The organism is Hydrogenophaga sp. YM1 (genome assembly GCF_016903055.1).
Taxonomy (GTDB): domain Bacteria; phylum Pseudomonadota; class Gammaproteobacteria; order Burkholderiales; family Burkholderiaceae_C; genus Hydrogenophaga; species Hydrogenophaga borbori.
Window position 1 is genome coordinate 220490 of sequence record NZ_CP070223.1, and the last position, 54999, is coordinate 275488.

Annotated in this window: 53 protein-coding genes (2 of these 53 only partly in view); 20 read left to right on the forward strand and 33 right to left on the reverse strand. The window is 70.8% G+C overall.

What is annotated here, in order from left to right; all coding sequences use genetic code 11:
* A protein-coding gene (gene lplT, locus JNX00_RS01090; protein ID WP_070400172.1) for a lysophospholipid transporter LplT crosses the window boundary here: on the reverse strand, positions 1-1124 show its 5' portion. Its footprint begins 148 nt before the window's first position; only the first 1124 of its 1272 coding nucleotides appear in the window; it begins with the start codon at positions 1122-1124; the stop codon falls past the left edge of the window.
* 187 nt (positions 1125-1311) lie between these two features.
* Between lplT and alr the strand changes: the two genes are divergently transcribed.
* The 3 genes from alr to JNX00_RS01105 all read left to right on the forward strand — a co-directional run bounded on the left by alr (position 1312) and on the right by JNX00_RS01105 (position 3805).
* Positions 1312-2424 (forward strand): alanine racemase, encoded by a 1113-nt coding sequence (gene alr / locus JNX00_RS01095; RefSeq protein WP_204743842.1) that lies wholly within the window; start codon positions 1312-1314, stop codon positions 2422-2424.
* Positions 2425-2458: 34 nt separating this feature from the next.
* Complete coding sequence (locus JNX00_RS01100; RefSeq protein WP_083293269.1) at positions 2459-3280, forward strand: helix-turn-helix domain-containing protein; 822 nt, start codon at positions 2459-2461, stop codon at positions 3278-3280.
* 87 nt (positions 3281-3367) lie between these two features.
* Complete coding sequence (locus tag JNX00_RS01105) at positions 3368-3805, forward strand: VOC family protein (RefSeq protein ID WP_204743843.1); 438 nt, start codon at positions 3368-3370, stop codon at positions 3803-3805.
* Positions 3806-3904: 99 nt separating this feature from the next.
* Here JNX00_RS01105 and JNX00_RS01110 read toward each other — a convergent pair whose 3' ends face one another.
* From JNX00_RS01110 to JNX00_RS01170, 13 genes are all read right to left on the reverse strand, one after another.
* The gene (locus tag JNX00_RS01110) at positions 3905-5446 is read right to left on the reverse strand and encodes a glycosyltransferase family 39 protein (protein WP_070400175.1); all 1542 of its coding nucleotides are present in this window, start codon (positions 5444-5446) and stop codon (positions 3905-3907) included.
* 43 nt (positions 5447-5489) lie between these two features.
* A complete protein-coding gene (locus tag JNX00_RS01115; protein ID WP_070400176.1) occupies positions 5490-5852 on the reverse strand; it encodes an SMR family transporter in 363 nt (120 codons plus the stop codon).
* Positions 5849-7315, reverse strand: a complete 1467-nt coding sequence (locus JNX00_RS01120; RefSeq protein WP_070400177.1) for a UbiA family prenyltransferase — start codon at positions 7313-7315, stop codon at positions 5849-5851. The genes JNX00_RS01115 and JNX00_RS01120 overlap by 4 nt, the downstream gene beginning before the upstream one ends.
* 51 nt (positions 7316-7366) lie before the next feature.
* Positions 7367-8026 (reverse strand): exopolysaccharide biosynthesis protein, encoded by a 660-nt coding sequence (locus tag JNX00_RS01125; RefSeq protein WP_070400178.1) that lies wholly within the window; start codon positions 8024-8026, stop codon positions 7367-7369.
* Between the two features lie 76 nt (positions 8027-8102).
* Positions 8103-9107 carry a sulfate ABC transporter ATP-binding protein gene (locus JNX00_RS01130; protein WP_204743844.1) on the reverse strand — a complete coding sequence of 335 codons (1005 nt, stop codon included), beginning with the start codon at positions 9105-9107 and terminating at the stop codon, positions 8103-8105.
* Positions 9108-9165: 58 nt separating this feature from the next.
* Positions 9166-10053 (reverse strand): sulfate ABC transporter permease subunit CysW, encoded by an 888-nt coding sequence (gene cysW, locus JNX00_RS01135; RefSeq protein WP_204743845.1) that lies wholly within the window; start codon positions 10051-10053, stop codon positions 9166-9168.
* Between the two features lie 61 nt (positions 10054-10114).
* Positions 10115-10990, reverse strand: coding sequence for a sulfate ABC transporter permease subunit CysT (cysT, locus tag JNX00_RS01140; protein WP_070400181.1), 876 nt, complete (start codon positions 10988-10990; stop codon positions 10115-10117).
* A gap of 3 nt (positions 10991-10993) precedes the next feature.
* A complete protein-coding gene (locus tag JNX00_RS01145) occupies positions 10994-11989 on the reverse strand; it encodes a sulfate ABC transporter substrate-binding protein (RefSeq protein ID WP_070400322.1) in 996 nt (331 codons plus the stop codon).
* Positions 11990-12131: 142 nt separating this feature from the next.
* Positions 12132-14834 carry a hypothetical protein gene (locus JNX00_RS01150; RefSeq protein WP_204743846.1) on the reverse strand — a complete coding sequence of 901 codons (2703 nt, stop codon included), beginning with the start codon at positions 14832-14834 and terminating at the stop codon, positions 12132-12134.
* The gene (locus tag JNX00_RS01155; protein ID WP_204743847.1) at positions 14816-15478 is read right to left on the reverse strand and encodes a hypothetical protein; all 663 of its coding nucleotides are present in this window, start codon (positions 15476-15478) and stop codon (positions 14816-14818) included. The genes JNX00_RS01150 and JNX00_RS01155 overlap by 19 nt, the downstream gene beginning before the upstream one ends.
* Before the next feature lie 187 nt (positions 15479-15665).
* On the reverse strand, positions 15666-15959 hold the full coding sequence (locus JNX00_RS01160) for a DUF1330 domain-containing protein (protein WP_070400184.1): 294 nt from the start codon (positions 15957-15959) through the stop codon (positions 15666-15668).
* A 135-nt stretch (positions 15960-16094) separates the two neighbouring features.
* Positions 16095-17111 carry a sulfate ABC transporter substrate-binding protein gene (locus tag JNX00_RS01165; RefSeq protein ID WP_204743848.1) on the reverse strand — a complete coding sequence of 339 codons (1017 nt, stop codon included), beginning with the start codon at positions 17109-17111 and terminating at the stop codon, positions 16095-16097.
* Positions 17112-17245: 134 nt separating this feature from the next.
* The gene (locus JNX00_RS01170) at positions 17246-18199 is read right to left on the reverse strand and encodes a LysR family transcriptional regulator (RefSeq protein WP_070400323.1); all 954 of its coding nucleotides are present in this window, start codon (positions 18197-18199) and stop codon (positions 17246-17248) included.
* 109 nt (positions 18200-18308) lie between these two features.
* On the opposite strand from JNX00_RS01170, the gene JNX00_RS01175 reads away from it, so the two are divergent.
* Together JNX00_RS01175 and JNX00_RS01180 are read left to right on the forward strand one after the other, a co-directional pair.
* Positions 18309-19826, forward strand: a complete 1518-nt coding sequence (locus JNX00_RS01175; RefSeq protein WP_204743849.1) for a CoA-acylating methylmalonate-semialdehyde dehydrogenase — start codon at positions 18309-18311, stop codon at positions 19824-19826.
* Positions 19827-19832: 6 nt separating this feature from the next.
* Entirely contained in the window at positions 19833-21494 is a 1662-nt protein-coding gene (locus tag JNX00_RS01180) for a GMC family oxidoreductase N-terminal domain-containing protein (RefSeq protein WP_070400187.1), read from the forward strand.
* Between the two features lie 27 nt (positions 21495-21521).
* Here the strand turns inward: JNX00_RS01180 and JNX00_RS01185 are convergent, their stop codons facing one another.
* Complete coding sequence (locus JNX00_RS01185) at positions 21522-21848, reverse strand: hypothetical protein (RefSeq protein WP_070400188.1); 327 nt, start codon at positions 21846-21848, stop codon at positions 21522-21524.
* Complete coding sequence (locus tag JNX00_RS01190; protein WP_204743850.1) at positions 21845-23110, reverse strand: ammonium transporter; 1266 nt, start codon at positions 23108-23110, stop codon at positions 21845-21847. Before JNX00_RS01190 ends, JNX00_RS01185 begins: the two co-directional genes overlap by 4 nt.
* Before the next feature lie 292 nt (positions 23111-23402).
* Between JNX00_RS01190 and JNX00_RS01195 the strand changes: the two genes are divergently transcribed.
* The 6 genes from JNX00_RS01195 to JNX00_RS01220 all read left to right on the forward strand — a co-directional run bounded on the left by JNX00_RS01195 (position 23403) and on the right by JNX00_RS01220 (position 28337).
* Positions 23403-23723, forward strand: a complete 321-nt coding sequence (locus JNX00_RS01195; RefSeq protein ID WP_204743851.1) for a metalloregulator ArsR/SmtB family transcription factor — start codon at positions 23403-23405, stop codon at positions 23721-23723.
* A 12-nt stretch (positions 23724-23735) separates the two neighbouring features.
* Positions 23736-24239, forward strand: a complete 504-nt coding sequence (locus tag JNX00_RS01200; protein ID WP_204743852.1) for an arsenate reductase ArsC — start codon at positions 23736-23738, stop codon at positions 24237-24239.
* Between the two features lie 4 nt (positions 24240-24243).
* Complete coding sequence (gene arsB / locus JNX00_RS01205; RefSeq protein WP_070400192.1) at positions 24244-25335, forward strand: ACR3 family arsenite efflux transporter; 1092 nt, start codon at positions 24244-24246, stop codon at positions 25333-25335.
* 27 nt (positions 25336-25362) lie between these two features.
* On the forward strand, positions 25363-26121 hold the full coding sequence (locus JNX00_RS01210) for a TSUP family transporter (RefSeq protein ID WP_070400193.1): 759 nt from the start codon (positions 25363-25365) through the stop codon (positions 26119-26121).
* Between the two features lie 138 nt (positions 26122-26259).
* Positions 26260-26982: a hypothetical protein gene (locus JNX00_RS01215; protein WP_139147088.1), complete on the forward strand. Its 723-nt coding sequence runs from the start codon at positions 26260-26262 to the stop codon at positions 26980-26982.
* Between the two features lie 11 nt (positions 26983-26993).
* Complete coding sequence (locus JNX00_RS01220) at positions 26994-28337, forward strand: hypothetical protein (RefSeq protein ID WP_204743853.1); 1344 nt, start codon at positions 26994-26996, stop codon at positions 28335-28337.
* A 53-nt stretch (positions 28338-28390) separates the two neighbouring features.
* On the opposite strand, the gene mrdA is transcribed toward JNX00_RS01220, so the two are convergent.
* From mrdA to JNX00_RS01240, 4 genes are read right to left on the reverse strand one after another with little or no spacing between them, the layout of a single operon-like run.
* Positions 28391-30361, reverse strand: a complete 1971-nt coding sequence (gene mrdA, locus JNX00_RS01225; protein WP_204743854.1) for a penicillin-binding protein 2 — start codon at positions 30359-30361, stop codon at positions 28391-28393.
* Positions 30362-30377: 16 nt separating this feature from the next.
* Complete coding sequence (gene mreD / locus JNX00_RS01230; RefSeq protein ID WP_070400197.1) at positions 30378-30908, reverse strand: rod shape-determining protein MreD; 531 nt, start codon at positions 30906-30908, stop codon at positions 30378-30380.
* Positions 30905-31870 (reverse strand): rod shape-determining protein MreC, encoded by a 966-nt coding sequence (mreC, locus tag JNX00_RS01235; protein ID WP_070400198.1) that lies wholly within the window; start codon positions 31868-31870, stop codon positions 30905-30907. Before mreC ends, mreD begins: the two co-directional genes overlap by 4 nt.
* 27 nt (positions 31871-31897) lie before the next feature.
* Positions 31898-32941: a rod shape-determining protein gene (locus tag JNX00_RS01240; RefSeq protein WP_009519392.1), complete on the reverse strand. Its 1044-nt coding sequence runs from the start codon at positions 32939-32941 to the stop codon at positions 31898-31900.
* A gap of 270 nt (positions 32942-33211) precedes the next feature.
* Here JNX00_RS01240 and gatC point away from each other — a divergent pair, with 270 nt between their 5' ends.
* The 3 genes from gatC to gatB are packed head-to-tail and all read left to right on the forward strand — an operon-like array spanning position 33212 to position 36506.
* Positions 33212-33511, forward strand: a complete 300-nt coding sequence (gatC, locus tag JNX00_RS01245; RefSeq protein WP_070400199.1) for an Asp-tRNA(Asn)/Glu-tRNA(Gln) amidotransferase subunit GatC — start codon at positions 33212-33214, stop codon at positions 33509-33511.
* Positions 33508-35046 (forward strand): Asp-tRNA(Asn)/Glu-tRNA(Gln) amidotransferase subunit GatA, encoded by a 1539-nt coding sequence (gene gatA, locus JNX00_RS01250; protein ID WP_204743855.1) that lies wholly within the window; start codon positions 33508-33510, stop codon positions 35044-35046. Before gatC ends, gatA begins: the two co-directional genes overlap by 4 nt.
* Before the next feature lie 2 nt (positions 35047-35048).
* Positions 35049-36506: an Asp-tRNA(Asn)/Glu-tRNA(Gln) amidotransferase subunit GatB gene (gatB, locus tag JNX00_RS01255; protein WP_070400201.1), complete on the forward strand. Its 1458-nt coding sequence runs from the start codon at positions 35049-35051 to the stop codon at positions 36504-36506.
* A 28-nt stretch (positions 36507-36534) separates the two neighbouring features.
* Here gatB and JNX00_RS01260 read toward each other — a convergent pair whose 3' ends face one another.
* Positions 36535-37197 (reverse strand): DUF4124 domain-containing protein, encoded by a 663-nt coding sequence (locus JNX00_RS01260; protein WP_139147089.1) that lies wholly within the window; start codon positions 37195-37197, stop codon positions 36535-36537.
* A gap of 14 nt (positions 37198-37211) precedes the next feature.
* Positions 37212-37910, reverse strand: coding sequence for an orotate phosphoribosyltransferase (gene pyrE, locus JNX00_RS01265; RefSeq protein WP_070400202.1), 699 nt, complete (start codon positions 37908-37910; stop codon positions 37212-37214).
* Between the two features lie 14 nt (positions 37911-37924).
* On the opposite strand from pyrE, the gene JNX00_RS01270 reads away from it, so the two are divergent.
* The 3 genes from JNX00_RS01270 to JNX00_RS01280 all read left to right on the forward strand — a co-directional run bounded on the left by JNX00_RS01270 (position 37925) and on the right by JNX00_RS01280 (position 40441).
* Positions 37925-38716, forward strand: coding sequence for an exodeoxyribonuclease III (locus JNX00_RS01270; RefSeq protein ID WP_070400203.1), 792 nt, complete (start codon positions 37925-37927; stop codon positions 38714-38716).
* Between the two features lie 66 nt (positions 38717-38782).
* Positions 38783-39796: a fumarylacetoacetate hydrolase family protein gene (locus tag JNX00_RS01275; protein WP_204743856.1), complete on the forward strand. Its 1014-nt coding sequence runs from the start codon at positions 38783-38785 to the stop codon at positions 39794-39796.
* A 3-nt stretch (positions 39797-39799) separates the two neighbouring features.
* Entirely contained in the window at positions 39800-40441 is a 642-nt protein-coding gene (locus tag JNX00_RS01280) for an MBL fold metallo-hydrolase (RefSeq protein WP_070400205.1), read from the forward strand.
* A 3-nt stretch (positions 40442-40444) separates the two neighbouring features.
* On the opposite strand, the gene JNX00_RS01285 is transcribed toward JNX00_RS01280, so the two are convergent.
* On the reverse strand, positions 40445-41302 hold the full coding sequence (locus JNX00_RS01285; RefSeq protein ID WP_204743857.1) for a M48 family metallopeptidase: 858 nt from the start codon (positions 41300-41302) through the stop codon (positions 40445-40447).
* Positions 41303-41360: 58 nt separating this feature from the next.
* On the opposite strand from JNX00_RS01285, the gene JNX00_RS01290 reads away from it, so the two are divergent.
* Positions 41361-42752, forward strand: a complete 1392-nt coding sequence (locus JNX00_RS01290) for an MFS transporter (protein WP_070400206.1) — start codon at positions 41361-41363, stop codon at positions 42750-42752.
* On the opposite strand, the gene JNX00_RS01295 is transcribed toward JNX00_RS01290, so the two are convergent.
* A complete protein-coding gene (locus tag JNX00_RS01295; protein WP_239478227.1) occupies positions 42712-44241 on the reverse strand; it encodes an AMP-binding protein in 1530 nt (509 codons plus the stop codon). The genes JNX00_RS01290 and JNX00_RS01295 overlap by 41 nt on opposite strands.
* A gap of 137 nt (positions 44242-44378) precedes the next feature.
* Here JNX00_RS01295 and JNX00_RS01300 point away from each other — a divergent pair, with 137 nt between their 5' ends.
* Both JNX00_RS01300 and JNX00_RS01305 read left to right on the forward strand, forming a co-directional pair.
* Positions 44379-45098 carry a response regulator transcription factor gene (locus JNX00_RS01300; RefSeq protein ID WP_070400207.1) on the forward strand — a complete coding sequence of 240 codons (720 nt, stop codon included), beginning with the start codon at positions 44379-44381 and terminating at the stop codon, positions 45096-45098.
* A 5-nt stretch (positions 45099-45103) separates the two neighbouring features.
* The gene (locus tag JNX00_RS01305) at positions 45104-46348 is read left to right on the forward strand and encodes an ATP-binding protein (protein WP_204743858.1); all 1245 of its coding nucleotides are present in this window, start codon (positions 45104-45106) and stop codon (positions 46346-46348) included.
* Between the two features lie 227 nt (positions 46349-46575).
* Here JNX00_RS01305 and JNX00_RS01310 read toward each other — a convergent pair whose 3' ends face one another.
* The 9 genes in view from JNX00_RS01310 to JNX00_RS01350 are tightly spaced (at most 30 nt apart) and all read right to left on the reverse strand, a layout consistent with a single transcriptional unit that may run on beyond the window.
* On the reverse strand, positions 46576-48546 hold the full coding sequence (locus JNX00_RS01310; RefSeq protein WP_204743859.1) for a nucleoside-diphosphate sugar epimerase/dehydratase: 1971 nt from the start codon (positions 48544-48546) through the stop codon (positions 46576-46578).
* On the reverse strand, positions 48543-49124 hold the full coding sequence (locus JNX00_RS01315) for an acetyltransferase (RefSeq protein WP_204743860.1): 582 nt from the start codon (positions 49122-49124) through the stop codon (positions 48543-48545). The genes JNX00_RS01310 and JNX00_RS01315 overlap by 4 nt, the downstream gene beginning before the upstream one ends.
* 30 nt (positions 49125-49154) lie before the next feature.
* Complete coding sequence (locus tag JNX00_RS01320; protein ID WP_204743861.1) at positions 49155-49718, reverse strand: sugar transferase; 564 nt, start codon at positions 49716-49718, stop codon at positions 49155-49157.
* Positions 49715-50674: an SDR family oxidoreductase gene (locus JNX00_RS01325; protein ID WP_083293270.1), complete on the reverse strand. Its 960-nt coding sequence runs from the start codon at positions 50672-50674 to the stop codon at positions 49715-49717. The genes JNX00_RS01320 and JNX00_RS01325 overlap by 4 nt, the downstream gene beginning before the upstream one ends.
* Positions 50671-51798 (reverse strand): UDP-N-acetylglucosamine 2-epimerase (non-hydrolyzing), encoded by a 1128-nt coding sequence (gene wecB, locus JNX00_RS01330; RefSeq protein WP_070400213.1) that lies wholly within the window; start codon positions 51796-51798, stop codon positions 50671-50673. Before wecB ends, JNX00_RS01325 begins: the two co-directional genes overlap by 4 nt.
* On the reverse strand, positions 51791-52801 hold the full coding sequence (locus tag JNX00_RS01335) for a polysaccharide biosynthesis protein (RefSeq protein WP_070400214.1): 1011 nt from the start codon (positions 52799-52801) through the stop codon (positions 51791-51793). Before JNX00_RS01335 ends, wecB begins: the two co-directional genes overlap by 8 nt.
* A gap of 6 nt (positions 52802-52807) precedes the next feature.
* Positions 52808-53674 carry an SDR family oxidoreductase gene (locus JNX00_RS01340; protein WP_070400215.1) on the reverse strand — a complete coding sequence of 289 codons (867 nt, stop codon included), beginning with the start codon at positions 53672-53674 and terminating at the stop codon, positions 52808-52810.
* A complete protein-coding gene (locus tag JNX00_RS01345) occupies positions 53671-54996 on the reverse strand; it encodes a glycosyltransferase family 4 protein (protein ID WP_239478228.1) in 1326 nt (441 codons plus the stop codon). Before JNX00_RS01345 ends, JNX00_RS01340 begins: the two co-directional genes overlap by 4 nt.
* A protein-coding gene (locus tag JNX00_RS01350) for a hypothetical protein (protein WP_204743862.1) crosses the window boundary here: on the reverse strand, positions 54924-54999 show its 3' portion. Its footprint extends 2333 nt past the window's final position; only the last 76 of its 2409 coding nucleotides appear in the window; its start codon lies off the right edge, out of view — the gene reads right to left on this strand; its stop codon occupies positions 54924-54926. Before JNX00_RS01350 ends, JNX00_RS01345 begins: the two co-directional genes overlap by 73 nt.

A 54999-nucleotide genomic window follows, 5' to 3' on the forward strand; every position in this document is an offset into this window, starting at 1 on the left:
GACAGCCCCGCGCCGGTGGACGCCGTGTAGAGCGCGCCCAGGCCCAGGATGCAGGCCTGCTCATTGAAGTTCTGCACGGCGATGGAGCGGCCCGCGCCCATGAGGTTGTGGCCCCGGTGCTGCAGCAGCGCGTTCATGGGCACGACCAGGAAGCCGCCCAGGCCGCCCAGCAGCACCAGGAAGGGCGCGGCCACCCAGACGTTGTCGATGAAGTTCATCAGCACCACCAGCAGGCCCATGCCGATGCCCAGGGGGATGACCTTCGTGGCCTGGTCGAGCCGCATGCGCATGGAGGCCACCACCGCGCCCACGGCCGTGCCCAGCGCCACCACGCCCACCAGCGCCGAGGCCTTGGAGGTGCTGTAGCCCAGCGCCACCGCGGCCCAGGCCAGCACGATGTAGCGCAGGTTGCCGCTCACGCCCCAGAACAGCGTGGTGGTGGACAGCGAGATCTGGCCCAGGTGGTCGCGCCAGAGGCGCATGTTGCAGGTCCAGAAATCGGGCAGCAGCACCAGCGGGTTGCGCGGCATGGGACGCGGCGTCACGCCGGTGAGCGGGATGCGCAGGTTGAAGGCCGCGGCCAGGATGTAGAGCACCACCAGCATGGCGATGGCGGCGGCCGGGCCGTGGTGGATGCCGGGGATGTGCAGCGCCAGCAGCCACGACGACAGGGTGGGCCCCACGAGCTGGCCGCCCAGCAGCACGCCCAGGATGATGGAGGCGATGGTCAGGCCCTCGATCCAGCCATTGGCCTTGACCAGCTGGGACGGTGGCAGCAGCTCGGTGAGGATGCCGTACTTGGCCGGCGAGTACGCCGCCGCGCCCAGGCCCACCAAGGTGTAGGCCAGCAGTGGGTGCACGCCCACCAGCATGAGCAGGCAGCCCACCACCTTGATGGCGTTGCTGATGAACATGACCTGGCCCTTGGGCCGGGCGTCGGCGAAGGCGCCCACGAAGGGCGCCAGCAGCACGTAGAACAGGGCGAACATGGGCACCAGCGCCGCGCTTTGCCATTCGTGCGCGTTGCGGTGGCGCAGCAGCTCGATGGCGGCGACGAACAGCGCGTTGTCAGCCAGGGAGCTGAAAAACTGCGCCGTCATGATGGTGTAGAAGCCGCGCTTCATGGCGATGAATCGGTTTGCTTGCCTGCCAGGATGAAGCGCCTATCGACGGACACCCCACACGTTTGTGCGACAGTTTGAGGCTTGTCTCCGTGAGGTGGCGCGGGTTATAGCACGCGTGTGCGCAGGCGCCGCCGGAAGGCCACCCCGCCGCTCGGACTGGATTTCCCTTCTTGACTTTTCTCACGCCATGCCCCGCCCCATCCTGGCCACCGTGCACACCGGCGCCCTGCGCCACAACCTCGGCATCGCGCGCGAGCGCGCCCCCGACGCCCGCGTCTGGGCGGTGGTCAAGGCCAATGCCTATGGCCACGGCATCGAGCGCGCCTTCGAGGGCCTGCGCGGCGCCGACGGCTTCGCCCTGCTGGACCTGGCCGAGGCCGAGCGCCTGCGCGCCCTCGACTGGCGCGGTCCCATCCTGCTGCTCGAAGGCGCGTTCGAGGCGCGCGACCTGGAGCTGTGCTCGCGCCTGAACCTCTGGCACGCGGTGCACTGCAATGAGCAGATCGACTGGCTGGCCGCGCACAAGACCCAGCAGCCGCACAAGGTCTTCCTCAAGCTCAACAGCGGCATGAACCGCCTGGGCTTCACGCCCGCGGCCTACCGCACGGCCTGGGCGCGGCTCAATGCGTTGCCGCAGGTCGAGGAAATCGGCCACATGACGCACTTCAGCGACGCCGACGGCGCGCGCGGCATTGCGCACCAGGTGGCGCTGTTCGAGCATGCCACCGACGACCTGCCCGGCGAGCGCACGCTGGCCAACAGCGCGGCCATCCTGCGCCACGCGCGCGGCGCCCTGCGCGGCGCCGGCTCGCTGGCGGCCGACTGGGTGCGCGAAGGCATCGCGCTCTACGGCAGCGCGCCCGACTTCCCCGAGCACAGCGCCGCGCACTGGGGCCTGCGGCCCACCATGACGCTGTCCACCCGGGTGATCGGCGTGCAGCAGCTGCAGGCCGGCGACACCGTCGGCTACGGCTCCACCTTCACCGCCGACGGGCCCATGCGCATCGGCGTCGTCGCCTGCGGCTACGCCGACGGCTACCCGCGCCACGCGCCCAGCGGCACGCCGGCGCTGGTGGACGGCCAGCGCACGCGCACCCTGGGCCGCGTGAGCATGGACATGCTCACCGTGGACCTGAGCGGGCTGCCCGAGGCGGGCATCGGCAGCGAGGTGGTGCTCTGGGGCCGCGCCGGCAACGGTGCGCTGCTGCCGGTGGACGAAGTCGCGCACGCGGCCGGCACCATCGCCTACGAGCTGCTGTGCGCGGTGGCGCCGCGCGTGCGCTTCGAGGCCGCCGACTGAGCGGCCCGGGCGCGACGAACCGGCTCCAATCCCCATGAACCGGCGCCGCGCCCCCCACCCGCTGCTGCGCCCCTTCGTGCGCGAGGTCTGGAGCTGCGCGGCCGGGCCCGCGGGCGAGGCGCAGGCGCGCATCGAGCGCCTGCTGCCCAGCGGGCTCATGCACCTCGTGCTGCGGCTGGACGACGTGCCGGTGCGCCTGCTGCGTTCGCCCGACGACCCCCTGGGCGAGCCGCTGGCCCCCGCGGTGCTCGGGGGCGCGCGCACCGCGCCCTACCTCAAGCGCCTGCGCGCCCGCTCGGCCAGCGTGGGCGCCACGCTGCTGCCCGGTGCCGCGCAGTGGCTGTTCGGCCTGGACGCGGACGCCGTCACCGGCCGCCACGTGCCGCTGGAGGCCCTGCTCGGCGCCGAGGCGCAGCGGCTGCGCGAGCGCCTGCTCGAGGCCCCGAACGTGGACGCGCGGCTTGCGCGGTTCGAGGCCTGGCTGCTGGCGCGCCGCCCGCCGGTGCCGGGCCAGGCCGGCGCGCTGGCGCGGCTGCTGCGGCAATCGCCCTCCGTGGGCGCGGCGGTGCGCGCCAGCGGCCTGGGCCGGCGCCGCTTCGAGCGGGCCTTTCTGCAGGCCACGGGCCTGAGCCCCAAGGCCTGGCAGCGCGTGCGCCGCTTCCAGCGGGCGGTCGGCGCCCTCGCCGCCGCCGACGCACCCGCGCCGGCCGAGCTGGCCGCCGCGCTGGGCTACAGCGACCAATCGCACCTCATCCGCGAATTCCGCGCCATGGCCGGCCTCACGCCCGGGCGCTTTCGCGCGCTCGCGCCCGAGGAGCCCAACCACCTGCCCCTGGACCCGCCCCGCCGGGGCTGAGCCGGCGGCGCGAACAATTTCTTCTATACGCGGCGTGCCACGACCGGCACAGTGCGGGGGTCCTACCGCTGTCCACGGGAGCCGCCCATGCGCATTGACGAAACCTACGCCTACCTCTGCGTGCACGACACGGCCGCCGCCATTCATTTTTATGGCAAGGCCTTCGGCGCCACCGAAAAGTTCCGCCTGGTCGAGCCCTCGGGCCGCATCGGCCACGCCGAACTCGCCTTCGGGCCCCACACCGTGATGCTGTGCGACGAGTTCCCCGAGTGCGGCATCCGCAGCGCGCGCAGCCTGGGCGCCACGCCGGTCACCCTGCACCTGCACGTGGACGACGCCGACGTCATGCTGGCCCAGGCCGTGGCGGCCGGCGCCACGCTGGAGCGCGAGGCCAGCGACGCGTTCTACGGCGAGCGCAGCGGCGTGGTGCGCTGTCCCTTCGGCCACCGTTGGCTGATCGGGCACGCCATCGAACAGGTGACCCCCGAGGAAATGCAGCGGCGCTACACGGCCTTGTTCAACTGATCGCGGCGGGGCACGCGCGCGGGGCCTGGCACGGCGCGGCGCCCGCGGGCCAGAAAACCCTCAGCGTGTGGCGCGCCAGGGCCAAGGTCGCGCCCTTGCTCAGCGCCCCGGCGAGCATTCCTTGAAGCCGTAGCGTTCGCAGAAGGGGTTGCCCAGCACCGGCAGCCAGCGCGGAATGTCGTGGAAGTCGCGCGCCACGGCGGCCAGCACCCGCTCGCGGTAGGGCGCGAAGCGAAAACCCTCGCCGTCGACGTACCAGAAGCGCGCGCCATCCACCACGAAGGCGTGCTTGCTCACGCGCTCGAAGTAGGGCGCGTAGTTCGCGAGATCGGGCTCGTCGTAGTGGAAGACGCGGATCGGCTGGCCGTCGTAGCGGCGGAAATCGATCACCTGGTCGTCCTGGCGCGCGTGGTGGCGGCCCGGGCCGAACACCGGCACGTACTGGCCGTGGCGAAAGGCCAGCATGGCCGCCGGGTTGTAGGCCTGGGCCATGAGCGTGGCCCCGGCGGGCAGGCCCTGGCGCAGGCCGGCGACCACCGCGGCGTTCTCGCGCAGGAACACCGCGCGATCGGCCCATTTCGTTTGGGCGAACCACGCCACCGGCGCCAGCGCGATCGCCAGCACCACCACCAGGTGCGGCAGCGACAGCGCCGCCGTGTAGCCCAGCAGGCGGCGCAGCGGGCGCACCTCGCAGCGCAGCCCGGCCCAGACCACGAACACCGGCACGAAACCCAGCACCCAGTGCAGGCCGATGGTGCGGCGCGTGGCCAGCAGGGCGAACACCACGAAGGGGAAGATCCACAGCACCGCGAGCGTGGTGCGCGCGCTGGCGCTCACGCCGGCGGGCGCGCGCGAGCGCGCGGCACGCCACAGCCACCAGGGCGTCACCAGGTACAGCGCCATGCCGACGTAGGTGAGGAAGGTCTCCAGCGACCAGGCCGAGGCTTCGTTGCGGTTGAAGACGTTGAACATCACGTGGCTCCAGCCATGCGTGGCGTTCAGGTACAGGTTGGCGCCGATGGCGGGCAGCGCGGCCACGAACACCAGCACGGGCGCCCACCAGCGCTCGCGCCGCCAGCCCCAGGCGTGGGCCGCGTAGGCAAAGCCCAGCAGGGCCGCGAAGTACTTGCCGAAGAAGGCCGCGCCCAGCAGGGCGCCGCTGAGCAGGTACCAGCCGGTGCCGCGCCCGCTGGTGTCGGCGCGCACGTAGGCCCAGAACGACAGCGCCATGAACAGGATCAGCGGCGTGTCGGTGGTCACCAGCACGAACAGCCAGCTCCAGGGCAGGGCCAGGTAGACGGCGCCGGCGAGCCAGGCCTGGGCCTCGCGTTCCTCCGGCAGCAGGCGGCGCAGCAGGTCCACCACCAGCAGGGCGATGGCGCTGGTCACCAGCAGCGTGGCGCTGCGCAGCACCAGGGGCGCGTCGCCGCCGATGGCGCGCAGCAGCGCGATCAGCCAGCCCACCAGCGGCGGGTGGTCCGAGTAATGCCAGGCCGGGTGCGCGCCCCACTGGTAGAAGAAGGCCTCGTCGCCCGTGAAGGGAAACACCGCGGCCAGGAACACCTTGAGCAGCAGTGTGAGGCCAAAGGCCCACCAGAAAAGGCGGCGCGCGGCCGCGAGGGAGTTGTTGTCGGCTTTCATCGTCGGGTATCGGCGGCGCGCATGGGAGGCGGCCGGGCGCCGATCATGCCCGAGCGGAGAGGGCCAGCAGGCTCACGCCAACCACGATCAGCGTGCAGCCGGCCACGCGCAGCCACGAGAAGGGCTCGCCCAGCCATAGCACGCCCAGCAGCATGGTGACCACGAAGCCCAGGCTCACCAGCGGGTAGGCCAGCGACACGTCGAGCCGCGACAGCACCCACAGCCAGAGCACGGCGCTGGCGCCATAGAGCAGGAGGCCCAGCCAGACCATGGGGCTGGTGAAGGCCTGCACGTAGGTGCCGGCCACGTCGGCGCCGCCGGGGCCCAGGCCGCGCTTCATGGCGAGCTGCGCCGCCGAGGACAGGAGCACGCAGAGCAGCGCGAGCAGCAGGGCGAGGGACTTCATAGGTGGGGCTGCCAGCCGATGGTGGCCGCCAGGCCGATGCCGCCCATGACGAACAGCGTGGCCCAGCTGAAGGGGTCTTTCAGCGCGAAGGCCAGCGGGTCTTCGCCGTGGAGTTCGCGCCGGCCGGTCTTGAACCAGATGCGCATCACCCACATCAGCAGAACCGGCGCGGCGGCCCACAGCCAGTCGGGCTGGGCGTAGAGCGCGCGGCTGTTGGGCGAGTCGATGTAGAGCGTGAGCACCAGCACCGACATGAAGCCGCTGGCCATGCCCATGGTGCGCAGCGTGGCCAGGTCGCGCGGCTGGTAGCCGCGGCCGGGCGCGGGCGCCTGGTGCGCGTCCACCGCCTCTTCCAGTTCGGCGCAGCGCTTGACCAGCGCCAGGCTCAGGAACAGGAAGATGGAGATGGCCAGCAGCCAGTTGGACAGGTCCACGTGCCCGGCCAGCGCGCCGGCGCCGATGCGCAGCGTGTAGAGCGTGGCCAGCAGCAGCACGTCGAACAGCGGGATGCGCTTCCAGCGCAGCGAGTAGCCCAGCGTCAGCGCGGTGTAGAGCAGCAGCGCGCCGGTGAAGGCCTGGCCGACCCAGGCGGCCAGTGCGAAGGCGGCCAGCAGCATCGCCGCGCCAATGGCCACTGCGGCGCCGATGCCCAGCGTGCCCGCCGCCAGCGGGCGCAGGCGCTTGAGCCGGTGCGCGCGGTCATTGGGCAGGTCGAGCAGGTCGTTGACCAGGTAGGTGGCCGAGGCGCAGAGCCCGAAGGCGACGAAGGCCACGAACAGCGTGAGCCACAGCGAGGGGTCGGTGGTGTGCGCCGCCAGCAGCGGCACGAACAGCAGGCCGTTCTTGGACCACTGCTTGAGGCGGATCGCGCGCAGCACGGTCTTGGGTGTGAGCGGCCGCCGTTCGAAGACGCGGGCGGGCGCCTGCGCGGCCTGCAGGCGCCGCAGCACGCCGGCCGGCGCGTTCACCGCGATGGCCTGCGCGCCGCCGGCCCAGACGGGCAGGTCGTCGGCGCTGTTGCCCGCGTAGGCCCAGCGCTCATGGCCCGCGGCGCGCGCGTGCGCGGCGATGGCCTCGCGCTTGTGGGCGCGGCTCAGGTTGGGGCCGCCGTCCTCGGTGGCCAGCACGCCGCTGAACACGCCCAGGTGCTCGGCCACGCGCCGCGCCACGCGCGCGTCGGCGGCGGTGGCCAGCACCAGGGTGCGGCCGCGCGCGTGTTCGGCGCGCAGGAACTCGATGAAATCCGCGCGCCAGGGCAGGCGCTCGGGCTCGGGCAGCACGGCGTCGGCCAGGGCGCGCTTGAAGCCGGCCTTGCCACGCGCCAGCCAACCCACCATGCGCAGCAGGTTCAGCGGATGGCGGCGCGCGAACAGCACGATGGATTCGTGCAGGGTGTCGCTCGGCGTGAGCGAGCCGTCCAGGTCCACATAGAGCGGACAGTCGTCCAGGGGAGGGTTGTGCATCGGGCCTGTGCTGCGGGTCTCGGGCGATTCTAGGGGCCGCCCGCGGCGGCCTCAGGCGCCCGTCAGCCAGCCCCAGCCGCGCTGCGCCAGATCGATCGCGAGCTGGCCGAAGGCCAGGGTGTAAGCGATGGCGGCGGCGCCGGCCAGGGTGGAGGCCGCCAGCGCCAGGCCGTCGCGGAACAGCCAGCCCAGGCCCAGCAGCACCAGGCTGGCGCTGGGCAGCACGTTGCCGAAGGGCAGGGGCAAAAAGATGATGGCCGCCATCGCCGCGATCCAGGCGCCCCACCAGCCGCGCGTGCGCTCGTGCCGCCAGGCCTGCCAGCGCGGGCCCAGCCAGCGGTCGGCGAGGGCGTACAGCCAGGCCAGGGCGTGCAGGCTGCGGCGCGACCATTGTTCGTTCAGGGTGAAGCCGCCCAGCGCGCCCGGCAGGGCCACGCGCTCCCGGCCGCGCGCCCAGGACCAGCCCAGCGCGGCGATGAAGAAACTCACGAACCAGCCCGCGCCGCCCACCGGGATGAGGGTGAACAGCGAGAGCACCATCACCAGCACCGGCAGCGAGGCCTCGCCGTGCAGGTTCAGCAGCTCGGCCAGCGTCAGGCGCAGCGGGGCGGTTTCGTCGGGCTTGTGCGAGCCGCCCAGGCCGTGCGCGCGCCAGCGCCGTTCCTGGCGGATGGCGGCGCGGCGCAGGCGGCGGGCGAGGCTGTGGTCCATGGGGCGGGCAGATGCTGGTGTCCCTGCATGACCCGCTGACGACAGCGGGGTTCCCCGCGCCCGGCGGGCGCCTGCCTCAGGCCAGGGCCGGTTCGGGCGCGCCGAGCGGGCTGCGCGGCGACACCAGCACCGCGTCGCCCTCGCGCAGGCCCAGGGAGTGGAACTGGGCCGTGCCCAGGCGGGCCTCGATCAGGTCGTGCGCGCCGGACTCGGGCTCGAGTTCGAGCCGCACCACCGGGTCGAGCACCAGCGCGCGCCGCAGCGTGGCCACCACGGCGCCGCGCGTGTCGGTGCCGGGCAGCAGGCGCCGCACCTCCAGCTCGTGCGGGCGCAGCGGGCGCGTGCCGTCGCCCACCAGCGGCACGCCGCCGAGGAAGCGCGCCACGAAGGGCGTGGCCGGGTGTTCCCAGACCTCGCGCGGCGAGCCCACCTGCTCGATGCGGCCGTGGTTCATCAACACCACGCGGTCGGCCACTTCCAGGGCCTCTTCCTGGTCGTGCGTGACGAAGATGCTGGTGACGTGCAGTTCGTCGTGCAGGCGGCGCAGCCAGCGGCGCAGTTCCTTGCGCACCTGGGCGTCGAGCGCGCCGAAGGGCTCGTCGAGCAGCAGCACCTTGGGCTCCACCGCCAGCGCGCGCGCCAGGGCGATGCGCTGGCGCTGGCCGCCCGACAGTTGCGCGGGGTAGCGGTCGGCCAGCCAGTCGAGCTGCACCAGCTTGAGCAACTCGACCACCTTGGCCTGGATCTGCTTGTCGCTCGGGCGCTCGCCGCGCGGCTTCACGCGCAGGCCGAAGGCCACGTTCTCGGCCACCGTCATGTGGCGAAACAGCGCGTAGTGCTGGAACACGAAGCCCACGTTGCGCTCGCGCACATGCACGTGGGTGCTGTCCTCGCCGCTGATGACGATCTGGCCAGCGTCGGCCGTTTCCAGGCCCGCGATGATGCGCAGCAGCGTGGTCTTGCCGCAGCCCGAGGGGCCCAGCAGGGCGAGCAGCTCGCCGCTCTGGATGTCGAGCCGGATGTTGTCCAGCGCGTGGAAGCTGCCGAAGTGCTTGGAGATGTTCTGGACGTTGATGCTCATGGTGAAACCTTCGCGCTGCGCGCTGCGGTGCGAGTGCCTTCGGGCGGCCGTGCGGCACTCATGTGGACGCTCCTGCGAGGGAGGTGTCGTTGCGGGGCCGCTCGGGCGGCCGTTCGGCCAGGGCCTTGAGTTCACGCTCCATGCGCCACTCGGCCACGGTCTTGATGACCAGGGTGACCAGCGCCAGCAGGGCCAGCAGAGAGGCCACGGCGAAGGCGGCCACCGACTGGTACTCGTTGTAGAGGACCTCCACGTGCAGCGGCATGGTGTTGGTCTGGCCGCGGATGTGGCCCGAGACCACCGAGACCGCGCCGAACTCGCCCATGGCGCGCGCGTTGCACAGGATCACGCCGTAGATCAGACCCCACTTGATGTTGGGCAGCGTGACGTGCCAGAAGGTCTGCCAGCCGGTGGCGCCCAGCACCTGCGCCGCCTGTTCCTCGTCGTTGCCCTGGGCCTGCATCAGCGGGATGAGCTCGCGCGCGATGAAGGGGAAGGTGACGAAGACAGTGGCCAGGACGATGCCGGGCACGGCGAAGACTATTCGGATGTCGTGCTCGGCCAGCCAGGGGCCGAGCCAGCCCTGCGCGCCGAAGACCAGCACATAGATCAGGCCCGCCACCACCGGCGAGACGGAGAACGGCAGGTCGATCAGCGTGGTGAGGAAGGCCTTGCCGCGGAACTCGAACTTGGCCACGGCCCAGGCCGCGGCCACGCCGAACACCAGGTTCAGCGGCACCGCGATCGCGGCCGTGAGCAGCGTCAGGCGGATGGCGGCCCAGGCGTCGGGCTCCTTCAGCGCTTCCCAGTAGGCCTCCCAGCCCTTGCGCAGCGCCTCGGTGAACACCGCGGCCAGCGGCAGCACCAGGAACAGCGCCATGAACGCCAGGGCGATGCCGATCAGCGTGCGGCGCACCCAGGGCGCCTCGGTACGGGCCAGGCTCATTCGAAAACCTCCGCGCTGCGCGCTGCGGTGCGAGCGCCCTTCGGAACGGCCGTGCGTGCGCTCATGCCATCGCCCCCCCGGAGCGCTTTCGCTGCCAGGCTTGCAGGGCGTTGATGACCAGCAGCAGCACGAAGGAGATGCCCAGCATCACCGAGGCCACGGCGGTGGCGCCCGCGTAGTCGTACTGCTCCAGCTTGGCGATGATGATCAGCGGCGTGATCTCCGACACCATGGGCATGTTGCCGGCGATGAAGATCACCGAGCCGTACTCGCCCACGGCGCGCGCGAAGGCCATGGCGAAGCCCGTGAGCAGCGCGGGCGCGATGCTCGGGAAGATCACGCGCGAGAAGGTCTGCCAGCGCGTGGCGCCCAGGCTGGAGGCGGCTTCCTCCAGCTCCTTCTCGGTGTCTTCCAGCACCGGCTGCACGGTGCGCACCACGAAGGGCAGGCCGATGAAGATGAGCGCGATGACCACGCCGTTGGGGTTGAACGCCAGCTGGATGCCCAGCGGCGCGACCACCTGGCCCACCCAGCCGTTGTCGGCCAGCAGCGCGGTGAGCGAGATGCCGGCCACGGCCGTGGGCAGGGCGAAGGGCAGGTCCACCAGGGCGTCGACGATCTTCTTGCCCGGGAAGCTGTAGCGCACCAGCACCCAGGCCACCAGCAGGCCGAACACCACGTTGACCAGTGCCGCGATCAGCGAGGCGCCGAAGCTCAGCCGGTAGGCGGCCAGCACGCGCGGCGAGGCCACGGCGTCCCAGAACTGCGCCCAGCTCATGGAGAAGGTCTTGAAGACCAGGGCCGAGAGCGGGATCAGCACGATCAGGCTCAGGTAGAGCAGGGTGTAGCCCAGGGTGATGTTGAAGCCCGGCAGCACGCGGCGCGTGGGGCGCCGCGCGCCGGGGGCTGCCTGCAGGGGCAGCGTGGCGGCGGTCATGGTTCAGCGGGCCGTGTAGATCTGGTCGAACTGGCCGCCGTCGTTGAAGTGCACCTTCTGCGCGTCGGCGAAGGAGCCGAAGTACTGCTCGACGGTGAACAGCTTGATGGGCTTGAAGACGTCGGCGTGCTTCTTGAGCACCGCTTCCGAGCGCGGCCGGATGTTGTGTCGGGCCGCGATCTCCTGGCCCTGCTCGCTGTAGAGGAAGTCGAGGTAGGCCTTGGCCTGGGCGGCCGTGCCCTTCTTGTTCACCGTGCGCTCGACGATGGCCACCGGGTTCTCGGCCACGACGCTCGCGCTCGGGTGCACGGCGTCCACCTTGCCGGCACCGAACTCCTTGTTCACCGACACCACCTCGGACTCGAAGGTGATCAGCACGTCGCCGATGTTGCGTTGCAGGAAGACGCCGGTGGCGTCGCGCCCGCCGCGCGCCAGCACGGGCACGTTGGCGTAGAGCTTCTTCACGAACTCGGCGGCCTGCGCGTCGCTGCCGCCCTTGGCGCGCACCTGGCCCCAGGCGGCCAGGTAGGCGTAGCGGCCGTTGCCGCCGGTCTTGGGGTTGACCACCACGACCTGCACGCCGGGCTTGATGAGGTCGTCCCAGTCCTTGATGTTCTTGGGGTTGCCGTTGCGCACCAGGAACAGCATGGTGGAGGTGGTGGGCGCGGCGTTGTGCGGGAACTTCTGGCGCCAGTCCTTGGCGACCACGCCCTTGTCGGCCAGGAAGTCCACGTCGGTGGTGGTGTTCATGGTGACCACGTCGGCCTCCAGGCCGTCGGCCACGGCGCGCGCCTGGGCGCTGGAGCCGGCGTGCGACTGGTTCACCACCACGGTCTTGCCGGCCTTCTTCTGCTGTTCGACGAAGGCGCTGTTGATGTCCTTGTAGAACTCGCGCGCCACGTCGTAGGAGACGTTGAGCAGCGGGGTGGTCTGGGCCGAGGCCAGCGTGCTCAGGGCCAGGCCCAGGGCGGCGGCGGTGGTGCGCAGTGCGGTTGTCATGGTCGAAAACTCGGGGCGTTTGGGAAGCGGGAAGGGCATTCTGGAAGTGCTCTTCACAAATACAAACGACAGTTTTCTTGTTTCTTTATGCCGTTGCGGCATGTAGACCCGGCCGGGCCCGCGCGACCGGGTTCTTGTGGGCTCATACCTTGATGGCGTAGGCCGGCAGCGGGCCGGCGGCCGGCTCGGGCGCGTCCCCGTGGAAGCACGCCTCGAAGGCAGTGGGCGGACCGCTGACCCCCGACAGCGCCTCATCGCCCTCGCGCCCGGAAGACCAGAGATCGATGGGCTCCGCCTCGTCGTCCGCCGGCCGGAAGACCGGCGGGCCATCGACCAGCGCGTCCCACCAGGGTTCGGGCTGGGCGCGTTCCTGTTGGACGGCCTGTATCAGGCGTTCGGCCAGTTCGGCGCAGTCGCGCAGGCGCCGCCGCATCCAGCGGTCGGACCATCGCCCCTTCTCTTGCTCGTCGGCCAGGGCGAGCTGGCCCAACCGGCAGGTGTCCTGCAGCTCCCGCAGGCAGCGGATCAGGCAGTCGGCGGTGTCCGGGTCGTCTTCGCCGCCGCCCTGGTAGCGCTCGGGCCAGGCGATGCCCAGGCCGTCGGGGCGCAGCGGCAAGCCGCTCAGCAGGGGCTGGAGCAGGTCGCGCCGCAGCTGGGCGAGCGCTTCGGTGTCGCCGCGCTGTGCATGGCGCTCCAGGGCCTTGAGCGCTTGCCCGGGGGTGGCGAGGGACTTGCGCCCGAAGCCGCGCGCGAGGCGTCCCACGCGGTTGTGGTCCCTTCGCAGCTGCGCCTTGCCGGCGTGTTTGACGGCGTCGATCAGGTCCGCGAGATGGGCGAAGGGCGTGGGCGCCTGGGCCGCCTGCGTGCGCAGCACCGGCACCGGGGCGTGGTGGCCATCGAGCGGCGCGCTCGGGTCCGACGGAAACAGCCGCAGGCCGATGGTGCCCGTGGCCACGGCGCGCACCAGCTGGCCGTGCTGCGCCCGCGTCCGGACCCAGGCCGCCTGGCGCAGCGCACGCAAGGTGTCGGGCGCCACACCGGCGTCCAGCAGGGCCCGTTCGGCGTCGCACAGCGGCGGCGCGCCGCCGGGGGCCTGGCTGGCCTGCAGTCCCACCTCGTACAGCTGGCCCTGCAGCCAGTCGAGGCTTAGGTAGGTGTTGTGGCGCAGCGCCTGCCGCTGGGCCTCGTTCAGCGGCGCGTCGACACCGAGGCGGCCGGCGTACAGCTCGCTGGCCTTGAAGCCGTCCGCATCGCGCAAGGCCCTGGCTTCCCGGTCGCGCCGGCGCATGCGCTGCTTGTCCGCCGCCAGATAGGCCTGGTACTTGGCGAGGTGCGTGAGCAGGAAGAGGCCCAGCGCGGAGCCGACGACGGCGGCCGGAATCGTCCCATAGGAACCGGTGCCCGCCGCCATCGCGGCCAGGCCCAACAGGCTGAGCAGAAAGTTGACCAGGTTGAACTTGCCCCGGAACTTGCGGGCCCAGGCCACGCGCTTGGCCTGGTTCGTGCGCTGAATGGCCTTGGCCAGCTGCCGGGCCAGGTTGCGGCGCACCTGCAGGGCCTGCTTCACCTGCTCGGGGTCGGCGCCGGGGGTGACGCTGTCGGGGGACAGGCCCCACACCACGCGCTCGAAGGCCTGCAGCTTGGCGAGGCGGGCGGCCCGCGCCTTGCCCATGCGCTTCTGGCCGCCCACGCGGTCCCAGTTCGCGGTGAGCAGATGGGCCAGCGCCAGCAGCACCGCCACCGGCGGCACGGCCTGGCCCACGGTGTCCAGGGCGGCGCCGGCCGCGCCGCTGGTGAGCAGGTGGGGCAGCAGCGTGGCGAGTGCGCTGAACAGCTGGAAAGGGACCTTGGCGCCCTGCAGCGCGCCGTCGCGCAGGAAGGCGATCTGCTCGTCGCTGAGGCCGGCGAGCAGGTCGAGGGGGTGGCTCAGGCCTTCGCGCATGCGCTCGAACAGCGGCACCCGCGACGCGGCGTCGAAGGCATCGATGCGCGCCTGCAAGGCGTCGCGCTGCCGCTCGGCGTGGTCGGCCAGGCCTTGGCGCCGCTCGTCCGGGTAGGCCAGGGCCTGCTGGCGCAGGCGCAGGGCCTCGTCGGCGCTCACCAGGTGGTCGAGGTGCAGCTGGCGCCGCTCAATGGCCCGCTCGCGCTCCGGGCCCAGCAGATAGGCCTTCTCGAAGCCCTTCAACAGGCCGGTCAGCGCGTCCACGTTGAATTGCGCGAGGTCGCGTGTGGCCCGCAGCCGCGGGTCAGGGCCGTGGCGCAGCTGGTCGTTCAGCTGGTGCAGCAGGAGGTGCTGCGCGCCCAGCAGCGCCTCGAACGCCTGGTACTGCTGGTGGGCCTCGCGCCAGGCATGCAGGGTCAGGCCCGTGTCGACGAGGGAGCACAGCAGGTTGAAGAGGCCGCCCGCGAACAGCGTGGCGGGCAGCGCGTCGCCGCCGGCGTCGTCGGTGAAGGCGTTCGCCAGGCCGGTGCCGCTGGTGGCGCCCGCCCCCGTCGCCCAGCCGGCGCAGACCGCGGCCAGGAGGTCGGGCCTGTCCAGCAGGCCGGGGGCGACGTACGCAGCGCCGACGACCGGGGCGTCCACGGGCGGCGCCGCCCGCACGCCCTGGCGCGGCGACGGGCGAGGGCTGCCGGGCGCCGACGGCTGGCGCGACGCGCGCTGATCGTGCAGCTGCCGCAGGTTGTTCTGGGCGTGCGATGGGCTGCCGGGGTGCTGGAGCGTGCGCGGGCTGCGCGGCGCCAAGCCGCTGCCGCCGTCCGGCAAGGGGTGGATGGGGGGGCGTTCGACCCGGGCTTTGCGGGGGGAAGGCGGCCGGCGGATCAAGCTCAGGGACAGTGACTGCACGGGGTCGTTCCTTCCTGTGTCGTGTCCGCTCGGCGCGGGGCGGGGCCGGGGTCCATGGCCCAGCCCTTGTAGGTGTCGGGATAGGCGTGGCTGCGACCGATCTCGACGTCTTCCAGCACCGCGAGCGCGTCGGGCGCGCGCCCGGCCAGCGAGCGGTGCAAACCGATCAGGTAAGTGGCGATGGCCCGGCGCTGGTTGCCGCAGGCGCGCACCGGCGGGGCCGGGTGCCCGTCGCCCGCGCACAGCAGCAAGACCTTGCCCTTGCCATTGACCAGGGGCACCGTGTCGCAGGGGATCAGGGGCGTGTCGCGCCAGGTGAGGGCGCGGGCGTCGAACAGCACCGTGGGGGCCGGTCGCACACCGGTGCGCGCGCATTCGCGTTCGAAGGCCGCGATCACCAGCGGGTGGGTCAGGAAGAAGGTCGGCGTCCGCCCGGCCTTGGCCAGCAGATCGTCCAGGTCGTCGGGCGTGGGCGGGCCGGACAGCGGGAACAGCACCTGGGTGGGGGGCACGCGCGAGAGCCAGCCGTGCCGGGGGTTGTGGATGAGGTCGTTCGTGCGCCAGGCCTCGACCGCGTCGATCGCCCGGCGCAGCGGCGCCTGGGCGTCCGCCGCCAGCGGGGTGGATGTCCGTCCGCTCGACATGGCCAGTTCAAAAGGGTTTGGTAATGAAATAGGCTTACGAATGGACGCACTCTAGGTGCGCCGGCCCGTTTCACCAACCAATGTTTGGTTGTGTGCTCATGACAGAAATGTCTGAGCGACCGTGTCGGGCGCGGGGCTGGCGCCGACAGGGTGTCGCCGGCCCGGGCCGGCGCTGCTGCGGCGCGTGTCAGCTCGCCGCTTCGATGATGCGGATGTCGCGTTCCGCGCCCTGGCCCAGGGCCTGCAGGGCGGCCTGGTAGCCCGGGCTGTCGTGCGCCGCGATGGCCTGCGCCACGCTGTCGAACTCGATCAGCACGGCGCGCTGGTGCGGGGCCGCTTCGTACACCTGGGCGGGCATGCCGCGCGCCAGGAAACGGGCGCCGGCCGCCTGCAGGGCGGGCAGGGCCAACTCGGCGTACTTGGCCAGCGCGGCGGGGTCGGTGATCGAGCGGTAGGTGGCCATCCAGTAAGCCTTGGGCATGGGGGGAGTCTCCTCGGTGGTCGGTTGGGGGAAGCCGTTGACGGCGCGCTGATTGTCGCCCGCAGGTCCAGGCCCCCTCGAGACCGCCCCAGGACCCGGCGACGCCCGGGGGACCGTGACGGCGGCGGGCGGCGCTTATTTCTTGGTGTAGATCTGGTCGAACGAGGCGCCGTCGGCGAAATGCGCCTTCGCGGCCTTGTCCCAGCCGCCGAAGGCCTGGTCGATGGTGAACAGGTTGAGTTTGGGCAGCTGCTTGGCGTACTTGGCCTGGGCCTTCGTCGAGACCGGGCGGTAGAAGTTTTTGCCGATGATGTCCTGCGCCTCTTCGGTGTAGAGGTACTCGAGGTAGGCCTGGGCCACGGCGCGCGTGCCCTTCTTGTCCACGTTCTTGTCGACCACGGTCACCGCGGGCTCGGCCAGGATGGACAGCGAGGGGTAGACGAAGTCGAACCTGGCGCCGAACTCCTTCTCGAGCAGGTAGGCCTCGTTCTCCCAGGCGATCAGCACGTCGCCCTGGTTGCGCTGCGCGAAGGTGATGGTCGAGCCGCGCGCGCCGGTGTCGAGCACCGGCACGTTGTTGTAGAGCCGGGCGACGAAGTCCTTGGCCTGGGCGTCACCGCCGAACTGGCGCTTGGCGAACTCCCACGCGGCCAGGTAATTCCAGCGCGCGCCGCCCGAGGTTTTGGGGTTGGGGGTGATGACCTTCACGTCGGGGCGCACCAGGTCGTCCCAGTCCTTGATGTTCTTGGGGTTGCCCTGGCGCACCGCGAGCACGATGGTCGAGGTGTAGGGCGAGCTGTTGTGCGGCAGGCGCTTCTGCCAGTCCTTGGGGATCCACTGGCCGTGGACGTGCAGCGCATCGGTGTCGCCGGCCAGGGCCAGCGTGGCCACGTCGGCGTCGAGGCCGTCGATGATGGAGCGGGCCTGTTTGCCCGAGCCGCCGTGCGACTGTTTGATCGTCACGTCCTGGCCGGTCTTGGCCTTCCAGTGCTTGGTGAAGGCCTGGTTGATCTCGACGTAGAGCTCGCGCGTGGGGTCGTAGCTCACATTGAGCAGGGTCACGGGCGCGGGGGCCTGGGCCTGGGCGCCGCCCACGCTCAGGGCGAGGGCGGCGGCGCCCAGGGTGGTCAGCAGGTGGCGGCGGGTGGTCATGGGTCGTTCCTTCTTCGGAGGGCGGTGCTGTGAGACAGCGAGGCCGCGATGTTCCCGGGAACGCCTCCAGGAAGGAACGAATACGTTTTTGGTTGTTTATGACGAAAACATCTATGGCCACCGCTTGCGGAGGCTCAGCCACGCAGCGGGAACCCCTGCGCCAGCGCCTCGCGCAGCCAGGCCACGAACACCGACACCGCGCGTGGCACATGGCTCGCGTAGGGACGGATGGCGTAGAGGTGGTCGCTGAAGGTGCCCACCGACGCCCAGTCCGCCAGCACCTCCACCAGCTTGCCCGCGCGCAGGGCGGCCTGGGCGCTGAAGTCGGGCACCAGCGCGATGCCCAGGCCCGCGATCGCGGCATCGCGCAGGGCCTCGCTGTTGTTGGCGGCGAAGGGCCCCGCCACCGGCACGGTGAAGCGCTGGGCGGGCGCCTGGCGGCGCGCCTCGCCGGCCGGCTGGAAGTGCCAGGCCGGCGTGTCCTGCGCGCGCGGGTAGTGCAGGCAATCGTGGCCAGCCAGGTCCTGCGGCGCGGCGGGCGTGCCGCGGCGGCGCAGGTAGGCGCGGCTGGCCACCAGCACCGAGCGCGTGCGGCACAGGGTCCAGGCCACGTGCGTGTCGGGTGGCGCGGCGGTGTGGCGGATGGCGAGGTCGAAGCCCTCGGTGGCCAGCGAGCTCAGGCGGTCCGACAGATCGAGCTCGACGCGGATGCCGGGGTGCTCGCGCAGGAAATCGGCGATGCGCGGCACCAGCTGCTGGCGCGCGAAGGCCACCGGCGCGGTCACGCGCACCCGGCCCGCGGGCACCTCGGCCAGGTCGCGCACGCTGGCGAAGCCCTGGGCGATGCGCTCGAAGGGCTCGCGCAGGCCGTCCACCAGGCGCTGGCCGGCCTCGGTGAGACGCACGCTGCGCGTGGTGCGCTGCACCAGGGGCACGCCAGCCGCACGCTCCAGTTCGCTGATGTGCTGGCTCATGGCGGCCTTGCTCACGCCCAGGCGCTGCGCCGCTGCCGTGTAGCTGCCGTGCTGCGCCAGCACCGTGAGCCAGTGCAGGTGGGACCAGAGGTGTTCGGCTTTTTCCAGACTCATGCGGCGATTGTTCACCATGGCAAACAAAACGTTCAAGCCCAGGGTCTAGGCGCGGCCGGGCCCTCTGCCTAGACTGGACCGCTTCTTCACCGCCCACGCCCCCGCCGCCATGACCACGAACCCCAGCGCCATCACCCACTTCATCGGCGGCCGCGCCGCCGCCGGCACGTCCGCGCGCGTGCAGGACGTGACCAATCCCGCCACCGGCGCGGTCACCGGCCGCGTGGCCCTGGCCAACGCCGCCGACGTGGACGCCGCCGTGGCCGCCGCCCAGGCCGCCTTCCCGGCCTGGGCCGACACGCCGCCCATCCGCCGCGCGCGCGTGATGTTCAAGTTCCTCGAACTGGTGAACCAGCACAAGGACGAGCTCGCGCGCCTCATCACGGCCGAGCACGGCAAGGTGTTCACCGACGCCCAGGGCGAGGTGGCGCGCGGCATCGACATCATCGAATTCGCCTGCGGCATCCCGCAGCTGCTCAAGGGCGACTTCACCGACCAGGTCTCCACGGGCATGGACAACTGGACCCTGCGCCAGCCGCTGGGCGTGGTCGCGGGCATCACCCCCTTCAACTTCCCGGTGATGGTGCCCATGTGGATGTTCCCGGTGGCCATCGCCGCGGGCAACAGCTTCGTGCTCAAGCCCAGCCCGATCGACCCCTCGGCCTCGCTCTTCATGGGCGAGCTGCTGAAACAGGCCGGGCTGCCCGACGGCGTCTACAACGTGGTGCAGGGCGACAAGGAGGCGGTGGACGCGCTGCTGGTGCACCCCGACGTGAAGGCCATCAGCTTCGTCGGCTCCACGCCCATCGCGAATTACATCTACGAGACCGGCGCCCGCCACGGCAAGCGCGTGCAGGCCCTGGGCGGCGCCAAGAACCACATGGTGGTGATGCCCGACGCCGATCTCGACCAGGCGGTGGACGCGCTCATCGGCGCGGCCTACGGCAGCGCGGGCGAGCGCTGCATGGCCATCAGCGTGGCCGTGCTGGTGGGCGACGTGGCCGACCAGATCATGCCGAAGCTGGTCGAGCGCACGAAAGCGCTCAAGGTGCTGGACGGCATGAACCTCGCGGCCGAGATGGGCCCCATCGTCACGGCCGCCGCGCACCAACGCATCAGCGGCTACATCGACGCGGGCGTGAAGGAGGGTGCCCAGCTGCTGGTGGATGGCCGGGGCTTTGCCGGCGCCGCGGCGGGCAAGGGCTGCGAGCAGGGCTTCTGGATGGGCGGCACGCTGTTCGACCACGTGGGCACCGACATGCGCATCTACAAGGAAGAAATCTTCGGCCCGGTGCTCAGCTGCGTGCGCGTGCCCGACTTCGCGCAGGCGGTTGAGATCATCAACCGGCACGAGTTCGGCAACGGCGTCTCCTGCTTCACGCGCGACGGCAACGTGGCGCGCGAGTTCGCGCGCCGCATCCAGGTGGGCATGGTGGGCATCAACGTGCCGATCCCCGTGCCCATGGCCTGGCATGGCTTCGGCGGCTGGAAGAAGAGCCTGTTCGGCGACATGCACGCCTACGGCGAGGAGGGCGTGCGCTTCTACACCAAGCAGAAGTCGATCATGCAGCGCTGGCCCGAGAGCATCGGCAAGGGCGCCGAATTCGTGATGCCCACCGCGAAGTAAACGGCCATGAGCGGCGACACCGGCTTCGACTTCATCGTCATCGGCGCCGGCACGGCGGGCTGCCTGCTCGCCAACCGCCTGAGCGCCGACCCCACGAAGCGCGTGCTGCTGGTGGAGGCCGGCCGCAAGGACGACTACCACTGGATCCACATCCCGGTGGGCTACCTCTACTGCATCGGCAACCCGCGCACCGACTGGTGCTACCAGACCGAGCCCGACCCCGGCCTCAACGGCCGGCGCCTGCGCTACCCGCGTGGCAAGACCCTGGGCGGCTGCTCCAGCATCAACGGCATGATCTACATGCGCGGCCAGCGGCGCGACTACGAGCACTGGGCCGAGGCCACGGGCGACGACGCCTGGCGCTGGGACGCCTGCCTGCCCGATTTCATGGCGCACGAAGACCACCACCGCCTGGACGCCACGCAAGAAGAGGCCTTCGCCGCCCTGCACGGCCATCGCCGGCGCGGCAGCACCGGCGAGTGGCGCGTGGAAAAGCAGCGCCTGCGCTGGGACATCCTCGACGCCTTTGCCCTGGCCGCGCAGCAGGCCGGCGTGCCCGCCACGGCCGATTTCAACGGCGGCGACAACGAGGGCGTGGGCTATTTCGAGGTGAACCAGAAGGCCGGCTGGCGCTGGAACGCGTCCAAGGCCTTTCTGCGCCCGGTGCAGCACCGGCCCAACCTCACGGTGTGGACCGAAACCCTGACCGAGCGCCTGCTGTTCCAGCGCGGGGCCGACGGCGCGCTGCGCTGCACCGGCGCCGAGCTGCGCCGGGGCGGCGAGCGGGTCCGCGTGGGCGCCGCGCGCGAGCTGGTGCTGAGCGCCGGCAGCGTGGGCTCGCCCGCGCTGCTGCAGCGCTCGGGCCTGGGCCCGGCCGGGCTGCTGCGCCAGCACGGCGTCGAGGTGCTGCACGAACTGCCCGGCGTGGGCGAGAACCTGCAGGACCACCTGCAGATCCGCGCCGTCTACAAGGTGCAGGGCGCGCCCACGCTCAACGTGCTGGCCAACTCGCTGTGGGGCAAGGCGCGCATCGGCCTGCAGTACGCGCTGTCGCGCAGCGGGCCCATGAGCATGTCGCCCAGCCAGCTCGGCGCCTTCACGCGCAGCGATCCTTCGCAGCCGCACGCCAACCTGGAGTACCACGTGCAGCCGCTGAGCCTGGACGCCTTCGGCGAGCCGCTGCACGCCTTCCCAGCCTTCACCGCGAGCGTGTGCAACCTCAACCCCACCAGCCGGGGCCACGTGCGCATCACCGGCGCCGACCCCGAGGCCGCACCGGCCATCGCGCCGCTGTACCTGGCCACCGAGGAGGACCGCCGCGTGGCCGCCGACAGCCTGCGCGTGACGCGGCGCATCGTGGCCCAGCCCGCGCTGGCGAAGTACCGGCCCGAGGAGTTCAAGCCCGGGACGATGTACCAGAGCGACGAGGAGCTCGCCCGCCTGGCCGGCGACATCGCCAGCACCATCTTCCACCCCGTGGGCACCACCAAGATGGGCCGCGCGGACGACGACAGCGCCGTGGTCGACAGCCACCTGCGCGTGCGCGGCGTGGCCGGCCTGCGCGTGGTGGACGCGGGCGTGATGCCCACCATCACCAGTGGCAACACCAACAGCCCCACGCTGATGATCGCGGAGAAGGCCGCGCGCTGGATCCGCGAAGGCGCCTGAGTCCGACGGCGGCGGACCGGCTGCGCCTCAGCGCAAACCGCCCACGTACTTGTGGGGCTGCTCGCCCGAGGGCGCCGGGCCGGGCGCGGCGCGCAGCGCCTCCGCCGCCACGTCCAGCAGCGTCTTGCGCGGCGCCGCGCCCATGGCCACGATGGCAGCCTCCAGCTTGTCGGCCCAGGGCAGCAGATCCGCGTGACCCTCGGCGGCGGCCCGCTCGCGCGTGAAGCGCACGATGGCGCGCGCGTACTCGGCGTTGGTGGCCAGCCATTCGGTGTCGATGACCCGGCCGGTCTTGCGCCGCAGCTGCACGTGCAGGTGCGCCGCGATGGCGAACAGCTCGCTGCTGCCGCTCACCCGCCCAGCCTCTCGTTGTGCAGGGCGGCGTCCAGGCCCTGGCGCTCGGCGTCGGCGCCCACGCGCAGGCCGGCGAAGCGCGAGACGATGAACAGCACCACGGTGGTCATCACCAGGCTGTAGCCCAACACCGCCGCGCAGGCGATGAGTTGGGTGAGCAGGCTGCCCTGCTGGCCCGAGATGGCCGGGTCGGCCAGCGCGCCGGTGAGCAGCGCGCCCACCAGCCCGCCCACGCCGTGCACGCCGAAGACGTCGAGCGAGTCGTCGGCGCGCAGCAGGCGCTTGAGCCCCGTGGCGCCCCAGTAGCAGGCGAAGCCCGCCGCCACGCCGATGAGCAGGGCCGCGCGCGGGCCGACGAAACCGGCGGCCGGCGTGATGGCCACCAGCCCCGCCACCACGCCCGAGCACAGGCCCAGCAGGGTGGCGCGCCGACGCGCCGCGTACTCGGCCAGCATCCAGGCCAGGGCGCCGGCCGCCGCGGCGATGTGCGTCACCACCATCGCCAGGCCCGCACGGCCGTCCGCCGCCAGGGCCGAGCCACCGTTGAAGCCGAACCAGCCCACCCACAGCAAGCCGGTGCCGGCCATGGTGAGGCCCAGGTTGAAGGGCAGGAAGGGCTCGCGCCCATAACCCTGGCGCGGACCGAGCGCGTAGGCGCAGACCAGGGCGGCCGCGCCGGCGTTGATGTGCACCACGGCACCGCCGGCGAAGTCCAGCGCACCGAGCTGGGCCAGCCAGCCCCCGGGTTCCCAGACCCAGTGCGCGATCGGCGCATAGACCAGCAGCAGCCACAGGCCGGCGAAACCGAGCAGGGCTCCGAACTTCATGCGCTCCACCAGGGCGCCCACCACCAGGGCGCAGGTGATGACGGCGAAGCTGAGCTGGAACAGGGCGAACACCGACTCCGGCAGCCGCGGCGCGAGGTGGCTCACCGCCACCTGCCCGTCCGGGCCGAAGTAGCCCAGCCCGGCAAAGCCGGCGCGCGAGAGCCCGCCGATGAAGCCCCCCAGCTCGCCACCGGGCGTAAAAGCCAGTGAGTAAGCGATCGCAAACCACAGAACGCTCACCAGCGCGGCGATCGCCATCACGCTGGCCATGGTGTTGAGGGCGTTGAAGCGGCGCACCATGCCGCCGTAGAACAGGCCGATGCCCGGCAAGGTCATGAGCAGCACCAGGGCGGTGCTCACCATGACCCAGGCGGTGTCGGCGCCCGAGAGGCTGTCCAAGGCCGCCAGGGCGGGGCCGCTGATGTCTTCTGGCATGGCTGTTGTCCCAGGTGGTGGTGGGCGGCGTTTTGCATTTCCTGTGCCAGCGGTCGCCGGGAAGCAAGGGAAAGCCCCGATGCACCCGGGCGGTGCAAGCGGCTACAGTCTCCGAGTTGCCTGGTGCTCCCTAGGGGTATCCGGGTCGTTGGAGACCGAGGAGACAACCCATACCGGCACTGCCGGACGTGCCGCACCGGCGCATTACACGACTGGAAGAGCCGACCCAAAAGGTCGGCTTTTTCTTTTGGTGGTTTTGCTTTTAATTCAATAATTCTTGTATTATTGAAGGATGGACGAGCCCACCGCCATTCAATCCCTCGCCGCGCTGGCCCACGAGCACCGCCTGCGCGTTTTCCGCGCCTTGGTCGCGGCCGGCGACCAAGGCCTCACGCCCGGCGCCATGACCGAGCGGCTCGACATCGCCGCCACCAAGCTGTCCTTTCACCTCAAGGAGCTGGCGAACGCCGGCCTGGTGACGCAGCAGCGCGAGGGGCGCAACCTCATCTACCGCGCGGTCTACGCGCACATGAACGGCCTGCTGGCCTACCTCACCGAGAACTGCTGCCAGGGCGCGCCATGCGCCATGGACGGCCCGTCCTGCGCTTGCTGATCGTTCACCGCCATGACCTCACCCCCTCCCCTGAACGTGCTCTTCCTGTGCACGCACAACGCCGCCCGCAGCATCCTGGCGGAGGCCACGCTCAACCACCTCGGCAAGGGTCGCTTCCAGGCCTATTCGGCGGGCAGCCGCCCGCGCGACAACCAGCAGCCCCACCCCTTGGCCCTGGAGGTGCTGCGGCGCGCGGGCATCGCCACCGAGGGGCTGCGCAGCAAGGGCTGGGACGAATTCGGCCGTCCCGACGCGCCGCCCATGGACCTGGTCATCACCGTCTGCGACAACGCCGCGGGCGAAACCTGCCCCTACTGGCCCGGCCAGCCGGCGACGGCCCATTGGGGCTATGCCGACCCCTCTTCGGTGCAGGGGTCGCCCGAGCAGCGGCTCGACGCTTTCCGGCAGACCCTGCTGGCCATCCGCCGACGGCTTGAGCTGCTGGTCAATCTGCCCGCGAGCGCCCTGGACCGCCTGGCGCTGCAGGACTCGGCGCGCGCGCTGGCCAAGGACTGAACCCATGGCCCTGCAGGACAGCGCCCTGTCGGCGCCGCCGGGCGCCGCGCCCGCCATCGGTTTCTTCGAGCGCTACCTGAGCCTCTGGGTCGCGCTGTGCATCGTCGCCGGCGTGGCGCTCGGGCGGCTGCTGCCCGGTCTGTTCCAGGCCATCGCCGCGCTGGAGCTGGCCCGGGTGAACCTGGTGGTGGGCGCGCTCATCTGGGTGATGGTCGTCCCGATGCTGCTGAAGATCGACTTCGCCGCCCTGGGCCAGGTGCGCGCGCACGCGCGGGGCATCGGCGTCACCCTGTTCGTCAACTGGGCCGTCAAGCCCTTTTCCATGGCGCTGCTGGGCTGGTTGTTCATCCGCCACGCCTTCGCGCCCTGGCTGCCGCCGGACCAGCTCGACAGCTACGTGGCCGGCCTGATCCTCCTGGCGGCCGCGCCCTGCACGGCCATGGTGTTCGTGTGGAGCCAGCTCTGCCGCGGCGACCCGTACTTCACGCTGTCGCAGGTGGCGCTCAACGACGCCATCATGGTCGTGGCCTTCGCGCCCATCGTGGCGCTGCTGCTGGGGCTGTCGTCCATCACCGTGCCCTGGGACACGCTGCTCATCTCCGTGGGGCTGTACATCGTGGTGCCCGTGGCCCTGGCCCAGGTCTGGCGCCGGGCGCTGTGGCGGCGCGGCCAGGCCCGCTTCGAGGCGGTGGTGTCGCGGCTGGGGCCGCTGTCCATCGGCGCGCTGCTGCTCACGCTGGTGCTGCTGTTCGGCTTCCAGGGCGAGGCCCTGCTGGGGCAGCCCCTGGTCATCGCCCTGCTGGCGGTGCCCATCCTGGTCCAGGTGCTGCTCAACTCGGGGCTGGCCTACTGGCTCAACCGCCGGCTCGGCGTGGCGCACTGCGTGGCGGGGCCGTCGGCGCTGATCGGCGCCAGCAACTTCTTTGAGTTGGCGGTGGCCACGGCCATCGGCCTGTTCGGCTTCCAGTCCGGCGCGGCGCTGGCCACCGTGGTGGGCGTGCTGATCGAGGTGCCGGTGATGCTGGCCGTGGTGGCCGCCGTGAACCGCAGCCAGGCCTGGTACGAGCGGGGCGCGGCGGGGCGGCGCGGCGCCTGAGCGCGGGCGGCGACAATCGCCGCCGTTATGGAACTGCTGCTCGTCTCGGCCGCCTCGCTGCTAGCCGGCTTCGTGGACTCGATCGTGGGCGGGGGCGGGCTGATCCTCGTGCCTGCGATGTTCGCGGTCTTTCCCCACACCCACCCGGCCACGCTGTTCGGCATCAACAAGGGCGCGGCCGTGCTGGGCACGGCGGCGGCCACGGTGCAGTACGCGCGGCGCGTGGACATGCCCTGGCGCGCGCTGCTGCCGGCGGCGGCCATGGCCTTCGCCGGCGCCATGGCGGGGGCCTGGACGGTCACCGTGGTTTCGCCCGACTTCCTGCGCCGCGCGTTGCCCTTCGTGCTGGGCGCGGTGCTGCTCTACACCCTGGCGCGCAAGGACCTGGGCCACGCGCACGACCCGGCCTTCGCCGGGCGCCGGCTGACGGCGGCGGCCTGCCTGATGGGCGCGGTCATCGGCTTCTACGACGGCTTCTTCGGCCCGGGCACCGGCAGCTTCTTCGTCTTCCTGTTCGTGCGCTGGCTGGGCTTCGACTTCCTGCACGCCAGCGCCAGCGCCAAGCTGCTGAACACGGCGTCCAACCTGGCGGCGCTGCTGCTGTTCGCGCTCAAAGGCCATGTGTGGTGGCACTACGCCCTGGTGATGGCCCTGGCCAATGTGGTGGGCAGCCTGGCCGGCACCCGGCTGGCCCTCAAGCACGGCAGCGGCTTCGTGCGCTGGGTGTTCATCGGGGTGGTGGGGGCGCTGATCCTCAAGACCACCTGGGACGCCTGGCTGCGCTAGCGGCCCGGCCCGGTCCCTGGTGCATCTGCACTATTCGCGTGCTGGGAAACCCTGCCTAGTATCAAGCTGGCCGCCCGTGCGCCGATGCCAAGGCCAGGGCGGGTTGGTCCGCCTTCGACGATGGAGATCCTGTCCGCCATGCAACACGCCCGCCTCCCGCGCCTTCTGCTTGCCTGCCTGACCGCCACGCTGCTGTGGACGGGCGCCGCCACCGCCCAGGGCCTGCCACCGACCGTCGAGGCCGACCGCCAGCTGCAACTGGCCTCCGGCGAAATGGAGAAGGAGGACAAAGGCGGCAAGGCCGACTGGCCCAAGGCGGCCGCCGCGCTCAAGGCCGCCGAGGCCACCGGCGTGCCCATGCCGGCCAACTTTGACTACCACTACGGCCGCGCCCTGCAGGCCACGGGCCAGCACGCCGCCGCCCTGGAGCGCCTGGAGCGCTACCTGCGGGTGCACGGCACCAAGGGCAAGTACTACAGCCAGGCGCTGCAGCTCTACACCAGCGCCCAGGCGGGCAAGGCCACGGCAGACGAAGCCGCGCGCCAGCGCGCCGCGCTCGACGCGGCCTGGGTGGACGTGAAGACCACCTGGTGGAACACCGACGACCTGGACGACGGCTGCGAGCGCGCCGAGGCCCGCATCGAGCGCTACGCGCCCAGTGCGCGCAACCTCGACTGCTCGTGCCAGACGGGCTTCATCAACCACCCCGCCTGGCGCGACCACCAGGAGATCACCTGCACGGTGACCTGGCAGGGCAACCTGCTGCAGGAAAAGCGCGAATCCTTCTCTGGCGAGCGCAAGTACCGGACCCATTCGGGCAGCGGGTCGGTGCTCGAAGGCATGAGGTCGCGGCAGCAATGAGCGGCGGGCCCATGGGGCGCCGCGGGCGCCGGTTCGCCCTCGGCGCGGCGCTGGCGGGCCTGGCGCTGCTGGGGCTGGGCGGCGCGCCGGCCCGGGCGGCCGAGATCGGCGGCCAGGGCACGCTGCGCCCCGGCGGCGGCCTGGCCCGGGTGGAGTGCTTCAAGAGCGCGACCCCGGACGTGCCCGAGGTCTGCGGCATCCACGAGGTCCGCTGGAAGCTCACGACGCTGATGGGCGAGCCGGTGGCCAACGCCGGGCTCGTGTGGACCATCAGCTCGGTGAAGATCCGCGTGGGCAAGGAGGTCCGGGGCTTTCCCGTGGAGCTGCTGCCCGCGCCGCTGGAGCGGGCCGCCCGGCGCAGCGAGCTCATGGTCTACGGCCTGGGCCTCTTCATCGGCAAGGGCGGGGCGATCCTGGCCGTCGATCTGGACACGGGCGCGCCCGTGCGGCCCGATGGCAAGGTCTCGTTCAACGTGCCGGGCAGCCCCGACTGGTCGCGCTTCATCATCAGCGGCGGCTCCAGCCGGCTCCCGAGCGGCGATCTGACCATGGGGCAGCAGGGCTGGTGCGCCCGGGAGGGGCGAAGCCACCTGTCGCCGGCCGACGCGAAGGACGCCATGCGCGGGGGCATCCAGCTGACGGAGCTGATCATCTGCCCGCGCAGCTCGGCCAGCGCCAGCGCGCTGGCGAGCGCCTTGCAGGATTTCTGCGAGAAGACGCCGCAGTCGGCGTACTGCGAGAAGAAGCCCAAGCCGGACAAACCCGATCTGGCCCACGCCGATGCCCTGGACAAGGCGGCCGACGCCCCCGACGTGCGCCGTGTGCACGCGCGCCTGGTCGAGGCCTTCCGCCAGGCGTCCGAGGCGGCCTGCCGCCAGGAGCTGGCGCCCGTGCAGGCCTGCCGGCGCCAGCAATGCCCCGACCCGCAGGGCCCCGACGAGGCCCGCTGCAAGGCGATGCCGGGCCGGCCGTGGCGCGACATCGGCCCCTTGCTGACGCGCGTGGACAACTCGCCCTGCGACGCGCGCTGCGAACGCGAACGCGAGCGCAACCGCGAGGAAGCGCGCCGGGCGCGCGAGCGCGAGGCGCGCGAATTCGAGGCCAGGGAGGCGGCCTGGGAGTCACAGTGGGGCGAGCTGTCGCGCCAGTGCCAGGCCAACCGGGAAGCCCGCGCGGCCCAGGCTCGCTGCGTGCAGGCCTCGGAAAGCCGCTGCAACCCGGGCGGGCTCACGCCCCAGACCTGCCTGGACCGGCGCATGGCCGGCGCGCCCACGTCCGCCGCGGCGCAGGCGGTGTTCGACCAGCAGACGCAGGAGCGCCGCCGCGCCGACGAGCGCCCGCGCTTCCTGGACTGAGGCGGGGGCCCGCCCTGGCGGGCCGGGTTGGCGCCCGCGCCGCTGGCGCGGCCTCAGGGTGCCGTGGCCGCGGGCACTTCGGGTGGCCAGACCACGTCGCTCACGCGCCGCGGCGTGCCGATGGGCGGGCCACCCCCGCCGGCCTGCAGGGCGGCGATGTCCTGCTCGCTCGGGTACTGGCCGAGCAACAGGTAGTCGAACACGCGGCGCGCGATGGGCGCGGCCGCGGCGGCGCCGAAGCCGGCGTTCTCCACGATCACCGCCAGCGCCACGCGCGGCTCGTCGGCCGGCGCGAAGGCGAGGTAGAGCGAGTGGTCGCGCTGGTGCTCTTCGAGCTTGCGGGCGTCGTAGCGCTCGCGCTGGCCGATGGTGACGGCCTGCGCCGTGCCGGTCTTGCCGCCGCTGGTGTAGCCGGCGCCCGAGAACACGCGCGCCGAGGTGCCCTCGGTGGTGACGGCCTGCATGGCGCTGAGCACCACGCGCACGTGCTCGGGCTTGAAGTTCAGGTTCTCGGTTGGCGCCGTGGGCAGCGGCTCGACCTGGCCGGTGAGCGGGTTGCGCCGCGCCAGCGACAGGTGCGGCGCGCGCTTGATGCCACCGTTGGCCAGGGTGGCCATGGCGTTGGCCATCTGCAGCATGGTGAAGTTGTTGTAGCCCTGGCCGATGCCCAGCGAAACGGTCTCGCCCGCGTACCAGCGCTGGGCCTCGGGGCGCTTGTAGGTGTCGCGCTTCCATTGCTGGCTGGGCAGCACGCCGCGCACCTCGCCTTTGAGGTCGATGCCCGTGAGCTGGCCGATGCCCAGGGGCTTCATGAAGTCGTGGATGGCGTCCACGCCCATCTCGTTGGCCAGCGAATAGAAGTAAACGTTGCTCGACTTGATGATGGCGCGGCGCATGTCCACCGCGCCCAGGCCGCCGTCGCCATGGCTGCGGAAGCGGTGGTTGCCCAGCATCCAGTAGCCGGGGTCGTTGATGGCGGTCTCGGCCTTGCGCGCGCCGGTCTCCAGCGCGGCCATGGCCATGAAGGGCTTGTAGGTGGAGCCCGGCGGGTAGGTGCCGCGCAGGGCCCGGTTGAGCAGCGGCTTGTCGATGGACTCGTTGAGCGCGCGCCAGTTGTCCACGTCGATGCCCTCGACGAAGAGGTTGGGGTCGAAGGTGGGCTTGGAGACCAGGGCCAGCACCTCGCCGTTGCGCGGGTCGATCGCCACCAGGGCGCCCCGGCGCTCGCCGTACAGCGTCTCGACCAGGTTCTGCAGCTTGGCGTCGATGGTGAGCACGACGGTGTCGCCCGGCGTGGGCGGCGTGGCCGCGAGCGAGCGCACCGCGCGCCCGCCGGCCGAGGTCTCCACCCGCTCGAAGCCGGTGGTGCCGTGCAGGGTCTGCTCGTGCTGCTGCTCGGCGCCGAGCTTGCCGATGTACTCGGTGCCGCGGTAGTTGGCCTGGTCTTCCTCGGGCCAGTCGGCGATGAGCTCCTTCTCGCGCTGGTTGATGCGGCCGATGTAGCCGATCACGTGGCTGGCGGTTTCGCCGATGGGGTAGTGGCGCAGCAGCCGCGCGCGCACTTCCACGCCGGGGAAGCGGTAGCGCTGGGCCGTGAAGCGCGCCACCTCCTCGTCGCTCAGCCGGGTGCGGATGGGCAGGGAGTCGAAGCGGTGCGATTCCTCCAGCAGCTTGCGAAAGCGCCGCTCGTCGCGCGGGGAGATGTCCACCAGCTCGCGCAGGCCGGCGATGGTCTCGTCGAGGTCCTCGACCTGCGAGCGCGTGATCTCCAGCGTGTAGGCCGAGTAGTTGCTGGCCAGTACGCGGCCCTCGCGGTCGACGATCTGGCCTCGGTTGGGCACCACCGGCAGCACCGCCGTGCGGTTGCTCTCGGCCTGGGCCATGAACTCCTCGTGCCGGGTCACCTGCAGCCAGGTCATGCGCGCCACGATCAGGCCGAAGGCGAACAGCACCGTCAGCGCGATCACGATCACGCGCTGGCGGAACTGCCAGATGTCCGCGTCGACGTTGCGCAACTCCGTCATGGCCGAGCCTTCGGGGTCAGAGGGGGCGGTTGTCGTCCGGGTCGGGTGCGCGGCGCTGGGGGGCCAGCAGCATCACCGTCACCACGGGCCAGAGCATGGCCTCGAACAGCGGCGAAAGGAAGTAGGGCCAGCCCGGGAAGCTGCCGCCGGCCAGCAGGCGCACCACCATGCCGATGAGGTGTGCCGCCACGAACAGCGGCAGCACCTGCAGCGACTGCGCCGGCACCGGGAACCACAGCAGCCGCCGGTGCATGGCCACGGCGCCGAAGGCCATGACGGTGTAGGACAAGGCGTGCTGGCCGAGCAGGGCGCCCTGGTGCACGTCCATGACCAGGCCGAAGAAGAAGGCCGTGCCCACGCCGATGCGCAGCGGCTGGTGCACGCACCAGAACACCAGGCTGAGCGCGAGCAGGTCGGGCACCCAGGCGGCGCGGCCGAACAGGCCCATGTTGAGCAGCATGTTCAGCGCCAGCGCGCAGATCAGGCTGAACCAGATGAAGACGGGGTTGGCGGGCAGCAGCAGCTGCTGGCCAGGGCGCATGATCATGGCCGGGACCCCTGACGGCCGGGCCGGCCGGCGGCCTTGGCGCCCGGCACGGGGCCGGTCTGGGTGGCGTCCGCGGCGGGTGCGGCCGCGGGGGGCGGCGGCAGCTGCGCGCCCGCGGGCTCCAGCACCAGCACGTGCAGCGCGCCGTCCATGCGGGCCAGGGCCTCGGCGCGGATGCGCATGAAGGACGAGCCGCTCTGGCGCTCCACGGTGGTGACGCGCGCCACCGGCAGGCCGGGCGGGTACACCGCGTCCACGCCGCTGGTGGTGAGCAGGTCGCCTTCGCGGATGTCGGTCTCGGCCAGGGTGTAGCGCAGTTCCAGGCCGTCGCCGTCGCTGGCCGGCTGGCCGTAGGCCACGCTGCGCACCCCGGAGCGCACGTCGAGCACGGGGATGGCCTGGTCGCGGTCCACCAGCAGGCTGACCTCGGCGATCAGCGGGTACACGCGCGTCACCTGGCCCAGCACACCCGACTCGTCGATCACCGGCGCACCGGCCACCACGCCATGCGTCTGGCCGCGGTCGATGACCACGCGGCGCGAGTAGGGGTCGGCGGCGTCGTAGACCACCTGGGCGCCGATCGCCCCGGCCTTCACGCGCTCGCGCATGGACAGCAGTTCGCGCAGGCGCTGGTTTTCATTCATCAGCTGGTCCACCTGCAGGCTGCGCGCGGCCTGGTCGGCCAGGCGGCGCACGGCGTCGGCCTCGTTCTGCTGGGCCGTGTGCAGGCTGGTGACATAACCGCCGGCCGCGCCCACCAGTTGCACGGGCTGCAGCACCGCCCACTGCACGGGGTACAGCGCCGTGGCCAGCGCCGCGCGCACGGGCTGCGCCACGCGAAAGCGCAGGTCGGCCACCATCAGGAACAGCGCCACGGCGCTGAACACGATCAGCTTGGACAGGGCCGAGGGGCCCTGCTTGAAGAACGGCGGTGGGGTGCGGTCCAGCGTGCCCAGTGGCATGGCGGCTCGCCGCGCGGAACGCGGCCCTTATTCGCTGGTGAAGATCGTGCCCAGGCGCTCCATGCGCTCCAGGGCCATGCCGCAGCCGCGCACCACGCAGGTCAGGGGCTCCTCGGCCACCAGCACCGGCAGGCCGGTTTCTTCGGCCAGCAGGCGGTCCAGGTCGCGCAGCAGGGCGCCGCCGCCGGTGAGCATCATGCCGCGCTCGGCGATGTCGGCGCCGAGCTCGGGTGGGGTCTGCTCCAGCGCGTTCTTGACCGCGCTGACGATCTGGTTGAGCGGTTCGGTGAGGGCTTCCAGCACCTCGTTGGAGCTGATGGTGAAGCTGCGCGGCACGCCCTCGGAGAGGTTGCGGCCCTTGACCTCCATCTCGCGCACTTCGGAGCCCGGGAAGGCCGAGCCGATTTCCTTCTTGATGGCCTCGGCCGTGGGTTCGCCGATGAGCATGCCGTAGTTGCGGCGGATGTAGGCAATGATGGCGTCGTCGAACTTGTCGCCGCCGACGCGCACGCTGCCCTTGTAGACCATGCCGCCCAGGCTGATGACGCCCACCTCGGTGGTGCCGCCGCCGATGTCGACCACCATGGAGCCCGAGGCGTCGGAGACCGGCAGGCCGGCGCCGATGGCCGCGGCCATGGGTTCCTCGATCAGGTAGACCTCGCTGGCGCCCGCGCCCAGGGCCGATTCGCGGATGGCGCGGCGCTCTACCTGGGTGGAGCCGCAGGGCACGCAGATGATGATGCGCGGGCTCGGCTTGAACATCGAGCGCGGGTGCACCATCTTGATGAACTGCTTGAGCATCTGCTCGGTGACGGTGAAGTCGGCGATCACGCCGTCCTTCATCGGGCGGATGGCCTCGATGTTGCCGGGCACCTTGCCGAGCATGGCCTTGGCTTCGCGGCCCACCGCCTGGATGGTCTTCTTGCCCTGGGGACCGCCTTCGTGGCGGATGGACACGACCGAGGGCTCGTCGAGCACGATGCCCTTGTTGCGCACGTAGATGAGGGTGTTGGCGGTGCCGAGGTCGATGGCCAGGTCGGTCGAGAAACTCCGACGGAACGCTTCAAACATGGTGGGTGAATCCTGTGGGATGCGTCAGCTCACGCGCACGCGTGCAGCCGGGGGTGGGGCCGGGGTCGGACCGGGGCATCGGGGCTAAGTGATTGATTCGGTGGCGAAAACCGGGCCCAAAGGCCGGCTCCGCTGAACGCAGGATAATACCCGAACGCCTGTGTACAACCGCATCAAAACAGGCCTGTTTGCCCCTCAAACGGGCCGTTTTGCATCCGGTTGCAGGCCCGAGCCGCCCTGGCGGCGCGGGTCCCCTCATCCCCCAGCACCATGTCCCTGACCCTCAACGACATCGGGCGCATCGCCCACCTGGCGCGCCTGGAACTCGACGCCGAGCACAGCGAGCGCCTGCTTGGCCAGCTCAACGGCTTCTTCGACATCGTCGAGCGCATGAAGGCCGTCGACACCGCCGGCGTCGAGCCCCTGGCCCATCCCACCGCCGTGATGGAGGACGTGGCCCTGCGCCTGCGCCCCGACGTGGTGAGCGAGCCGAACGCGCGCGAGGCCAACCAGAAGAGCGCCCCGGCCGTGGAAAACGGCCTGTTCCTGGTGCCGAAGGTGATCGAATGAGCGCGCCGGATCTGCACCAGATGGGCGTGGCCGAGCTGGCCCAGGCCATTGCCGACAAAAAGACCAGCAGCACCGAGGCGACGCGGCACCTGCTGGCGCGCGCGAAACAGCACGAGGCCCTGGGCGCCTACCTGGCGGTCGACGAAGAGGTCTCGCTGGCCCAGGCCCGGGCCGCCGACGCGCGCATCGCCGCCGGCGAGCGCACGCCGCTGCTGGGCGTGCCGATCGCGCACAAGGACATCTTCGTCACGCGCGACTTTCCCACCACCGCCGGCTCGAAGATGCTGGCGGGCTACCGCAGCCCCTTCGACGCCACCGTGGTGGCCCGGCTCGGGCAGCAGGGCGCGGTGACCCTGGGCAAGCTCAACTGCGACGAGTTCGCCATGGGCTCGGGCAACGACAACTCCGCCTTCGGCCCCGCGCGCAACCCCTGGGACCCGGCCCGCGTGCCGGGCGGCTCGTCGGGCGGCTCCGCCGCGGTCGTGGCCGCGCGCCTGGCGCCCGCCGTCACCGGCACCGACACCGGCGGCTCCATCCGCCAGCCCGCCGGCTTCTGCGGCGTGACCGGCATCAAGCCCACCTATGGCCGCTGCTCGCGCTACGGCATGGTGGCCTTTGCGTCCAGCCTGGACCAGGCCGGCCCCATGGCGCGCAGCGCGGCCGATTGCGCCACCCTGCTCACGGCCATGGCCGGGCCCGACATCGACCGCGATTCCACCAGCCTCGACCACCCGGCCGAGGACTACGGCCGCCTGCTGGGCACGGCCTGGGGCGAAGGGCGCGACGGCGCCAGCGCCGCGCAGCCGCTCAAGGGCCTGCGCATCGGCATCCCCGAGGAATGGATGAACTGGGCGGACGACGCGCCGACCACGGACCAGCGCGTGTCCGGCGACGTCACCCTGCAGGTATCGGGCGCGCTGAAGCAGCTCGAGGCGCTCGGCGCCAGCCTGCGCCGCATCCGCCTGCCGCGGACCGAGATGTCCATCCCGGCGTACTACATCATCGCGCCCGCCGAGGCGAGCTCGAACCTCAGCCGCTACGACGGCGTGAAGTTCGGCCACCGCGCCGCGAAGTACGACGACCTGCTCGACATGTACAAGAAGTCGCGCAGCGAGGCCTTCGGCGCCGAGGTGCAGCGGCGCATCATGATCGGCACCTATGTGCTGAGCCACGGCTACTACGACGCCTATTACCTCAAGGCCCAGCAGATCCGCCGCCTCATCGCGCAGGATTTCCGCGCCGCCTTCGCCGAGTGCGACCTGATCGCCGGGCCGGTTGCGCCCACGGTGGCCTGGAAGATCGGCGAACTGGCCGACGACCCGGTCGCCGCCTACCTGGCGGACATCTACACCCTGCCCGCCTCGCTCGCGGGCCTGCCGTGCATGAGCGTGCCGGCCGGGCTCGGCGCCACCAGCGGCCTGCCCGTCGGCCTGCAGCTCGTCGGCGACTACCTGAAGGAGGCCGAGCTGCTGCAGGTGGCGCACGCCCTCCAGCAGGCCACGGACTGGCACACGCACGCCCCCGCGGGGTACTGACCATGAGCAAAGCAAGCCCTTCCCTGCTGGTGCACGGCTACGAGGTCGTCATCGGCTTCGAGACGCACACCCAACTGGCCACGCGGTCCAAGATCTTCAGCCGCGCGGCCACCGCCTTCGGCGCCGAGCCCAACACCCAGGCCAGCGCGGTTGACCTGGCGCTGCCCGGCACCCTGCCCGTGATGAACCGCGAGGCCGTGGCCTGCGCCATCCGCCTGGGCCTGGCCGTGGGCGCGCACATCGCCGAGCGCAGCGTCTTCGCGCGCAAGAACTACTTCTACCCCGACCTGCCCAAGGGCTACCAGATCAGCCAGTACGAGATCCCGGTGGTGCAGGGCGGCGCGGTCAGCTTCTACCTGGGCGACGAAAAGAAAACCGTGCGCCTGGTGCGCGCGCACCTGGAGGAAGATGCCGGCAAGAGCCTGCACGAGGACTTCATCGGCCAGAGCGGGATCGACCTCAACCGCGCGGGCACGCCGCTGCTGGAGATCGTGACCGAACCCGACATCCGCTCCAGCGCCGAGGCCGTGGCCTACGCGAAGGAGCTGCACAAGATCGTCACCTGGATCGGCATCTGCGACGGCAACATGCAGGAGGGCTCGTTCCGCTGCGACGCCAACGTCTCGGTGCGCAAGCCCGGGGCGCCGCTGGGCACGCGCCGCGAGATCAAGAACCTGAACTCGTTCAAGTTCATGCAGCAGGCCATCGACTACGAGGTGCGCTGGCAGATCGAACAGATCGAAGACGGCCACGCCATCGAGCAGGCCACGGTGCTGTTCGACCCCGACACGGGCGAGACGCGCGCCATGCGCACCAAGGAGGACGCGGCCGACTACCGCTACTTCCCCGACCCCGACCTGCCGCCGCTGGTGGTGGCGCGCGACTGGGTGGCCGAGGTCAAGGCCGCCATGCCCGAGCTGCCGCGCGCCATGGCCGAGCGCTTCGTGCAGCAGTACGCTTTGCCCGAGTACGACGCCACCACGCTGACGCAAAGCCCGGCCATGGCGGCCTACTTCGAGGCCGCGGCCCAGGCCAGCGGCCAGGCCAAGATGGCCAGCAACTGGGTGATGGGCGAGGTCTCGCGCCGGCTCAACAACGAAGAGAAGGGCATCGCCGACGTGCCCGTGAGCGCGGCGCAGCTCGCCGCCCTGCTCCAGCGCATCGCCGACGGCACGGTGTCCAACAACGCGGCCAAGCAGGTGATGGATGCGCTGTGGACGGGCGAAGGCGCCGAGGTGGACGCGGTGATTGAGACCAAGGGCCTCAAGCAGGTCAGCGACAGCGGCGCGATCGAGAAGATCATCGACGAGGTGATGGCCGCCAACGCCGACATGGTGGCCCAGTTCCGCGCCGGCAAGGACAAGGCCTTCAACGCCCTGGTGGGCCAGGCCATGAAGGCCAGCAAGGGCAAGGCCAATCCGCAGCAGGTGAACGAGCTGCTGCGCCAGAAACTGGGGTGAGACCTCACTGTGCGTGGCCGGGGGCGGTTCAGCGGCTCTGCGCGGCCCAGAGCTGCTTGAGCTTGGCCAGCTCTTCGTCGAAGCGCGCGTTCACGCGCTGCTTCTCCTGCGTCTGGTCGACCAGGAAGCGCTTCTGCACGTCCATCTGCTTGTCGTTGTCCTCGACCTTGCGCCGCAGCCACAGCGGGGCCTTGGTCAGGTCGCCCTGGTAGAACTCCAGCTCCTGCGCGATGCCCTTGCGTTGTTCGATCAGGGCCGCTTCGCGCTTGTGCACGGCGGCGATCACGTCGTCGATCTGCGCCAGCGCCTCCTGGCGCTCCTTGTCGTGCACGCCCTGGTTGGGGTAGCGGATCAGCAGCGCGCGCTCGCGCCGGCGCTCCTCCTGCACGCGGGCCTGCTCTTCCTGCTCGGCGCGGCGCTTGGCCTCGACCTTCTCGCGCTCCTCGCGCGTGTAGCTGGGCGGGATCACCTCGCGCACGGTGCCGGTGCGGCCCAGGCGCTGCTGCTCGCGGTCCAGGCAGTCGACGATGGGGCGGTCGGAGGTGATGCGCCGGCCCTTGCTGTCGGTGCAGGTGTAGATGGACTGCGCGTTGTTCTGCGCTTGCGCGCCCAGCGACAGCAGCAGCAGGGCCGCCGCGCCAGCGAGTCGGTGGCGGCGGGGCAGGGACATCGGCAGCGGCAGGCGGTTCATGGTGATGGGGTGGGTCAGTTCACGCCGTAGCGGGCCCGGTAGGCCAGCACGCGGTCGCGGTGCGCCGCGACCTCGCCGCCCGCCTGGGCGGTCAGATACTGAAGCAAATCATCGAGCTTCGCAATCGAACAGACCTGCAGGCCTAGCTGGCGTTGCACGTACTGCACGGCACTGTGATCGACGTCGCGGACCACGCCGTCGGGGCCGGGCTCGGTGGCCTTCTCCTGGCGGTCCAGCGCAATGGCCACGGCGCTCGGCGTGGCGCCGGCGGCGCGGATCAGGGCGATGGACTCGCGCGCGGCCGTGCCGGCGCTCATCACGTCGTCGACGATCAGCACGCGGCCCTGCAGCGGCGCGCCCACCAGGGTACCGCCTTCGCCGTGGTCCTTGGCTTCCTTGCGGTTGTAGGCAAAGGGTACGTTGCGGCCCAGGCGGGCGAGCTCGATGGCCACCGCCGCGCCCAGCGGGATGCCCTTGTAGGCCGGGCCGAAGATCATGTCGAAGGCGACGCCGCTGTCGAGCAGCGCGCGTGCATAGAATGCCGCGAGCCGGCCCAGCTTGGCGCCGTCGTCGAACAGGCCGGCGTTGAAAAAATAGGGCGAAAGGCGCCCGGCCTTGGTCTTGAATTCGCCGAACTTCAGTGCGCCGGCCTCGACGCAGAACTTCACGAACGCCTGGGCCAGCGGCTCATCGGCCGCGCCTGCCATCACCATATGAGGACTTCCTTGTGTTCAATCTGACCAGCCTCAACCTCAACGGCATCCGCTCGGCCACCACCAAAGGCCTCGAAGACTGGCTGGCGAAAAGTGCGCCGGATTGTATTTGCATGCAGGAAGTGAAGGCCCAGGCGGCCGATGTGGCCGGTCGCTTCGAGGAACTGGCCGGGATGCGCGGCCACTTCCATTTCGCGCAGAAAAAGGGCTACGCGGGCACGGCTGTCTTCACGCGCCACGAGCCGAGCGCGGTGCTCACCGGCTTCGGCACGCACGAGTTCGACGACGAGGGCCGCTACACCGAGCTGCGCTTCGACACGCCCAAGCGCAAGCTGTCGATCATCAGCGTGTACTTCCCCAGCGGCTCGTCCGGCCCCGAGCGGCAGGAATCCAAGTACCGCTTCCTGGCGGCCTTCTTCCCGCACCTGGTGACGCTCAAGTCCCAGCGCGAATTCATCCTCTGTGGCGACGTGAACATCGCGCACACGCAGAACGACCTGAAGAACTGGCGCAGCAACCAGAAGAACAGCGGCTTCCTGCCCGAGGAGCGGGCCTGGATGACCCAGCTGTTCGCCGAGGTGGGCCTGATCGACGTCTACCGCCAGCTGCAGCCCGACACCACCGACGCCTGCTACACGTGGTGGAGCAACCGCGGCCAGGCCTGGGCCAACAACGTGGGGTGGCGACTGGACTACCACCTGGCCACGCCGGCGATGGCCGCGCACGCGCGCACCGAGGCCATCTACAAGGCGCAGCGCTTCTCGGACCACGCGCCGATCACCATCGGCTACGACTTCACGCTCTGAGAGGGCCACCGCGCCCGGGCCGCCGGCCCGCGGTGCGCGCATGCCCCGATCAAAGACAAGCCACCCATGACCGACTTCCCCCTGCGCCTGGCCACGCGAAAGAACGGCACCCGCGACGGCGAACTCATGCTCGTCAGCCCCGACGCCCGGCGCTGGGCGCCGGCCGCGGGCCCCGCCCGCACCCTGCAGGCCCTGCTCGACGACTGGGCCGCCCTGGCCGCCGCGCTGGACCAGCAGCGGCGCGGGCTGGACGCCAGCGGCTGGGCCGCGGCGGCGCCGTTCGAGGCGTCCGCCTGCATGGCCCCGCTGCCCCGCGCGTTCCAGTGGGCCGACGCCTCGGTCTACCGCAACCACGCCCGCCTGATCTACCAGTGGCGCCAGGAGCCTATTCCGCCGCGCTACGAGGAAGAACCCCTGGTCTACCAGGGCGGCTCGGACGGGATGATCGGTCCCGAAGACCCCATCGTCGCGGTCGACGAGGCGCACCAGATCGACCTGGAGGCGGAAATCGCTGTGGTGACGACGGACGTGCCCATGGGCACCACGGCGGCCCAGGCGGGCGGCTGCATCGCCCTGGTCGTGCTGCTCAACGACGTCTCGCTGCGGGGCCTCATTCCCAGCGAACTGGCCAAGGGTTTCGGCTTCTACCAGAGCAAGCCGGCCACCAGCTTCGCCCCCATTGCGCTGACCCCCGCGGCCCTGGGCGCCGCCTGGAAGGACGGCATGCCCGACCTGCGGGTGCGCATCCGCCTCAACGGCGACTGGTTCGGCGAGCCCGCGGCCAACGAGGACACGGTCTTCAACTTCCCGCAGATCATCGAGCACCTGGCGCGCACGCGCGACCTGGGCGCGGGCAGCATCGTCGGCGCCGGCACGATCAGCAACGCCGACCCGCGCTCGGGCAGCGCCTGCATCACCGAGGCCCGCGTGCGGGCGCAGCTGGGCGGCGCGCCCGAGGCCGATCTGCCGCGCTACCTGCGCCACGGGGACCGCGTCACCATCGAGGCGGTTGGCGCGGACCCGTCCGACGCCCTGTTCGGCGTCATCGACCAGCGCGTCGACGTCCGAGGGAGGCGCTGAGCGATGCTGCGCTACCGCACCATTCCCGTCACCGCCTTTGCCCAGAACTGCTCCATCGTCTGGTGCGACGAGACGATGGAGGCCGCCGTCATCGACCCGGGCGGCGACCTGGACACACTGCTGGACGAGGCGCGGCGCCTGGGCGTCGCACTCAAGGCCATCTGGCTCACGCACGCGCACATCGACCACGCGGGCGCCACGGCCGAGCTGGCGCGGCGCCAGTCGCTGCCCATCGTGGGCCCGCACGAGGGCGACCGCTTCTGGATCGACGCCCTGCCGCAGCAGGGCGCGATGTTCGGCTTCCCGCCGGCGGAGACCTTCACGCCCACGCGCTGGCTGCACGATGGCGACACGGTGCGCATCGGCCGGTGTGAACTCGCGGTGCGCCACTGCCCGGGCCACACGCCGGGGCATGTGGTGTTCCATTCGAAGGACGCGCAGCGCGCCTTCGTGGGCGACGTGCTGTTCGTGGGAAGCATCGGCCGCACGGACTTCCCGGGCGGCAACCACGCGCAACTGCTGGCCAGCATCCGCGAGCGGCTCTGGCCCATGGGGGACGAGACGGTGTTCATCCCCGGGCACGGGCCCGAGGGCCGCTTCGGGCAGGAGCGGCGCTCCAACCCCTTCGTGGGCGAGCGGGCCTGAACCTCAGCCCTTGCGGGCCTGTTCGTACAGGCCCTGCACCTTGGGCACGTTGGCCTCGAGCTGGCGGATGCGCTCCGGGCCTGTCGGGTGGGTGGACAGGAAGCCCGGCGCCGCGCCGCCGCCGGCCGCGGCCATCTTCTGCCACAGCGTGACGGCCGCGCGCGGCTGGTAGGCCGAGCGCGCCGCGAGCTCCAGGCCCACCAGATCGGCCTCGGTTTCGTCGTCGCGGCTGTACTTCAGGCTCAGCAGCTGCGTGCCCAGGTTGGCCGCCACGTCGCCGAGCTGGCCCAGCCCCAGCAGCTGCGCGGCGATGGACAGCCCGATGCCGGTGGCGTTGGTCTTGGCCACGCGCGAGCGCGCGTGTTCGCGCAGGGCGTGCGCCATCTCGTGGCCCATGATCATCGCGGCCTCGTCGTCGCTGAGCTTGAGCTTGTCGAGGATGCCGGTGTAGAAGGCGATCTTGCCGCCGGGCATGCAGAAGGCGTTGATCTGCTCGCTGCGGATGAGGTTGACCTCCCACTGCCAGCGCGTGGCGCGCTTGTTCCACTGCGGCGAATGCGGAATGAGGCGCTGCGCCATGTTGCGCAGGCGCAGGACCTGCGGGTCGCCGCCGGCCACCAGCGCGCCCTTGGCCTTGGCCTCGGCCATCATCTGGCCGTACTGCTGGGTGGCGGCGTTTTCCAGCTCCTCGGCGGGCACCAGGTTGCGCAGGGCCGAGCCTTGCCCGACGTCGACCTGCGCGAGCGCCGGCGCGGCGGCGGCCGCACCGGCGGCGAGCACGAAGGCGCGGCGCGCCGACCACACCGTTTCGGCGCGGGGCGGGGCGGGGTCACGGGTCTTGAGGTCGCAGAGGAAGCACATGGGCGAATAATAGGCAAAGCCGCGCGCGCCTGCGTGACGGCCTTCCACCATCCATCGCATGCCGACCGACGCCCACCCGCCCACGCCCGCCGCCGATCAACGCCTGTCGTGGGCCCAGACGCTGCGCGTCTACCTCGAACCCGCCAGCCTGCGCATGTTCGCGCTCGGCTTCTCGGCCGGCCTGCCGCTGCTGCTGGTGCTGGGCACGCTGAGCTTTCGCCTGCGTGAGGCCGGCATCGACCGCACCACCATTGGCTACCTGAGCTGGGTGGGCCTGGCCTACGGCTTCAAGTGGTGCTGGGCGCCGCTGGTGGACCGGCTGCCGATCCCGCTGCTGACGCGCGCGTTGGGGCGGCGCCGCAGCTGGCTGCTGCTGTCGCAACTGGCCATCGTGGCGGGGCTGGTGGGCATGGCGCTGGTCGACCCGCGCGCCGGGCTGGACGCCGTGGTCTGGTGCGCCCTGGCGGTGGCCTTCGCCTCGGCCACGCAGGACATCGCGCTGGACGCCTTTCGCATCGAATCGGCCGACACCCAGCGCCAGGGCGCGCTGGCCGCCACCTACCAGACGGGCTACCGCCTGGCCATGATCTGGGCCGGCGCCGGCGTGCTGTGGCTGGCCGCGCGCGCCGAAACCGCGGGCGGTGGCTACCAGCAAGGCGCCTGGTCCACGGCCTACCTGGCGATGGCCGCCAGCATGGCCGTGGGCGTGCTCACCGTGCTGTTCTCGCGCGAACCCGTGCGCGTGGAGCTGCCGCCCGCGCGCGACTTCCGCGAGTGGCTGCGCACCGCCCTGATCGAGCCCTTCGCCGACTTTCTGCGCCGCTACGGCAAGCACGCGGTGCTGGTGCTGGCGCTGATCGGCGTCTACCGCATCAGCGACGTGGTGATGGGCATCATGGCCAACCCCTTCTACGTGGACATGGGCTACACCAAGGACCAGGTGGCCGCGGTGAGCAAGGTCTACGGCGTCATCATGACCCTGCTGGGCGCCTTCATCGGCGGCGCGCTGTCCATGCGCCTGGGCGTGATGCGCGTGCTCATGCTGGGCGCGGTGCTGTCGGCCGCCAGCAACCTGCTGTTCGCCTGGCTCTCCGGCCAGACGGCGAGCCTGGCGGCGCTGATCCTGGTCATCTCGGCCGACAATCTGAGCGCGGGCGTGGCCTCCGCGGCCTTCATCGCCTTCCTTTCCGGCCTCACGAACGTGAGCTACTCGGCCACGCAGTACGCGCTGTTCAGCTCCATGATGCTGCTGGCGCCGAAGTGGGTGGCGGGGTACTCGGGCGCCTTCGTCGACCACTTCGGCTACACGCCCTTCTTCATCGGCACGGCCCTGCTGGGCCTGCCGGTGCTGCTGCTGATCTGGCTGGCCACGCGCTGGCTGCCGGCGCCGTCCGCTGCCGCGGCGGCCCCTAGCGCTGACTCACCAGCCAGGCCCGGATCGCCGGCTTGACGACCTTGCCCAGCGCGGTGCGCGGCAAGGCGTCGACGCGGTGCCAGTACCGCGGCCACTTGTAGCGCGCCAGGCGGCCCTCCAGCGCGGCGGACACGCCGCTCTGCCAGTCCTCGGGGGCGGTCTCGCGCAGCACCACCACGGCCACGCAGGCCTCGCCCCAGCGCTCATCGGGGCGGCCCACCACGGCGCACTCGGCCACCCAGGGGTGCTCGGCCAGCAGCTGCTCGATCTCGGCCGGGTAGATGTTCTCGCCGCCCGAGATGATCATGTCCTTGGCGCGGCCCACCACCACGTAGCTGCCGTCGGGGTCCTGGCGCGCCAGATCGCCGCTGTGGAAGAAGCCCTCGGCGTCCAGCGCGGCGATGTCGGGCCAGTACAGCCCCACCACGTTGGGGCCACGCACGCAGATCTCGCCCACGCGGCCGCGCGCCACGGGCTCCCCATCGGCGCCGACGAGCCGGATCTCCACGCCCGGCGCGGGCCAGCCGCAGGAGCCCACGTGGTCCATGGCCTCGGCCGGGCCGAGGGCGATGGAGAACGGGCCGGTCTCGGTGCTGCCGTAGACGTTGCACACCGGCAGGCCGCGCGCGTGGCAGGCCCGCAGCAGGTCGGCCGGCAGCAGGCTGGAGCCCGCCCACAGGGCGCGCAGGCAGGACAGGTCGGCCCGGGCCCAGCGCGGGTGCTGCACCAGGGCCTGCAGCGTGGCGGGCACCTGCAGCGTCAGCGTGGGGCGCGAGGCGGCCAGGGCGTCGAACACGGCGCCGGGGTCGAAGCGGCGGTGCAGCAGCACGGTGGCGCCGCGCGAAAGCGCGGGCAGCGTCTGGATGCACAGGCCGCCCACATGGAACAGCGGCAGCGCGGTGAGAACCGTGTCCCGCTCGGTGATCTCCTGCACCTGCGCGGCGATGGCCATGTTGGCGAGCAGGTTGGCCTGGGTGTGGACCGCCCCCTTGGGCTGGCCGGTGGTGCCCGAGGTGTAGACCAGCAGCACCGGGTCGTCCGGGCCGCCCTCATGGGGCGCGTGGCCGTCCGGGGGCTCGGTGGGCGGCTCGTCGCCGCTCTCCAGGGCCTCCACGGGCATCGCCGCGAGGCCGTGCGCGGCGGCCAGCGCGCGGGCCGGTTCGGCAAAGGCCTCGTCGTGCACCAGCAACACGGGGGCGCTGTCGTTCAGCACGGCGGCCCACTCGGCGGGCGCCAGGCGGTGGTTCAGCGGCACCAGCAGGGCGCCGCGCCGGGCCAGTGCGAACAGCAGGGCGATCTGTGCGGGGTGGTTGAAGCCCAGCCAGGCCACGCGCAGGCCGCGCTCCACGGGCAGGGCCTGCGCCAGCACCCGGGCGCGCTGCGCCAGCGTGGCGTAATCGAGGGACTGCCACTGCGGATCGCCGCCGTCCCAGCGCAGAGCGAGGTGGCGGGGATGGATCTGGGCGCGTTGCGCGAGCAGCGCGTCCAGGGTGTCGGCGGCGGTCGTCGGCATGGACAGGGGCATGGCGGGGGCGGGGATGGTCACCGGGCGGCGGACATGGAGAGCACCATGATTTACCCAACTTTACGTGCAGCGCAAGGCCGGTTCATCCCGCGGGTGCAGCATCGGCCGCTCCGGCAGCCACCGCTACACTGAACCGCATGACGACCGCCCACCTGCTGATGATCGAGGACGACGCCCGGCTGGCCCAGATGGTGCAGGAGTACCTGGGGCAATCGGGCTTCGCGGTGGCCCACGCCGCCGACGGCGAAAGTGGCCTGGAGCAATTGCCGCTGGTGCAACCCGAGTTGGTCATCCTCGATCTGATGCTGCCCGGCATCGACGGCCTGGAGGTGTGCCGGCGCATCCGCTCGCTGAGCACCGCGCAGGCGCGCGTGCCGGTGCTCATGCTCACCGCCAAGGGCGACCCGATGGACCGTGTCATTGGCCTGGAGCTGGGGGCCGACGACTACCTGCCCAAGCCCTTCGAGCCGCGCGAGCTGCTGGCGCGCGTGCGCGCCGTGCTGCGCCGCCGCGCCGAAAACGGGGGCAACGGCGGCAGCCGCGCCACGCCGGTCATGCGCTTCGGTTCGCTGGAGATCGACCGCGACGCGCGCACCGTCACCGTGGCCGACCAGCCGGCGGAGCTCACGTCCTACCAGTTCGATCTGCTCGTGGCCATGGCCGAACGAGCGGGACGCGTGCTCACGCGCGACCAGATCATGGAAGCCGTGCGCGGCCGCGAGCTGGAGGCCTTCGACCGCTCGATCGACGTGCACATCGGGCGCATCCGCGGCGCCATCGAGGCGGACAGCAAGAACCCCAAGCGCATCCTCACAGTGCGCGGCGTGGGCTACGTGTTCGCCAAGCAGCAAGACTGAGCCCGGTGAGCCTGTCGCTGTTCGGCCAACGCCTGTACCTGCGCATCTGGCTGGCGGTGGTGGCCGCCGTGACCGTGCTCACGCTGGTGGTGGGCTGGCTGTGGCAGCAGACCCTGGAGCGTGACCGCGAGGAGCGCGAAGCGCGCGTGATGCGCACCATCATCGTGGAGAACACCGCGGGCGACGTGCTGGGCGATGCGCCCGCGCGGGCCGAGCGCATCCCCGGCGAGGGCTGGCGCTTCGAGGTGATCATGCGGGACGGCGAGAAGCTCTACGTGATGCTGCCGTTCTCCAACCGCGGCGCGCCCTCCAACCCGGGCAGCCGGGCGCCGGCCTGGCTGCTCACGCCCGCCGGCTTCGCCTGGCTGCTCGGCCTGGTGGCCCTGGCGGTGGCGCTGGGGGCCTATCCCATCGTGCGCCGCCTCACCAAGCGCCTGGAGACTTTGCAGAAGGGCGTGGAGCGCTGGGGTGCGGGCGACCTGTCCACGCGCCTGTCGGTGAATGGGCAGGACGAGGTGGCTTTCCTGGCCAAGCGCTTCAACGTGGCGGCCGAGCGTGTGCAGACGCTGCTGCAGTCGCACAAACGCCTGCTGGCCAATGCCTCGCACGAGCTGCGCTCGCCGTTGGCGCGCATCCGCATGGGGCTGGCGCTGATCGGTAGCGACCCCAGCCAGCAGGCCCAGCGCGCCGAGATCGCGCGCAGCATCGACGAGCTGGACCAGCTCATCGATGAGATCCTGCTGGCGAGCCGGCTCGACCTGAGCGATCCCTCCGACCCGGCCGCGCTGGGCCCGGAGGAAGAGGTGGACCTGCTGGGCCTGGCCGCCGAGGAGTGCGCGCGCGCCGGGGCCGAACTCGAGGCCGCGCCGGCCGCGGGCGGGGTGGTGGTGCATGGCCACGCCAAGCTGCTGCGCCGCGTGCTGCGCAATCTGCTGGAGAACGCGCGCCGCTACGGCCGCGGTGCGGGCAAGGCCGATGCCGAGGTGCGGCTGGGCCTGAGCGTGCGCGAGAGTGGCCGATCGCGCACGGCGGTGCTGACGGTGGACGACCACGGGCCGGGCGTGCCGCCCGAGCTGCGCGAGCGCATCTTCGAGCCCTTCTACCGTCTGCCGGGCGCCAGCGAGCGCGAAGGCGGCGTCGGCTTGGGCCTCGCGCTGGTGCGAACGATCGTCGAACGCCATGGGGGCGCGGTGCGCTGCGAGGACCGGCCGGGCGGCGGGGCACGGTTTGTGGTCACGCTGCCGGCCTGAACGGCCGTTCGGTTCCAGGGTGACGCCGCCTGCTTCCCCCAAATTGGGGATGCCATCGGCGTGGGAGACCCGTGAGAATTCGGCAGTTGCTGTCACGACACCCGTTCAGAGCCGATGTATGTGCGTGCCGCATATCTGACCAGGCCCGAGACACCGGATTGATCAGGTCTCCCAACGACGTCCTCTCGAGGACTTGGCAAAGCCACCGAAAGGTGGCTTTTTTTTGTTCAGGCCGACCCGGTGGGTGCGAGCGGGGCCTGTGGATCGGTGTGCAGCCAATCCACTACCTCGCCCGCCGGCTGGTAGCCCTGCACCGCCTGCTGCAGCAACGCGCGAATGGCGTTGACGTCGTTGGACCGCATGGCGGTGTCCAGGGCTTCCAGCAGGCCCAGCAGCGTGTCGGGGGGGAGCAGCGCTTCCTGGGCGCGCAGGATGCGCGGGTGTTGCGTGGGCAGCGGGTTGTCGCCGATCAACAGTTCCTCGTAGAGCTTCTCACCGGGCCGCAGGCCGGTGATCTGGATCTCGATCTGGCCCCAGGGCTGCTGCTCGTTTTTCACTTGCAGGCCGGAGAGTTCGACCATGCGGTGGGCGAGGTCGACGATGCGCACCGGCTCGCCCATGTCGAGCACGAAGACGTCGCCGCCCTCGGCCATGGCGCCGGCCTGGATGACGAGCTGCGCCGCCTCGGGGATGGTCATGAAGAAGCGCGTGATGTCGGGGTGCGTGACCGTGACGGGCCCGCCGGCGGCGATCTGCCCGCGAAACAGCGGCACCACCGACCCGCTGGAGCCCAGCACATTGCCGAAGCGCACCATGCTGAACACGGTGCGGGCGGCGTGCCGCTCGGCCAAGGCCTGCAGCACCAGCTCGGCCAGGCGCTTGCTGGCGCCCATGATGTTGGTGGGGCGCACGGCCTTGTCGGTGCTGATGAGCACCATGTGGCGCACGCCGGCCTCCAGCGCGGCCTGGGCCGTGACCCAGGTGCCCCAGACGTTGTTGCGCAGGCCCTGCACCGCGTTGTGCTCCACCAGCGGCACGTGCTTGTAGGCGGCGGCGTGGTAGAGCGTGTGCGGCTGCCAGGCCTTGAGGATCTGGCCCATGCGGTCCTCGTCCTGGACGGAAGCCAGCAGCGGAACGACCTCCATGGCGTCGGTGTCCACCCGCTGCATGAGTTCCTGGTGGATGGCGTACAGGGCGTATTCGCTCTGTTCGATGAGCAGCAGGGTGCGAGGCCGCAGCGAGGCGATCTGGCGGCACAACTCGCTGCCGATGCTGCCGCCCGCGCCCGTGACGGCGACCACCTGATCGCGGATCAGCTTGTCCAGCAGGGCGGGGTCGGGCGTCACGGGCTCGCGACCCAGCAGGTCCTCGATGTCGAGCTCGCGCAGGTCGCTGAGGTTGACGCGGCCCGAGGCGAGGTCGGACATGCCGGGCAGGGTGCGCACGTGCAAGGGCAGGGGTCGCAGCGATTCGAGGATCTCGCGCCGGCGCTTCTGCGAGGCCGAGGGCAGGGCCAGCAGCACGTCGGTGGCGCCGATGGTGGTCACCAGTTCGCGCAGCTTGTCCGGCCGGTAGACATTGCGTCCGTCCAGGCTGTTGCCCTGCAGGGCCGGGTCGTCGTCGATGAAGCCGAGCAGCCGGTGCTCGGGGCTGCGCGCCAGCGCGGCGGCCAGCTGTCGGCCGGCGGTGCCGGCACCGTAGATCAGCACGCCGGGCAGCTCCTTGCGCATCAGCACCTTGCGGTACAGGCCGCCCAGCCAGACGCGAACGAACAGGCGGCTGAGGCCGATGAAGATGAACAGCAGCAGGGGCTGGATCACGCCCACCGAGCGCGGCACGCCGGGCACGCCGATGGCGGTGAAGACCGTGGCGTAGAACAGGCCATAGAGCGCCATGGCCTGGCCCAGGCTGAGCATGGCGTTCCAGCCGGCGTAGCGGAAGATGGCGCGGTACAGGCCGAAGCGGGCGAAGAGGGGGATGGCCATTGGCACCGAGCCGATCACGGCCCAGAGGTAAGGCATCTCCAGGCGCAGCCAGACCTCCAGCCGCAGGTACAGGGCGACCCAGACGGCGAGCACGCACAAGGCCACGTCGACGGCCACCGCGAACGCCCGCTTCAGCATCCGCGGCATGTGCAGCAAGGCGCCGGCCAGGCCCTCGTCGGCGTGGCCGCTCGATCGGGGTTGCACGTCGTTCATGAACGGCCCTCGCCCGGGGCGACGATGGTGTCGTCGGGCAGGTGCACCCCATAGCCGAGGGCGGCGCCGGCTTGCAGCCAGGCCCGCTCGCCGATGGTGCTGCCGCCGGCCATGGTGGCATTGGCGCCGAGGTGGCCGAAATTCGCGACCTGCGCGTGGTGGTCGACCACGGCGCCGACGTTCACGATGGCGCCGTCGCCCAGCCGGGCCTGCGTGCCGAGCACGGCGCAGGCCATGAGCGCCGTTCCGGCGCCCAACACGGCGCTGGGCGAGGCGAAGGCGCGGGGGTGCACGAGCGTGGCCAGTTCGAGCCCGGCCGCGCGCGCGCACGCGCAGAGCGTCTGGCGGGTGCGGTTGTGGCCGATGGCCACATGCACCGAGGGGACGCCGCGGGCGGGCAATTGCTCGAGCAGGGCCGTCGGGCCCCAGACGGGTACGCCCATCACGTCCGTGCCGGCGGGCTGTTGGTCATCGAGGAAGGCCTGGACGTCGTAGCGGCCGTCCAGGCGCACGAGCTCGAGTACGCTGCGGCCATGGCCGCCGGCTCCAACGATGACGAGCGGCATCGGCTGGCTCATTCGACCTTGTCTCCCTGGGTGTCCGATGGGTCAGTGCTGCACGCCCTCGCGCCGCAGCACCTTCACGGCCGTGAGCCAGAGGATGCGCAGATCGAAGACCAAGCTCCGGCGCCGAAGATACTCGATATCCAGGGCGACCTTCTGTGGAATGGGCAGCTCGTCGCGGCCATTGATTTGCGCCCACCCGGTGAGCCCGGGAACGAGTTCGTGCACGCCCGCTTCGGTGCGCAAGGCAATCAGGTCGTCCTGGTTGAACAGCGCTGGCCGCGGGCCGACAAAGCTCATGTCGCCCTTGAGGATGCTCCAGAGTTGCGGCAGCTCGTCCAGGCTGGTCTTGCGCAGGAAGGGGCCGATGGGCGTCAGCCAGCGCGCCGGGTCGTCGAGCAGATGGGTGGCCACCGCAGGGGTGTCGGTGCGCATGCTGCGGAACTTGGGCATGCGAAAGAGGCGGTTGCGTCGGCCCACGCGGTCGCTCCAGTAGAGCGCGGGGCCGGGGGAGGTGAGGCGCACCGCGAGCGCGATGAACGCGACGGGCAGCAGCAGCAGCAGCGCCGCCGGTACGCCCAGCGCAAGGTCGAACAATCGCTTGCTCATGTTGGCAGCCCCATTGCGGCGCGGCGAAGGCCCTCGTCTACCGATACGGGAGGCGCCCACCCCAGGGTGTTGCGGGTGTGCGCGATGTCGACCTGCAGGCTGCCCAGCAGCCGCTGGGCCACGGCGCGTCGGCCCACGAGCGCTGCGCCGATTCCCAGCAGCGAGACCGGCACCGGCAGCAGGCGTGCGGGGCGACCCAGGGCCTGGCCCATGCGCTTGAGCAGCTCGGCCGTGGACAGATCCTCGCCATCGCTGGCCAGGAAGGTCTGGCCGGCCGCTGCGGGATGGTGGATGCAATGCGCCAGCAGGTCCACCAGATTGTCCAGCGCGACCAAGCTTCGGCGGTTCGCCGTCACGTCGCCCAGCGGCAGCGGCCAGCCGCTTCGCACAGCGCGCATGAGGGCCGCGAAATTGGCCTTTACGCCAGGGCCATACACCAGGGGTGGTCGGACTATCACGATTTCCATGCCGCTGGAGGCACCCAGTTCGCGCAAGCCGTCTTCTGCCTCGCGCTTGGATACGCCGTAAGGATCGAGCGGGGCCGGCACATCGTCGAATCGGAAGGCGCCTCCCGGGGGCGTCTGTTCACCATTGACTTTGATGCTGCTGACAAAGACGAAGCGCCGTACGCCGACGGCCGCCGCTTGGCGGGCCAAGTTCAGGGTGCCGGCGGTGTTGGCCAGGCGAAAGGCCGCCAAAGGATCGGCGGCCTGTTCGTCCATCACATGCACGCGCGCAGCCAAATGAACGACGGCGCGCTTGTGGACCAGGCAGCCGGACCAGTCCTGGTCGGGGGTCAACTCCATGGCTGCGATGGGCGTGCCCGACGCGAGCTGGCCAGATCGACGCGCTGTACCCAGCACCCGATGGCCATCGCGCCGCAGTCGTGCGTCCAGCGCCTGTCCAACAAATCCGGTCGCTCCAGTCAGCAGAATGTCACCCGGGGCGGTGTTCATGGGAGCGCGGGCTTGGACCAAACGGTTCGGTTCACGTAGTCCACGTAGCTGAGCACGACCCGCAGCACCTGGGTGGACACGGCCGGCGTTTCGTAGTCGCTGACCGGGCGCGCTGGTCCGGCGGGGTCGCTGGTCACGACCCGGATGGCGTCCAGGACGCGCTCGCGCTTGAGCCCGGACATGATCAACACGCCGGCGTCCATGCCCTCGGGGCGCTCGTGCGCGTTGCGGATGGTGATGGCCGGAAAGCCCAGCAGAGCGCTCTCTTCGGTGATGGTGCCGCTGTCAGAGATGGTGCAGCGTGCTCGCGTCTGCAGGTGGATGTAGTCGTTGAAACCGAAGGGTTTGAGGAATTGGATTTTCGGATGGTGTTGGCGCGTGCCCATCGCATCCAGACGTTTGCGCGTTCGGGGGTGCACCGACACCACCACTGGCAGGCCGAAGCTGTCGGCAATGCCGTTCAGTGTGTCAAGCAGGTCATCCAGATTGGCCTCGCTGTCGACGTTTTCCTCGCGGTGGGTGCTGACAATGAAGTACTGGCCGGCTTCCAGGTTCAAGCGCTCGAGCACGGTGGATCGTTCGATGCCGTCGCGGTAGTGGTCCAGCACCTCGCGCATGTGGGAGCCCGTCTTGATGATGGTTTCCGGCCGGATGCCCTCGGCGATCAGGTAGCGGCGCGCGTGCTCGGTCAGGACCAGGTTGATGTCGCTCAGGTGGTCCAGAACCTTGCGGTTCAACTCTTCGGGCACGCGCTGATCAAAGCAGCGGTTGCCCGCTTCCATGTGGAACACGGGGATTTTTCGCCGCTTGGCCGAGATCACCGAGAGGCAGGAATTGGTGTCGCCATACAGCAGCACGGCATCGGGCTGTTCCTGCGCCATGACGGCATCTGCGCGCTCGATCACTCGGGCGATGGTCTGGGCGGCGTTCTCGCCAGCGGCGTCGAGGAAGTGGTCCGGCTTGCGAATGCCGAGGTCGTCGAAGAAGACCTGGTTGAGCTCGTAGTCGAAGTTCTGTCCGGTGTGCACCAGCACATGCCGGGTGTGCGCGTCAAAAGCGGCGATGACGCGCGACATCTTGATCAGCTCGGGGCGCGTGCCCACGATGGTCATGACCTTAAGCACGCAGCCGCTCCTGGATGTAGTTCAGCTTCATCAGCAGTTGTTTGACGCCGGGGATATCGAGCCGCTCCGCGTTGTGCGAGGTGTAGTCTTCCAGTGCGGACACACGGGTTTCGCCCTCGACGAAGTACTTGTTGTAGTTGAGATCGCGGTCGTCCGAGGGAACGCGGTAGTAGCGACCCATGTCTTGCGCCTTGCCCATTTCCTCGCGCGACAGCAGCGACTCATAGAGTTTTTCGCCGTGACGGGTGCCGATGATTCGCACAGCCGCCGGGCTCTTGAACAGTTCGAGCAGCGCCTGGGCCAGGTCGCCCACCGTGGACGCTGGGGCCTTCTGAACAAAGATGTCGCCTTGGCTGCCGTGCTGGAACGCGTGCAGCACCAGGTCGACAGAATCCTCCAGCGACATCAGGAAGCGCGTCATGGCGGGATCGGTGACGGTGAGGTCTTGGCCGGCCTTGATTTGGTCGATGAACAGGGGAATCACCGACCCGCGCGAGGCCATGACGTTGCCGTAGCGCGTGGCGCAGAGCACGGTTTCGTCGGGGCCGCGCATGCGCGACTTGGCCACCATCAGTTTTTCCATCATGGCCTTGGAGATGCCCATGGCGTTGATGGGGTACACGGCCTTGTCGGTGCTCAGCACGACGACGCGGCGTACCCCGGCCGCGATGGCGGCGTTCATGACGTTCTCGGCACCCAGCACGTTGGTGCGCACCGCTTCCATGGGATAGAACTCGCAGGACGGCACCTGCTTCAGCGCGGCCGCGTGGAAGACGAAGTCCACGCCATGCATGGCCTGGTGCACGCTGTCGTAGTCGCGCACGTCGCCGATATAGAACTTCAGCTTGGGGTGCGACAGCGCGATGCGCATGTCTTCCTGCTTCTTCTCATCGCGGCTGAAGATGCGGATCTCGCGCACATCGGTGTCGAGGAATCGTTGCAGCACCGCGTTGCCAAAGGAACCGGTGCCACCGGTGATCATCAGGACGCCATTGGAGAACATGTCGAATCAGGTATGAGAGTGGAATTGGCGCATGCCGGCGATCAACGCCGGCCAGTCGGGTGCAACGTAGCCGGTGGCCATCTGGAACTTCGACGCGTCGAGTGAGCGGTCGATCACCAGCGAGGCGTCGGGCACGATCTCGATCTGGCGGCCATAGGCGGACGCTACGAGCGCCAGAAGGTCGGCCTTGGCGATGGCCCGCGTGGCCACGTGGTAGAGCCCGTGCAGGTCGGGGCGCGGCAGCACGTGGTCGCGCACGACGCGTGCAAGCTCCACGGTGGGCAGGCCCGAAAAGATGGCCCGGGTGAAGCCCTTGACGCTGCCCGACTGGGACAGGAACCAGCCGACCAGCCCGTTGGCACCACCCTCCAGCTCCTCGCCAATGATGGAGGTGCGCAAAGTGATGGTGTGGGGGTAGTCGACCTCGCCCAGATGCTTCGAGCGCCCGTACAGATCGGTAGCGTCGGCCGTGTCGGTCTCCACATAGTGGCCGCGCTGGCCGGAGAAGACGCAGTCGGTGCTGACGTGGATCAGCCGAGCCTTGGCGACGTCGCACAGGCGGGCGAGCCGGTGCGGCAGCAGAGCGTTGATGGGCAGCGCGGCCAGCGGATCATTGGCCGCCGCCAATTGCTTGATGAGGCCGATGCAATTGATGACCACGTCCGGACGCACGCGCGCGAAAATCTGGCTCAGCGTGTCGGCGTTCTCCACGTCCACTCCACTGACCAGGCGATCGGCCAGCGCGGGCGGAAAGTGCCGCCGAGCCCCGCTCGAGCGCACGGTGGCCCAGGTTTGCAGGCCGGGGGTCTGTGACAGCAGGTGGAACATGGCATGGCCGAGCATGCCCGTGCCGCCCAGGATCAGTACGTTCACCGGGAGGTCTCCTGCGGGGGGGCGGTGTGTTGCATGGTCAGTTGTTTCAGGTGCTCGATCAGCTTGTCCGTGAGTGTCGGCAGGCTGAAATGCGCGGCCGCGTAACGGCTGGCATTGTCTCCCATTGCCGCACGGCGCCTGTCATCCAGCGCGTGCATGGTCTGCACGGCCTCGGCCAGTGCCGCGGCGTCGCCGGCCGGGCAGTCAAGACCGGCATCGGCCTCGCGCACCAGACGCGCACCTTCGCCGTTGATGGCCGCGATGATGGGGCGGCCCGCAGCCAGGTAGGCCTGCAGCTTGCTCGGCACGGTGTACGCGAAGATGGGTTCGTCGCGCAGAGTCAACAGCACCGCCGAGGCGGCCGCCAACAGGATGGGCATGTCGGCTGGCGCGAAGCGCCCCGGCAGCACCAGGTTGCGCAGGCCGTGTTCATGCATCTGTTGCGCCAGCCAATCGGACAGGCTGCCGCTGCCGATCAGGTAGAGGCGCACCGGGGAGCCGGCGGCCTGCAGCCGGCGTGCCGCGTCCACGACGGTATCCAGCGCCTGCGCGGTGCCCAGGTTGCCGGCGAAGGCGATGGAGAAGCCCTGGGCCATTTCGCTGGCCAGCTGGCGCGCCGCTTCGCTGGCCTGGGCCTCGAGGCCTTCCCCGGTCCAGGCGTTCGGGTAGTAGTGGATGCGTGCAGGCTCTGGCGCGATGGCAGCGATCGGTTCGCGGAATGCTTCCGAGGGGATGAGGATGCTGTCGGTGTGCCGGTAAATGAAGCGCACGACCTGGCGTATGGCCGACAGCACGCGCTGATTGCGAATGAAGCCCGTGGCGGACAGGCTTTCGGGCCAGAGATCCTGCACCCACACCGCCAGTGGCGCCCGCTTCAGCCAGGCGATGGCTATGGCCGGCAGGGCCTGCAGCAGCGGCGAGGGCGCATACACCAGCACCGCGTCGAACGACCGGCCACGCAAGGCCCAGGGGCCCAACAGGCCGGCCGAGAGAATGAATGACAGGTAGTTCAGGGCCAGACGCGCGGCGCCTCTTCCGCGTGGCGCCAGCGGCACGCGCAGTATCTCGACATCACCCCACTTTTCGCGTGTCAGCCGGGTGGCCCGATAGCCCGCGAAGACGCGGCCCTCGGGGTAGTTGGGCTGGCCCGTCAAGACGGTCACCTTCACACCCCGTTGGGCCAGCGACTGCGCCAGCGCATTGATGCCAAACACCTCGGGCCAAGCGTACTGGCTGAAGATAAGCAACCTCATGCCTGTGTCGCCATTGGCTTCTTTGGGTCCACAACAGGGTGTTTCAGGCGCGAGATCAGCAAGCCCCAAATA

What these genes read in the sequence shown, in the direction of transcription:
- alr (WP_204743842.1), top strand. Translation starts at nt 1,312, where the DNA reads ATGCCCCGCCCCATCCTGGCCACCGTGCACACCGGCGCCCTGCGCCAC.
- JNX00_RS01100 (WP_083293269.1), top strand. Translation starts at nt 2,459, where the DNA reads ATGAACCGGCGCCGCGCCCCCCACCCGCTGCTGCGCCCCTTCGTGCGC.
- JNX00_RS01105 (WP_204743843.1), top strand. Translation starts at nt 3,368, where the DNA reads ATGCGCATTGACGAAACCTACGCCTACCTCTGCGTGCACGACACGGCC.
- JNX00_RS01110 (WP_070400175.1), bottom strand. Translation starts at nt 5,446, where the DNA reads ATGAAAGCCGACAACAACTCCCTCGCGGCCGCGCGCCGCCTTTTCTGG.
- JNX00_RS01115 (WP_070400176.1), bottom strand. Translation starts at nt 5,852, where the DNA reads ATGAAGTCCCTCGCCCTGCTGCTCGCGCTGCTCTGCGTGCTCCTGTCC.
- JNX00_RS01120 (WP_070400177.1), bottom strand. Translation starts at nt 7,315, where the DNA reads ATGCACAACCCTCCCCTGGACGACTGTCCGCTCTATGTGGACCTGGAC.
- JNX00_RS01125 (WP_070400178.1), bottom strand. Translation starts at nt 8,026, where the DNA reads ATGGACCACAGCCTCGCCCGCCGCCTGCGCCGCGCCGCCATCCGCCAG.
- JNX00_RS01130 (WP_204743844.1), bottom strand. Translation starts at nt 9,107, where the DNA reads ATGAGCATCAACGTCCAGAACATCTCCAAGCACTTCGGCAGCTTCCAC.
- cysW (WP_204743845.1), bottom strand. Translation starts at nt 10,053, where the DNA reads ATGAGCCTGGCCCGTACCGAGGCGCCCTGGGTGCGCCGCACGCTGATC.
- cysT (WP_070400181.1), bottom strand. Translation starts at nt 10,990, where the DNA reads ATGACCGCCGCCACGCTGCCCCTGCAGGCAGCCCCCGGCGCGCGGCGC.
- JNX00_RS01145 (WP_070400322.1), bottom strand. Translation starts at nt 11,989, where the DNA reads ATGACAACCGCACTGCGCACCACCGCCGCCGCCCTGGGCCTGGCCCTG.
- JNX00_RS01155 (WP_204743847.1), bottom strand. Translation starts at nt 15,478, where the DNA reads ATGTCGAGCGGACGGACATCCACCCCGCTGGCGGCGGACGCCCAGGCG.
- JNX00_RS01160 (WP_070400184.1), bottom strand. Translation starts at nt 15,959, where the DNA reads ATGCCCAAGGCTTACTGGATGGCCACCTACCGCTCGATCACCGACCCC.
- JNX00_RS01165 (WP_204743848.1), bottom strand. Translation starts at nt 17,111, where the DNA reads ATGACCACCCGCCGCCACCTGCTGACCACCCTGGGCGCCGCCGCCCTC.
- JNX00_RS01170 (WP_070400323.1), bottom strand. Translation starts at nt 18,199, where the DNA reads ATGAGTCTGGAAAAAGCCGAACACCTCTGGTCCCACCTGCACTGGCTC.
- JNX00_RS01175 (WP_204743849.1), top strand. Translation starts at nt 18,309, where the DNA reads ATGACCACGAACCCCAGCGCCATCACCCACTTCATCGGCGGCCGCGCC.
- JNX00_RS01180 (WP_070400187.1), top strand. Translation starts at nt 19,833, where the DNA reads ATGAGCGGCGACACCGGCTTCGACTTCATCGTCATCGGCGCCGGCACG.
- JNX00_RS01190 (WP_204743850.1), bottom strand. Translation starts at nt 23,110, where the DNA reads ATGCCAGAAGACATCAGCGGCCCCGCCCTGGCGGCCTTGGACAGCCTC.
- JNX00_RS01195 (WP_204743851.1), top strand. Translation starts at nt 23,403, where the DNA reads ATGGACGAGCCCACCGCCATTCAATCCCTCGCCGCGCTGGCCCACGAG.
- JNX00_RS01200 (WP_204743852.1), top strand. Translation starts at nt 23,736, where the DNA reads ATGACCTCACCCCCTCCCCTGAACGTGCTCTTCCTGTGCACGCACAAC.
- arsB (WP_070400192.1), top strand. Translation starts at nt 24,244, where the DNA reads ATGGCCCTGCAGGACAGCGCCCTGTCGGCGCCGCCGGGCGCCGCGCCC.
- JNX00_RS01210 (WP_070400193.1), top strand. Translation starts at nt 25,363, where the DNA reads ATGGAACTGCTGCTCGTCTCGGCCGCCTCGCTGCTAGCCGGCTTCGTG.
- JNX00_RS01215 (WP_139147088.1), top strand. Translation starts at nt 26,260, where the DNA reads ATGCAACACGCCCGCCTCCCGCGCCTTCTGCTTGCCTGCCTGACCGCC.
- JNX00_RS01220 (WP_204743853.1), top strand. Translation starts at nt 26,994, where the DNA reads ATGGGGCGCCGCGGGCGCCGGTTCGCCCTCGGCGCGGCGCTGGCGGGC.
- mrdA (WP_204743854.1), bottom strand. Translation starts at nt 30,361, where the DNA reads ATGACGGAGTTGCGCAACGTCGACGCGGACATCTGGCAGTTCCGCCAG.
- mreD (WP_070400197.1), bottom strand. Translation starts at nt 30,908, where the DNA reads ATGATCATGCGCCCTGGCCAGCAGCTGCTGCTGCCCGCCAACCCCGTC.
- mreC (WP_070400198.1), bottom strand. Translation starts at nt 31,870, where the DNA reads ATGCCACTGGGCACGCTGGACCGCACCCCACCGCCGTTCTTCAAGCAG.
- JNX00_RS01240 (WP_009519392.1), bottom strand. Translation starts at nt 32,941, where the DNA reads ATGTTTGAAGCGTTCCGTCGGAGTTTCTCGACCGACCTGGCCATCGAC.
- gatC (WP_070400199.1), top strand. Translation starts at nt 33,212, where the DNA reads ATGTCCCTGACCCTCAACGACATCGGGCGCATCGCCCACCTGGCGCGC.
- gatA (WP_204743855.1), top strand. Translation starts at nt 33,508, where the DNA reads ATGAGCGCGCCGGATCTGCACCAGATGGGCGTGGCCGAGCTGGCCCAG.
- gatB (WP_070400201.1), top strand. Translation starts at nt 35,049, where the DNA reads ATGAGCAAAGCAAGCCCTTCCCTGCTGGTGCACGGCTACGAGGTCGTC.
- JNX00_RS01260 (WP_139147089.1), bottom strand. Translation starts at nt 37,197, where the DNA reads ATGAACCGCCTGCCGCTGCCGATGTCCCTGCCCCGCCGCCACCGACTC.
- pyrE (WP_070400202.1), bottom strand. Translation starts at nt 37,910, where the DNA reads ATGGTGATGGCAGGCGCGGCCGATGAGCCGCTGGCCCAGGCGTTCGTG.
- JNX00_RS01275 (WP_204743856.1), top strand. Translation starts at nt 38,783, where the DNA reads ATGACCGACTTCCCCCTGCGCCTGGCCACGCGAAAGAACGGCACCCGC.
- JNX00_RS01280 (WP_070400205.1), top strand. Translation starts at nt 39,800, where the DNA reads ATGCTGCGCTACCGCACCATTCCCGTCACCGCCTTTGCCCAGAACTGC.
- JNX00_RS01285 (WP_204743857.1), bottom strand. Translation starts at nt 41,302, where the DNA reads ATGTGCTTCCTCTGCGACCTCAAGACCCGTGACCCCGCCCCGCCCCGC.
- JNX00_RS01290 (WP_070400206.1), top strand. Translation starts at nt 41,361, where the DNA reads ATGCCGACCGACGCCCACCCGCCCACGCCCGCCGCCGATCAACGCCTG.
- JNX00_RS01295 (WP_239478227.1), bottom strand. Translation starts at nt 44,241, where the DNA reads ATGCCCCTGTCCATGCCGACGACCGCCGCCGACACCCTGGACGCGCTG.
- JNX00_RS01300 (WP_070400207.1), top strand. Translation starts at nt 44,379, where the DNA reads ATGACGACCGCCCACCTGCTGATGATCGAGGACGACGCCCGGCTGGCC.
- JNX00_RS01310 (WP_204743859.1), bottom strand. Translation starts at nt 48,546, where the DNA reads ATGAACGACGTGCAACCCCGATCGAGCGGCCACGCCGACGAGGGCCTG.
- JNX00_RS01315 (WP_204743860.1), bottom strand. Translation starts at nt 49,124, where the DNA reads ATGAGCCAGCCGATGCCGCTCGTCATCGTTGGAGCCGGCGGCCATGGC.
- JNX00_RS01320 (WP_204743861.1), bottom strand. Translation starts at nt 49,718, where the DNA reads ATGAGCAAGCGATTGTTCGACCTTGCGCTGGGCGTACCGGCGGCGCTG.
- JNX00_RS01325 (WP_083293270.1), bottom strand. Translation starts at nt 50,674, where the DNA reads ATGAACACCGCCCCGGGTGACATTCTGCTGACTGGAGCGACCGGATTT.
- JNX00_RS01335 (WP_070400214.1), bottom strand. Translation starts at nt 52,801, where the DNA reads ATGTTCTCCAATGGCGTCCTGATGATCACCGGTGGCACCGGTTCCTTT.